Raw genomic sequence first — 56,610 nt, 5'->3', positions numbered from 1 at the left:
GCGGGGGTTCCTGCCAGGGCGGCGTGCAGGGTGGCGGTGCCGGTTTCCTCGATCTCGACGCTTCCGCCGTTGGTGACGTGCCGGACGCGCCAGGCCTCCAAAGTGTCGTGCACCGGGTGGTCGAGGTAGTCGACGTCGAGCTCCACCGTGACGTGCGCCGCCGGCGGCACCGCTGCCAGCACCTTGCTGAGGCGGGGGAGGGACAGGAATGTGCACGAGCCGTCGATGACCACTCGCCAGCGGTTTTCGGCTGCCGAGCCGAGGGGCTCCGCATGGATGCTGGCCCGGACCACGCGCCAGACGACCAGCAGCACGGCCAGGGCGAGCCCGATCAGCACGCCGGCAAGAAGGTTGACGAACACCACCGTGAGCAGCGTGGCGGCGTAGACGGCCAGGTCGCCGGTGACGCGTGCCGTCTGGAAATCGGCCACCTTCACCAGGCGGATACCGATCATGATGAGCAGTCCGGCCAGCACGGACTCGGGCACCAGCTGGATGACTCCCGCCAGCAGCAGGGAAAAGACGAGAACCCAGATGCCGTGGAGGATGGCGGACTTGCGGGTCCGTCCCCCGGCCTCCACGTTGGTGGCACTGCGGACGATCACGCCGGTGACGGGAAGCCCGCCCAGCATGCCCGACGTCACGTTGGAAGCGCCCTGGCCGAGGAGCTCACGGTTGAAGTCCGTACGCTCGCCGTGGTGCATCTTGTCGACGGCGACGGCGGACAGCAGCGACTCCACGCTTGCCACCAGGGCGATGGTGACGACGCCGACAGCAATGGCCGTCCACTCCCCCTGCGGCAGGTGCGGAAGGGACAGGGCGTCCAGCAGCGAACCGTCAAAGGTGATCCGGTCGACGTCGGAATTGAACGGCAGTGACAGCAGCGTGGCGGCCACGACCGCGACGAGCGGGCCGGGCACCCGGCGGATGGCCGCCGGCATGTGCTTCCACGCCACGAGCAGCGCGATCACCACGGCACCCAGGAACGCGGCCTGCGGGTCGACGGCGGCCAGGCTGTCCGGCAGCGCCAGGATGTTGTGCAGCGCCGCCTCGCCCGCTTCGCTGCCGAGCATCACGTGCAGCTGCTGCAGGACGATGATGATGCCGATCCCGGCAAGCATCGCGTGAACGACGACGGGGGCGATGGCGAGCGCAACGCGCCCTACCTTGGCCATGCCCAGCAGCACCTGCAGGACGCCGGCTGCCACGGTGATGGCGCAGGTGACCGGCCAGCCGAACTGCTCAATGAGGCCGGCGACGATGACCGTCAGGCCTGCAGCCGGGCCGCTGACCTGCAGCGGTGCGCCGCCCAGGCTGCCGGCAACGATGCCGCCGACGGCAGCCGCGATCAGTCCGGCCATGACCGGCGCGCCCGATGCCGCGGCGATGCCGAGCGACAGCGGAACGGCGACGAGGAACACCACGAGGGATGCGGGCAGGTCCCAGCGGAGGCCCGATGTCAGGCGCGCCAGGACTGGTATCCGGCTCCTGCCGGAATGGATGGGGTTTGGATCCGTGGCGGCTGGCGAGGGCATATAAGTCCTTAGCTCGTTCGAAGGGTCCTTAACCACGCTATTGACGCCCCGACGGAGGTCGCAAGCGTACCGCCCGTGAGAAGAAACACCGGCCTGACCTGCAATAAAGCCCTTAATAGAAGGAATAGTCCATTCATTTGCATAAAGCGCCGGGCAGCCCGCGGGTGCCATTCCCAGAACTCCCAAGGGCGGCGGAGCCAGTAGGAAAATCTGCCCCTGTTCAAGTCAAATGGAGGCCGGACAGGCACGGCTTCCGTTGGGTGGGAAAGATTTTACCGGCCGGAAATCTTTGCCATCAGCGCTTAAATGGCAATGGACCCATCCGGGGATGGATCCATTGCCTGTGGCTGTTCGCCGGCAGCAGGTGCTAGCGCTTGACGGCGTCCAGTTTCAGCATCTTGGCGATGACGCTGTCGAGCTCGGAGTCGTCGAAGATCTTCTTCCAGTCGTCCTTGATGATGGTGTCCTTGCCGTACTGGATGGCGATTTCGCAGGCCTCGGAGAACGGGTTGGAGCCGCGCAGGGCGTTGGTGAGGGCGATCTGCACGTGGCCGAATAGCATGGCCTTGGCCGCTTCCTCCGGCACGCCGGCGGTGTGGACGGTCTCGTGCAGCGCCTCGTTGAGCAGGGTGCCGATCATGCAGGCCACGGTCTCCACGAGAGTGGGCTCAAGGATGGCGAGCTGCTTCACGGTGACCCAGTGGACATCGATCACGGGTGCGTAGATGACGCGGATGGTGGCCTCGGCCGCAGCCTTCGTGGCCTCGGAAGCGTCCTCGTCGATTGCGGCGACGACGTTCTGCGGGGCACCCTGGCCGCCGAAGGTGTCGGCCCATTCTTCCTTGGTGGTGCGCTCCAGGAACACGGACGGGTGGCAGGGGTGGGCCACGGCCTGGACGACGTCCTCGCGCTGGGCCAGCAGGCCGGCGTAGGCGGCGGCCGGGTCCAGGGTGAGCAGGATGGCGCCGGACTTCATCTGCGGCACGACGCCCTCGGACACGACGCCCAGGACGGTGTCCGGAACGGCGAGGATCACGACGTCGGCGCCCTTGACGGCTTCGTCGGTAGCGGTGATTTCACGGCCTTCTTCGCGGACGCGGTCCTGGCCGGCGGGTGAGTTCTCGGAGTAGAACACGGTGTGGTTCGACTTCTGGAGGTTACGCGAAACGCGCATCCCCATCTTGCCTCCGGCTCCGATAACGGCGACGGTCAACTGTTCTGCAGACATTTCATTTGCTCCTTAGGAAATCGAGGCTTTGCTGGGTCCACTGGTTTTCGAGGCGGATGGTTTCGTCCTCGGAGTCCTGCCACGGCAGCCAGTGTTCGACGATCTGGTTAATGTTTCTTTTTTTGGGCTGCAGCTTCCGGGCCATGTAGTCGTAGTCCAGAAGGCCTTCCCCGAGCGGCGCGCCGGAGTATGTGAACCCGACCCACCCCTCCTTGCGGCTGAACGCAAAGTCTTTGATGTGCATGTTCAGAACATGGGGTGCGACCGCGTCAATCACCTCACGCGGTGACTCCAGGGCCGCCACGGTGTTGGCCGGGTCGCTGCATACCCCCAGGTACAGGCTTCCGACGCGTTCCACGACCTCCAGGATCCGGGCAGTGGGAACCTGTTCGTAGGTCTCCACCGCGATCCGCACTCCGGCTGCCTTGAACTCGGGCAGGACCTCGGTGAAGATCTCCACCGCCTCGTCCGCCGTCGGGGTGTGGCCCGGGGTGTTGAACATGGTCCGCAGCAGCGGCGCCCCCAGGATCCTGGCGATGTGCAGGAACCGGCGCAGGTGCTCCGGCCGGATGCCCTTGGTGCCCAGCTCGAGGCTGATCCCCAGCGAGTCCGCGGTGGCCCGCACGGCCTGCAGGTCGTCGTCGCCCATGGCTTCCAGCGGCGCGTAGTCGCAGATCTGGAACAGGTCCACGCCCAGTGCCGCGGTCCGCTCCAGCGCTTCGTGGATGCTCAGCGGCCTGCTGACCCGGTCCGAAAGCTGCCAGAAGAACGCGTAGCTGCTCAAACCGATTCTTGAACCCTGGCCAATCGTCGCGTTCATGCCCTGCCCCCGACTGGTTCCAGCAGCGCGGGTTCGGCCAGGCCCAGCCGCTGTGCTGCCTCGTCCAGGATGTCCCGCACCGCGGCGGGGTTGTGGGCGAAGCGGCCCAGGAACAGCCCGGTGACGGCGGGGCCGAGTTGGCTGATGAGGCCGGGGCCGGCGCTGCCGCCGTAAATGACCCGGCTGTCTTCCTGGCCTTCGCGACTGCGCAGGTGGGCGTCCAGTCCGGTGATGACTTCGCTGATGAACCCGGGCGAGGCCGGCTCGGCTGCGCCGATGGCCCACTGCGGCTCGTACGCCACGATGGTGCGCCCCGCGCTGCCGAGGGTTCCGGCCCGGTTCAGGACGCCGTCGATTTCCCGGATGCAGTGCTTGATCGCGTCCGCCGCGGTGCCGCGGCCGGGTTCGCCCACGCACAGCACCGGGGTTAGGCCGTTGCGGTAGGCCGCAGCGGTCTTCAGCCCGATCACGTCGTCGTCCTCGCCGAAGATGCGGCGCCGCTCGGCGTGGCCCACCTCGGCGTACCGGCCGCCGGTTTCGGCCACCATCTTGCCGCTGACCTCGCCGGTGAAGGCGCCCTCGTCCTCCCAGAAGATGTCCTGGGCGCCCGCGGCGGCCCCGGCGGCGGACAGGATCCGCGCGCACTCGGGCAGCACCGGGTGGGCCGGCAGGGCAAACAGTTCAATATCGCCGCTGCGGACAGCAGGGTGGGCCGAGGCGATCTGCGCCACGTCCCGGCACCAGTCCAGGGTGCGCTCGTAGCCGAAGTACATTTTCAGGCTGACGCCGATGATGGCCCTCGGGCGCCCGGAGCCGGATGAACCGGAGCCGCTGGCGGAGGAATTAGCAGGAAGTGACACCCTCGTAGTCCTTAATCAGGGTGACCTTCTCGGCGGAGGCCGAGGACTCGTCAAACGTGTAGGTGAGCCATTCCCTGGCGAGGCGGCGGGCGAGCTCCAGTCCCACGACGCGCTGGCCGAAGGTGAGGACCTGGGCGTTGTTGCTCAGGATGGAGCGCTCAACGGAGAAGCTGTCGTGCGCGGTGACGGCGCGGACGCCGGGGACCTTGTTCGCGGCGATGGCCACGCCGAGGCCCGTGCCGCAGACCAGCAGGGCGCGGTCGGCCTTGCCGGCGGCGATCAGCTCGGCGGCGGCGATGGCCACGGACGGGTACGGGGTGTGGCTGGTGGCGTCCACCCCGACGTCCTGCACGGACTCAACCAGTTCGGACGCTTCCAGGTCCGCTTTCAGGGCTTCCTTGTACTCGAATCCGGCGTCGTCGGAACCGATGACCAGGCGCAGTTTGGCGCTCATGCGTTCTCCTTAGTGGTGGTTGCCGCAGCTTTCGCCTCGGCGAAGGTGTTGTGGATGGCGCGGACGATCAGCGCCATGGATACGGCGCCGGCGTCCGGGGTGCCCAGGCTCTTCTCGGCGTGCGGGCGCGCCCTGCCCATCAGGGGCAGCAGGTTGGCGGTTTCCTCGGCGGCCTGCTGGGCAACGGTGGCTGCCGCGCCCCAGGCGTCGGTGAGGGACTGGCCGGAGCCGACGGCGGCGGACAGGGCATCGCGGAACGGCACCAGCACGTCCACGAGGGTCTTGTCGCCCACCTTGGCCTTGCCAAAGCCCATGATCGAGGCGGCGGCCTCCGCCACCCCGGCGGCGACAGCGCCGGCGTCGGGCGTGGTGCTGTTCCCGATCGCGTCCCCGACGGCCCGCAGGGCCATGCCCCAGAGGGCACCGGAGGTGCCGCCGGCCCGGTCGGCCCACGCGTCGGCGGCCAGGTGCAGGGTGGTCGCGGCGCCGGCACCGCGTTCGACGGCGTCGGTTGCGGCCTCGACGGCTGCCCGGACGCCGCGCTCCATGCCGATGCCGTGGTCGCCGTCGCCGGCGATCGCATCGATGCGGCCCAGTTCCTCGACGTTGGCGTCGACGACGTCCTTGGCGGCATGGAGGGCGGCCAGGACGCGGACTGCGGCGGCACGCGACTCGGCAGTGGCTTCCGGGATCACCACGGCTTCGGCGTCGGTGACGTCGAATTCAGCAGTGTCGAGGGCGGCAGCGGTGACCACGCCGCGGCGGAAGGCCGGGGCGTCGGCGGGTGCGTTCCAGAGGGTTTCGAGTTCCCCGTCCAGCCAGAACAGGGTCAGCGAGGTGCCGGCCATGTCGAAGCTGGTGACGAGCTCGCCGACCTGCGGGTCAACGGCTTCCAGGCCGGCCTCGGCGAGGAGCTGGGCGACGCGGCGGTAGACCACGAACAGTTCCTCGTACTTGACGCTGCCCAGGCCGTTGAGGACCGGCACCACTCTTGCACCGCGGGCTTCGAGTCCGTCCGGGACCTCGGTGAGGAGCTTGCCCACGAGCAGTTCGGCGAGCTCATCCGCCGTCGGAATGTCCGTTTCGTCGATGCCGGGCTCACCATGGATGCCCATGCCCACGGCCATCCGGCCCTCGGGGACGGTGAACAGCGGGGTCTCGGCACCGGGAAGGGTGCAGCCGGTGAACGCGACGCCGAAGGACCGGGTGCGGTCGTTGGCGCGTTCGGCGATTTCCACGGTGGCGTCCATGCCGTAGCCGGCCTCGGCTGCGGCGGCCGCGACCTTGAAGACCGTCAGGTCGCCGGCGATGCCGCGCCGCTTCTGCCGTTCGGCGAGCGGGGCGGAGGAGACGTCGTCGGTAACGGCGATGCTGCGGCAGTCGATGCCCTCACGGCGGAGGCGTTCCTGCGCCTGGGTGAAGTGCAGGACGTCGCCGGCGTAGTTGCCGTAACCCAGCAGGACACCGGCGCCGTTGTTGGCGGCCTTGGCCACACTGTAGACCTGCTGCGCCGAGGGGGACGCGAAGAGGTTGCCCATCGCGGCGCCATGGGCCAGGCCCTGGCCCACCAGGCCGGCGAAGGCCGGGTAGTGGCCGGAGCCGCCGCCGATCACCAGTGCCACGGTGTCCGGGGTGCTCTTCGTGCTGCGGGCCACGCCGCCGGAAACGCGCCGCACCCACCGGCCGTGCGAGGCAACAAAGCCCTCGATCATCTCGTCAGCAAACGCTGCGGGTTCATTGAACAGGCGGGTCATTTTGCGGGTTCTCCTGAGGTGACTATTGGCCGGTTGGCGGGAATCTGCTGATGCAGGGGTTTGGGTGCGGGAGTGCCATCCGGCTTCGGAGGGCACTCCCGGGCCGGTCAGGGCTCGGAGTGGTGTCCGGCGCCTGTGGGGTCCAGCGCCTCGGCGGCGATGCCCTCGCTGACCTTGCCGGAGCGGCTGAGGGCCACCATCAGGATGCAGGACAGGAGCATGAAGCCGCCGACGACGAACATCGGGACGGTGTAGCTGCCGGTCCAGTCCTTGAGCCAGCCTGTGATGTAGCCGGCGCTGAAGCCTGCCAGGTTGCCCATGGTGTTGATCAGGGCGATGCCGGCCGCTGCGGCCGCACCGGTGAGGAACTGGGTGGGAACGGTCCAGAAGTTGGGCAGCGCCGCGAAGATGGACATGGCCGTGATGGTGATGACAGCGATGGTGGCTGCCGGGGACCCGGCGAACAGTGCCAGCGGGATGCTCAGTCCGCCCACCAGGGCAGGAACCGCGATGTGCCAGGTCTTGACGCCGCGCTTGGTGGCGTCCTTGGACCAGAAGTACAGGGCGAAGGCTGCCGGCAGGTACGGGATCGCGGTGATGAGCCCCTTCTGGAAGACATCGAACTTGGCGCCGTAGAGGCCTTCGAAGCCGGAGATGATGGTGGGCAGGAAGAAGCCGAGCGCGTAGAGGCCGTAGATGAAGCCGAAGTAGATCGCGGACAGGACCCAGACGCGGCCGTTCCCGAAGACGGTGCGGACGCTGACGTGCTTGTTGCTGGCGACGGTTTCGTTCTTTTCCTTCTCCAGGGCGCCGGTGAGCCAGGTCTTTTCCTCGGTGGTGAGCCACTTGGCCTTTGCCGGGGAGTCTGCCAGGTAGAACCAGGCGATGACGCCGATGATGATGGCGGGGAGCGCAACGCCGAAGAACATGACGCGCCAGCCGGCGAGGCCGAAGAGGCCGTGCTGCTGAATGAGGAGGCCGGCCAGCGGGGCACCGATGACGGTGGTCAGCGGCTGGGCCAGGTAGAAGAGGGCGAGGATCTTGCTGCGGTGCCGCGCCGGAACCCAGAGGCTCAGGAAGAGGATGGCGCCCGGGAAGAAGCCGGCCTCCGCCACACCGAGGATGAAGCGCAGGATGTAGAGCTGCTCAACGTTGCCAACCCAGGTGAACAGGAGCGAGACGATGCCCCAGCTGACCATGATGCGGGCCAGCCAGCGCCGGGCGCCGAACTTGTGCAGGGCCAGGTTGCTGGGGACCTCGAGCAGGATGTAGCCGATGAAGAAGACGCCGGAGGCGAAGCCGAACTGCGCCGCGCCGAGGGCCAGGTCCGTGTTCATGCCGTTGGGGCCGGCGAAGGAAATGGCCGTGCGGTCCAGGTAGTTGATGAAGAACATCAAAGCGACGAACGGCACCAGCCGGATCGCCACTTTCCTGATTGCAGATCTTTCGACCACCGATTGTGTGGTGTCCACATTGACTCCTAGATGTTGGTAGCCCCGGCCGCGTCATGCTCTGGATGCCTGGGGGTTTCTCTCAATGCCTTCCGCCGGAAGGAGACCGGCATCGGCTACGCGTTGTGAGATCAACCATACGGCCGGAAAGGTAAATTGGTCAACCGGTTGATGAATTTTCTTGCTTTGCGCCGTTGCGGCCGAAAATTGGTCAGCCGGTTGCTACCCTTTGAAGATGTCCGAAAACTCCGCAGCCGCTACGGCCAAGATCAGCGCCGCCCTGGGTCCCATGGAACAGGGATCGGTGGTGTCCGAGGTCGCGGAACGCCTGCTGGCCTACTTCACCAGCGGAGACATCGCAGCCGGCACCAGGCTTCCCGCCGAACGCACCCTCGCGGCATCCCTCGGCGTGGGACGCTCGGCGGTCCGCGAAGCACTGGCGGCCCTGGAAATCCTGGGCATCGTGATCGTGCGGCCGGGCTCCGGAACCTACCTGCGCGACGGCGTCTCGGAGCTGCTGCCCCGGACCCTGAGCTGGGGCCTCATGCTGGGCGCCCCCCGCACCCGCGAACTGGTTGAGCTCAGAAGCGGCCTCGAGGTGCAGGCCGCGCAGCTGGCCGCTGAACGCATCGACGATGCCGCCCTGGGCCGCATGCGCGAGAACCTGCAGACCATGGAAGACAACCTCGAGGACCTGGCCGCCTTTGTGGAGGCGGACGCCGCGTTCCACCGCGAGATCGCTGTCAGCTCGGGCAACCAGGTGCTTCGCGAGCTGCTGCAGAGCATCCGCTCGCTGCTCCGCATCTGGGTGGACCGGGCCCTGACCGACGAGGGCCATGCCGCGGCGGCGCTGAAGGAGCACCGCGAAATTTTCACCGCCCTCGAGGCGCACGATCCCGCTGCCGTCACCGCGACCATGCGTTCCCACATGCAGACTGCCACGCGGCGGCTGCTCGCGGGGTTCGACGCCGCCCAGTAGGGGGCAGGCCGCGGCGGGGCCGCCCCGTTTGGGGGTACCCGCCGTCAGGAATCCCGAAGGACGCCGCGCCAGCCTGTGTCCATGGTCAATGCCCAAAGCGACCCGGCGGGCTCCCGCGTCAGCGAGGCCCTGATGATGCTCGACATGGAGCAGCGCGACGTCCTGCTGGCCCTGCATTATGGCCGGCTCACCGTCGCCGAGGTGGCAACGCAGTTCGATATATCCCCGGCCCTGGTCAGCCACCGGGCACTCGCCGCCCTGCGCAGCCTGCGCCGGCTGCTGGATCAGGGCACACAGGCCCCGTAGCGCATCTGGTGCTTTGCGGTGGTTCTTGACATGCTGGCCGGGCAGGCCTACAACGTGGCGTAACAGGCAGCAGCATCTGCGTTCCAGGCCTTCACTCCGCAGTCAGGAATACCCGCAACAGGAGGTCAAAGTGGCAAGTCTCATCCGCAAGAGTTTCGACTCCCCCGAGGAGACCCGGCCGTTTGAGGACGGCAAGGGCCAGCTCCAGCTGGTCCACATGGAGGGCGGCGGCGTCGGCCGGGCCACCTTCGAGCCGGGCTGGCGCTGGTCACAGCACGTGAAGCCAATCGCGCAGACGGACAGCTGCCAGGCTGCCCACAAGGGATACTTCGTCTCCGGCCGGATGAAGGTGGTCATGGATGACGGCGAGGAGATGGAGTACGGGCCCGGCGATTTCGCCGTCATCCCGCCCGGCCACGATGCCTGGACGGTCGGCGATGAGGCCTGCGTGGTGATCGACTGGCAGGGGTTTGGCGACTACGCAAAGAAGTGAGCGGCACCGTTTAGGTTAAGCGGCACCGTTTGGATTGGCTGGCGCCGGGCGTGACATCATACGGAACATGGCCCAGAAAATTGCGTTCCAGGGTGAGCCCGGCGCCAACTCAGATATTGCCTGCAAGCAGATGTTCCCCCAACTGGAGAGCGTTCCCTGCGCCAGCTTCGAGGACGCCTTCGAACTGGTGTCCAGCGGTGAGACGGATCTGGCCATGATTCCGATCGAGAACTCCATTGCAGGCCGGGTGGCGGACATCCACCTGCTGCTGCCCCACTCGGGCCTGCAGATCGTGGGCGAGTTCTTCCTGCCCATCCACTTCGACCTGCTCGGCATCCCGGGCAGCACCATCGAGGGGGCCACCGAGGTCCACAGCCACATCCACGCCCTTGGCCAGTGCCGGAAGCTGATCCGCGAGGCCCGCCTCAAACCCGTGATCGCCGGCGATACCGCGGGGTCGGCCCGCGAGGTGCGCGACTGGAACGACCCCACCAAGCTCTCCCTCGCCCCGCCGCTGGCCGCCGAGCTCTACGGGCTGGAGGTCCTGGCATCAGCGGTCGAGGACGATCCTTCCAACACCACCCGCTTTGTGGTCCTGGCCCGGGAAACGGAACTGCCCTCCCGGGAAGCCCTGCCCGGACCGGCAGTCACCAGCTTCGTGTTCCGCGTGAGGAACGTCCCCTCCGCCCTTTACAAGGCCCTGGGCGGCTTCGCCACGAACGGCGTGAACATGACCCGGCTGGAAAGCTACATGGTGGGCAACGAGTTCGCCGCAACCATGTTCATGGTGGATGTCGAGGGGCACCCCGGGGACCTGTCGCTGAAGCTGGCCCTGGAGGAACTGGACTTCTTCACCACCGAGGTGTGGATCCTTGGCGTCTACCCGGCTGCCGAACACCGAACACAGCGGGCAGCCAGCAACTAACCCGCAGTTTTGCCCTGCGGCCCGTTCCGGACCTTGAGGACCGCCCGGACCAGGAGCCCTGCCAGCAGGGCCCAGAACGCTACCCCGATGCCCAGGAAGCTCAGCCCCGACGCGGCCACGAGGAAGGTCACCACGGCGCCCGTCCGCTCGGCCGGCTCTGCCAGCGCCGAGGCGGCGGACCCGGCAAGTGTGCCCAGCAGGGCGAGTCCGGCGACTGCCTCCAGCACCCCCGGCGGTGCCGCAGCCACCAGCGCAGCGAGCACGGCGGAGAAGGCGCCCAGGAGCAGGTAGGCCAGCCCTGACACGAAGCCGGCCACCCAGCGCCGGCCGCGGTCTGCGCCAGCTTCCTCCCCGGCGGCCAAGGCGGCGCTGAGCGCGGCAAGGTTGATGGCGTGGCCGCCGAACGGCGCCGCCAGCAGCGTGCCGGCACCGGTGACCAGCATGGAAGCCCGCCACGGAGCCCGGTAACCGAAGGACCCCAGCACCGCCACGCCGGGAACGTTCTGGGATGCCATGGTGACGATGTACAGCGGCAGGGCGATCCCCGCCACCGCGCCCAGCGACCAGGAAGGCGCGGTCCACTCCATCACCGGCAGCAGGCCGTCCGCGAGCACGGCCCGTCCGTCAACAACCAGCTGGACCACGATGCCGGCGAGCGCCACGGCCAGCGCGCCGGGTACCGACCAGCGGGGCGCTAACCGTGACAGCACGAGCCAGCAGAGCAGGACCGGGACCACCAGCAGCGGGGCGGTCTGCAAAGACTCCACCGGGGCAAGGCACAACGGCAGCAGGACTCCCGCCAGCATTGCCTGCGCCAGGGGCGTGGGGATGCTGCTGACCAGTCTGCCGAGGGGGCGGACCAGCCCCGTCACGGCGATCAGAACCCCGGTCACCAGGAAGGCGCCGACGGCGGCCGGCCATCCGCCGTCGGGCAATCCGGCAACGGCCAGCAGGGCGGCGCCCGGCGTTGACCAGGCGAGGGTCACCGGAAGCCTGCTGTGCCAGGCGAGGAGCACGACGCCGGCGCCCACCACCAGGCAGAGGGCCAGCAGGCCGCTCGACGCCTGCTGCGGGCTGGCCCCCACGGCACGAAGGCCGGAGAGGACCACGGCGAAGGTCGAGGTGAAGCCAACGAGCGCCGTCACTATGCCGGCCATGACCGGCCTCATCAGCCCCTCGGAAACGGTGGCAGCGGGGTCGAGGGATGTTCTGGGTGAAGACAGCGGCATGTGAAAGTACGTTACCGGAGACTGCCCTGCCGGGACCTTGTCATCGTGTCCACCGCGATGCAGACTGTGGTGGACCACCTGCCCTGTCTGCCAGGCCGAAGGAGTCCGCCATGAATCCGCTGCATGCGTTAGTTGATGCGATTGAACACTTCGACCGGCTGGACGGGGTGGCGTCCGCCATCTCCAAGGCAGTCGGAGAAGCCGTGCAGCCACGGCCTGTCCGCAACGCCCTCAGCGGCACATCGCTGGGCCACCCGCTGCATCCGGTCCTGACCGACTTCCCCATCGGGGCCTGGACCATGGCAACTGTCCTGGACGCCGTGGGAGGGCCCGCCTCGGAACCGGCCGCGGACATCCTGGTCGCCGTCGGAATCGCAACGGCGGTCCCCACCGCGGCCGCCGGCCTCAACGACTGGTCCGACACACAGGGAAAGTCACGGCGGGTGGGCCTGGTCCACGCGGTGTCCAACGGAACGGCACTGTGCCTGTTTTCGTGCTCGGCCGTGGCCCGCGCCTCGGGCAGCCGGACCGTCGGAAAGAGACTTGGACTGGCCGGTTTCGGCGTCCTGATGTTTGGCGGCTTCCTGGGCGGCCACCTCACTTTCAGCAACGCGGTCAACGTCAACAAGACGGCAGGCAGGACCGGCCCGAAGAACTGGACGCCAGTGCTTGCGGAGTCCGAACTCCCGGACGGGGCGCACCGGAAGGTGGACGCGGGCAAGGTCTCGCTCCTGCTGTACCGCTCCGGGTCCGGAATCCAGGCCCTGGACAGCGTGTGCAGCCATATGGGCGGTCCGCTCGAGGAGGGAACAATCGCCCATGGCTGCGTCACCTGCCCCTGGCACGGCAGCACATTCCGGCTCGGGGACGGCCACATCGTCCGCGGGCCGGCAACGACGCCCCAGCCAAGCTACGAAGCCAGGGTGAATGAGGGCCAGGTTGAGGTCCGCCGGCGGGGCTAGAAGACGCGGCTGGAAGGCCAGTCCGGTACGCCCGCAGGCGGCGCGCAGTTTGCCTCTGGCGTCCACACCCGGCGGCTGATAGATTGCCCACCTCAGACCGGCAGGAGTCCTGGGGAGGGCACCGTGGGAATTACCGATCCGCATGCCATGCACATGGCCTGGGCTGCTCGTTTCAATGCCAGGGACGTCGACGGGATGCTGGAACTCTTCGAGCCGGATGCGGTGTTTGTTCCCCAGCCGGGCATGCCCACAACCGGCGAAGACAGCGTCAACGCCATGATGGGGTTCCTCCAGGCTGGGCTGCCCGTCAGGATGACTACCCGCCATGTCTACGTCCTCGGCGACATTGCCCTCGCCATCGCCGAATGGGCCATCAAGGGCACCGCGGCCGACGGCAGCAACCTGGACCTCCAGGGCACGACGGCCGACGTCCTGCGCAAAGGACGCGAGGGCTGGAAGTTCGCCATCGACAACCCCTTCGGCACCGCCTGAAGCGCGCCTTGAGGCGCTGCCTGAACCCCCGCCAAAAAAATTTTTCCGGCTGCCTGTCGATTTCCGCAAGACCCGTTCGACGGGATAGTAGACGGACGCACACGGCGTCCACGTCAAGGCAAGGAGAGAACCATGAAGTACATGTTCATCATGCGCGCCACGGACGAAGCCATCGAAGCGTCCAAGCAGGTTCCGTTCGAGGAGATCCTCAACCAGATGGGCGCCTACAACGAACAGCTGATCAAGGCCGGCGTCATGCTCGCCGGCGAAGGTCTGACCGATCTGTCCGAGGGCTCGGCCTTCGTGGTCAATTTCGACGAGGATCCCCCGGTGGTGACGGACGGCCCCTACGGCGAAACGCATGAGCTGTTCAACGGCTTCTGGATTGTCCAGGTGACCTCCAAGGAAGAGGCCAAGGAGTGGGCGAGCCGCTGCCCGCTGGGTCCCGGCTCGAAGCTTGAGGTCCGCCGGATAGCCGAGGCCGACGATTTCGCCGACTTCGCGGACAACGAGTACATCAAGAAGGAAGCGGCCTGGCGCCAGGAACTGAACCAGCCCTGAGCTCCGGCCGGCAGGAATGGAGCAGGCGGTGAATGAGGGACCGGTGGGTGCGGAGGCCGCGGGCCAGGCAGAGGTGGGCCAGGCAGACGCGGGCCAGGCAGAGGTGGGCCAGGCAGACGTGGGCCAGGAGGCGGCGGCCGCGGTCCGGCGCCGGATTGATGCCCTGTGGCGCATCGAGGGTGCCCGCATCGTCGCGGCCCTCGCCCGTGCCACCCGGGACGTGGGCTTCGCCGAAGACCTGGCCCAGGAAGCCCTGGCCGAGGCCCTGGTCCAGTGGCCGAAGTCCGGGACGCCGGACAATCCTGCCGCCTGGCTCACGGCCGTCGCCAAGCGCAAGGCCATCGATGCGTGGCGCCGGTCCGAGCGGCTCGAGGAGCGCTACCGGGCCATGGCCCGGGACCTGGAAGACGACGACGGCGTGCCCTGGGTTCCGCTGGAGGACGACGTGCTCAGGCTCGTGTTCACCGCCTGCCACCCGGTCCTCTCCTGGGAGGCCCAGATGGCCCTGACGCTGCGAGTGGTGGGCGGCCTCACCGCCGAGGAGATCGCCAGGCTGTTCCTGGTTCCGGTCGCCACCGTGCAGCAGCGCATCGTGCGCGCCAAGAAAACGCTCGCGGCGGCCCGGGTGCCTTTCGAGGTTCCCGAGCCCAACGAGTGGGGAGCCAGGCTGGGAGCAGTCCTCGGCGTCGTCTATCTGATGTTCACGGAAGGCTACGCCGCCACCACGGGGGACGCGTGGATTCGGCCCGCCCTGGCCAACGAGGCCCTGCGGATCGGGCGCATCCTGGCCGGGCTGGTCCCCCGCGAACCCGAGGCCCACGGGCTGGTGGCCCTGATGGAGTTCCAGGCCTCCCGCTTCCCGGCCCGCACCATGCCCGACGGGTCCCCGGTCCTGCTGGCCGACCAGGACCGGACCCGGTGGGACCGTGCCCAGATCGGCCGCGGCCGTGCCGCGCTGCGCCGCTGCGACGCGCTGGGGCGGGGCCGCGGCAACTACGCGCTGCAGGCCGCGATCGCCGAATGCCACTCCGTGGCGCCCAGCGTGGACGGCACCGACTGGCAGCGGATCGTGCTGCTCTATGAGGCGCTGGGCAGGATCGCACCCAGCCCCGTGGTGGAGCTGAACCGGGCCGTGGCCGTATCCATGGCCACCGGGCCGGCGGCCGCGCTGGCCATCGTGGACAGCCTCGCCTCCGGAGGTGCCCTGCGCGGAACGCATCTGCTGCCCAGCGTCCGCGGCGAACTGCTGGTCCGGCTCGGGCGGGCCGGGGAGGCGCGCTCCGAATTCATCATGGCAGCCGGACTGGCCAGGAACCAGCGCACGCGGGAGGTCCTGGAGGAACGCGCCGCGGCTATATCGCCGGCGCCCGGCACGTAGCCGTTGCCTTCCGGCTCGGCCCGGATCAGCCGCCGAAGGTGACGTCCTTGGTCTCCGCCACCCCGGCGGTCCGGCCTGGGCCTGCATGGTATTTCCAGTAGAGGTTCGTGTGCGCAATGACCTGGTCCGGCGGCGGGGCACCCCATTCGGTCAGGTCCTCCGTGGTGTGCGCGTCGCTGACCAGCGTCACGTCGTAGCCGCGGACGAACGCCCCGTGGATGGTGGACCTGATGCATTCGTCCGTCTGCGCTCCGGCGACCATCAGCCAGCCCACCGCAGCGGCGGCCAGCACCTGCTCCAGATCGGTGCCGTCAAAGGCGTCGCTGAACGACTTGTGCACCACCGGTTCCTGCTCGCGGCGGCCCAGCTCGGGCACGTATTCCCAGGCCTCGCTGCCCTTCTCCAGCCGGTCGTCTGAATGCTGCACCCAGACAACCGGGACCCCGGCTGCGCGTGCCCGGTCCACCAGCGCGGCGATGTTGGCCACCACGGCGTCCCGCTGGTGCGCCTCGGCCACCACCCCCTTCTGCATGTCCAGCACCAGCAGGGCGGTGTTGGGCCGGTCCGGAAGCGTGGTCATGATGGTCTCGGCGTGGTCATGATGGGCTCCTAGGCCGGAGGGTAGGGCCGGCGCGTTTGGTCCGGCGGGTTTGGGCCGGCGGGTTGGTGGAACCCAGCCTAGGAGCCGCCACTGCCGTTGTGAACACCCATTGCAGGCGGCGGGCGCGGGCGGAAGAATGGGCCTAGCGTGCTTTCTCGGCAGATCGGACCAAAAGCATGACCCGCATCCTGCTCATCGGCCCGCCCGGCTCGGGCAAAGGTACCCAGGCGCGGCGGCTCAGCGGACAGCTGCACATCCCGGAGATCTCCACCGGGGACATGTTCCGCAGCCATCTGGCCAACGGTTCGCCACTGGGCCGGGAAATCAAGGAATTCCTCGACGCCGGCAACCTCGTCCCGGACAACCTCACCACGGCCATGCTGCGGGAGCGGCTGCAGGAACGGGATGCGAGGGACGGCTTCCTGCTGGACGGTTATCCGCGCACCGTGAGCCAGATGGACGACCTCGACGGCATCCTCGACGCGGCCGGGACCAGGCTGGATGCCGTGGTGGAAATTACCGCCCACGACGACGAGATAGTGCGGCGGCTGCTGCTCCGCTCCGACGCCGAAGGACGGAGCGATGATACCGAGGACGTCATCCGCCACCGCCTGGAGCTGTACCGGCAGGAAACCGAGCCCGTCATCGAACGCTACGGCCGGCGCGCCCTGCTGGTCAGCGTTGACGGCACGGCGGACATGGATGCCGTCACCGTCAGCGCACTGCAAGGCATCGACGCCGTCCGTGCCCAGCCCTAGAAGACCAAGCCCAAAGAACGCCCCAAATCACCGGGCCGGTCAGCCCGCCTTCCACACATATCGCCGCTCGGGACGTCCGACGCCGTACTTGAGTGTCACGTCCACCAGCCCCTCGTCGTTGAGGTACTCGAGATAGCGCCGGGCGCTGACGCGCGACGTCCCCACCTGCTCAGCCAGTTCCGCGGCCGACACGTCGCCGCCGCCGGCGCGCAGCGCCTTCTCCACCAGCTGCAGCGTCTCGGCGCTGCAGCCTTTCGGCAGCGGCCGGTCCGCGCGTTCCAGCCCAAAGACGCGGTTGACGTCCGACTGCTCCGCCACGTCCTTGGACGAGTCGAGGCTCTGGTAGGTGTTGCGGTAGTGCTCCAGCCGTTCCTGCAGGTCGGTCTGGGAAAACGGCTTGATCAGGTAGTGCACAATCCCGCCGCGGAGCGCCTTCCGGACGGTCTCCACCTCGCGCGCTGCGCTGATCACCAGCACATCCAGCTCCGGCGCCACGTCCCGCAGCTGGTGCATCAGGTCCAGGCCGTTGACGTCGGGCAGGTGGATGTCCAGCAGCACCAGGTCCGGCTGCAGCCGCGCGGTCTCGAGCACCGCCTGCGCGCCCGTGTGGGCGACCCCGACGACGGCGAACCCCGGCGTGCGCTGGATAAAGCCGGCGTGGACTTTGGCCACCATGAAGTCGTCGTCGACGATCAGTACGTTGATCAAGGCTGCTCCTCTTTAAGCATCAGCGGTTTTGCGCGTCAGCAGTGCCGTAAACACCGCACCGTGGTCGTTCCGGACGGTCAGCCGCCCGCCGCGGCGCTGGCAGACCACCCTGGCGAGGGCCAGGCCATAGCCGCGGCCGCCGTCGGGCGAATTCTTGGTACTGAACCCCTGCCGGAAAATGTCGTCCATGACCTCCACCGGGACCCCCGGTCCCGAGTCCCGCACGTCAACCCGCACGCCGCCGTCGTCCTCCCCGATCAGTACCTCCACTTTCGCGGCGGAGGTGTTGGTGACGGCGTCCAGCGCGTTGTCCACCAGGTTGCCCACCACGGTGGTCAGGTCACGGGACAGTTCCTCATCCACCTTGCCGAGCCGGGATTCCTCGGCGAGCTGCAGGGACACCCCGCGCTCGGCGGCGAGGCTCGACTTGGCAATGAGCAGCGCGGCGAGGGCGGGATCCTCAATCCTGCTGGTCACGTCGTCGTTCAGGCGGGTCCGGTTCGAGGTGGTGCCGTTGACGAACTGGACGACGGCGTCATACTCGCCGATCTGGATCAGGCCCGAAATCGTGTGCAGCTGGTTGGCGAACTCGTGTGCCTGCGCCCGGAGTGTGTCGGTAGCCGTCCGCGTCGTGCCGAGCTCCCGTTCCAGGGATGCCAGCTCCGTCCTGTCACGCAGGGTGGTGACGGAGCCGATCACCCGTCCGTGCGAGCGCATCGGCATCCGGTTCAGCACCACCAGCTTCTCCCCCACCAGGACCAGCCGGTCCGGGCCGGGCTGGTCCTCGGTGAGGACCTCGCGCAGCATCGGCGGGACCGCGAGGCTCCCGAGGTCCTTGCCCACGCAGTCGTGCGGGAGGCCGAGCAGGCTCCGTGCGCTGTCGTTGACCACCGTGATCCGCTGCTGCGGGTCCAGCCCCACCACGCCTTCCTTGAGCCCGTGCAGCATCGCCTCCCGGTTCTCCACGAGGCCGGTGATCTCGTCCGGCTCCATGCCCAGCGTCTGGCGTTTGACGCGGCGGGCCAGCAGGAGCGAACCGGCCACGCCCAGGACGCTTGCCACGCCCAGATAGGTGAGCAGGTTGGGGACCGCGTCGCCCAGTCGCTCCAGCACGGACGGGAAGTTCCTGCCCACCACGGCGATGCCCACCATCTTCCCGGCGTCGTCCAGCACCGGCACGTGGGCCACAACGGCTTCGCCGGTTCCGGTCCCGACCACCCCGGTCCACGCCCGTCCGGACATTACCGCGCTGTCGCCGAGTTCCAGCTGGCGGCCCTCCTGGGACGGGTCCGACGACGTCACCACCGTCCGGTTGGCCCGGGCCAGCGCCACCTGGGAGGACCCGGAAATCGTGCGCACCGCCTCGGACACCGAGGGGAGAACGGAGTTGCCTTGGGGCTGGGCATCCGGCAGCAGGCTCCGGACGGCCGGGTTCGCGGCCAGCGTCTCCGCTGCCGAGAGGGCACGGCGGCCCTCAACTCGTTCAAACGCTGCCGCCGACTGTGCAAGCGAGATCGCCACCACGGCCACCAGCACGGCCAGCACGATCAGGAGCTGCAACCGAAGATACTGCCCCGCAAGGGACATTCCTCGCCGTCGAGTCATGTGCTGCTGTTCTTCCTGTGGGTCCGCGGGTGGGGTGAACTATACCTGACACGGTACCGGGCCTGGCCCTTCGTTTGTTGCCCTGTTGGAGTGCGGAAACGTGAACGAAATGAACTTAACTTTCTCTGCTTACACAAGAGTGAGCCCCGTCACGTTGGGCCCTAGCATCGGAAGCACCCCGATCAAACGGATCAAAACGAGAAGAGGAACAACATGCGCGGAATGAGCGCACTGCGCGTGGCCGCAGTAGCCGCAGGCATTGCCCTGATGGCGTCCGGCTGCGGAGCGACCGGCAAGACTGCCGCAGGCCCCTCCACGAGCGGAGCCAGCGTTGCCCCGCTTACCGGGCTGCGGATCATGGTGCCGAACACTGCCGGCGGCGGCTACGACACCACCGCCCGCGCAGCGGCGAAGGTTCTCGACGAGGAGAAGCTCGCCCCGAACACGGAGGTCTTCAACCTCGCCGGCGCCGGCGGTACGGTCGGCCTGGCGCGCGTCGTGAACGAAAAGGGCAACGGCGACCTGGCCATGCTCATGGGCCTGGGCGTCGTGGGCGCCAGCTACACGAACAAGTCCGAGTCGAAGCTGACCGACACCACACCGCTGGCCCGGCTCATCGAAGAGCCCGGCGCCATCATGGTGTCGAAGGACTCCCCCTACAAGACCATCGACGATCTGGTAAACGCCTGGAAGAAGGACCCCTCCAAGGTCAGCGTCGGCGGCGGCTCCTCGCCCGGCGGCCCGGACCACCTCCTGCCCATGCAGCTCGCAGGCGCAGTGGGCATCGACGCCACCAAGGTCAACTTCGTTTCCTACGACGGCGGCGGCGACCTGCTCCCGGCAATCATCGGCAACAAGCTCGGCTTCGCGGCCTCCGGCGCCGGTGAATACCTGCAGCAGATCAAGTCCGGAGATGTTCGTGTCCTGGCCACGAGCGGCGAGAAGCGGCTGGAAGGCGTGGACGCCCCCACTCTCAAGGAAGCCGGCATCGACCTGGTCTTCACCAACTGGCGCGGCATCGTGGCACCTCCGGGCATCAGTGACGCCGACCGTGACGCGCTGATCGCCACCTTGGAGAAGATGCACGAGTCGGCAGCCTGGAAGGAAGCCCTGAAGACGCACAGCTGGACCGACGCCTTCATCACCGGTGACGAGTTCAAGACCTTCCTCACCGAACAGGACAAGCGCGTTGCCGACGTGCTGACGAAGCTCGGCCTGGCGTGACCTCTCTGTCCACCCGCCTTAAAGGCCGCTCCGAGCTGGGCGTTGCAGCCCTGCTCGGGGCGGTCGGCGCCCTGGTCCTCCTGGACGCAGCGCGCCTGGTTGTGCCCTACTCCCAGTCAGACCCGGTGGGCCCCAAGACCCTGCCCATGATCGTGGGAGCACTCCTGCTGGTCTGCGCCGTGATGCTGGCAGTGAACGTTTTGCGCGGCGGCCGCGGCGAGGCCGAGGCCGGCGAGGACGTCGACCTGACCCACCCCGCCGACTGGAAGACCGTCCTCCCGCTGGCCGGTGCCTTCATCGCCAACATCCTGCTCATCGACTGGGCCGGCTGGGTCATCTCCGGAACGGTGCTCTTCTGGGGCAGCGTCTGGGCCCTCGGAAGCCGCCACTACGTCCGCGACGGACTGATCTCCCTGGCGCTCTCGCTGCTGACCTTCTACGGCTTCTACCTCGGCCTTGGCATCGCACTTCCCGCCGGGCTCCTTGAAGGGATTCTCTAGATGGACATCTGGTCCTCACTCATGGACGGGTTCGCTACGGCGCTGACCCCCATGAACCTCCTGTACGCCTTCATCGGCGTCCTGCTGGGCACCGCCGTCGGCGTGCTGCCCGGCATCGGCCCGGCCATGACCGTGGCCCTGCTGCTCCCCGTGACAACCGTCCTGGAACCCACCAGCGCATTCATCATGTTCGCGGGCATCTACTACGGCGGCATGTACGGCGGTTCGACGACGTCGATCCTGCTCAACACTCCCGGCGAATCGTCCTCGGTGATCACGGCTATCGAAGGCAACAAGATGGCGAAGGCGGGCAAGGCCGCCCAGGCCCTCGCGACTGCGGCCATCGGTTCGTTCGTCGCCGGCACCATCGGCACCACCCTTCTGGTGGTCTTCGCACCGATCGTCGTCCAGTTCGCCGTCAGCCTCGGTTCGCCGAGCTACTTCGCCATCATGATGCTGGCACTGTTGGCAGTCACCGCGGTCCTGGGCGCCTCACGGCTCCGCGGCTTCGCTTCCCTCGGCCTCGGCCTGGCCATCGGCCTGGTGGGCATCGACTCCGTGACAGGCCAGCGTCGCCTGACCTTCGGCCAGCCCCTGCTGGCTGACGGCCTCGACGTCGTCGTTGTCGCGGTGGCGATTTTCGCCGTCGGTGAGGCCCTCTGGGTCGCGGCGCACCTGCGCCGCACACCGCTGCAGATCATTCCCGTCGGCCGGCCCTGGATGGGCAAGCAGGACTGGAAGCGGTCCTGGAAGCCATGGCTGCGCGGCACCGTCTTCGGATTCCCCTTCGGCGCACTGCCTGCCGGCGGCGCCGAGATCCCCACGTTCCTCTCCTACGTCACCGAGAAGCGGCTTTCCAAGCACCCGGAGGAGTTCGGCAAGGGCGCCATCGAGGGCGTCGCCGGACCCGAGGCGGCCAACAACGCCGCCGCCGCCGGCACGCTGACCCCGATGCTGGCCCTGGGCCTGCCGACCAACGCCACGGCCGCCGTCATGCTCGCCGCCTTCGTGCAGTTCGGCATCCAGCCCGGTCCGCTGCTGTTCCAGAACGAAGGACCCCTGGTCTGGGCGCTGATCGCCAGCCTCTTCATCGGCAACACGCTGCTGCTGCTGGTCAACCTGCCCCTGGCACCCGTGTGGGCGAAGCTGCTCCGCCTGCCCCGGCCCTACCTGTACGCCGGCATCCTGTTCTTCGCCACGCTGGGCGCCTACGCAGTGAACCTGCAGGCCTTCGACCTGGCGATCCTGCTGGTCCTCGGCGGGCTCGGCTTCATGATGCGCCGGTACGGCCTGCCCGTCCTGCCGCTGATCCTCGGCCTCATCCTCGGGCCGCGCGCCGAAGGCCAGCTGCGGAAGACCCTGCAGCTGAGCGCGGGCGACGTCTCCGGCCTCTGGAGCGAGCCGATCGCCGTCGTCGTCTACATCATCATTGCCGTGGTCCTGGCGTGGCCGCTCCTGGCAAAGCTGTGGCGCCGCCTCCGTCCGCGGCCTGCCGGGCTGGCCATGGCCGGTGGGCCTGCGGTTGATGGCCCGGCTGCGGGACCTGCCGCCGCGCCCTCTGCTGAGCCGTCCGAAGCCGGATCCTATCTTTCACCCGCTGTTGAGGCACCTGCTGCTGTGCGGCCTGCTGCCGAGCGACGTGCTGATGCCGGCCGCCGCGGGGCGGACGCCACCCACGCCAACCACGGACAGGAGAACCCGTGAGCATCATTGTCGGTTACGTCCCCACGGCCGAGGGCACAGCTGCCCTGGACCGGGCCATCACCGAGGCGCACAAGAGCCAAATGCGGCTGGTCATCATCAACTCGTCCCGGGGAGACGCCATCGTGGACAAGCGGTACGCCCAGGCCGCGGACATCAATGAGGTGACCCAACGGCTGGAGCAGGAAGGGATTGAGCACCTGGTGCTGCAGCCGGTGCGCGGCAACGACGCGGCCAACGAGGTGCTGGATGCCGCCGAGAAGTACCGGGCCGAACTCATTGTGATCGGCCTCCGGAAGCGGACCCCGGTGGGGAAGCTGATCATGGGCAGCACGGCCCAGCAGATTCTGCTGGAGGCGTCCTGCCCGGTGCTGGCCGTCAAAGCCAGCTAGCCTCAGGAGGTAGGGGCCTGCTCCGGCAGGTTCCTACCTCTTTCATTTAAGCGCAGGTCTCATTCAGCGCAGGTCTCATTAAGCGCAGGTCTCATTTCACGGCAGAAGGACAGCATGCAGCAGCTCGCGATTCTCGACGACTACCAGGGCGTGGCCCACAGCTTTGCCGACTGGAGCTCCCTCGAACAGCGCGGCGTCGCCGTCACCGTGTTCAACCGGCACCTCGCCACTGAAGCGGAGGTTGTGGAAACGCTGCGGGATGCCAGCATCGTCATTGCCATGCGGGAACGGACACCGTTTCCGGAAAGCGTCCTCGAAAAGCTGCCCCGGCTGCAACTGCTGGTCACCACCGGCGCCGCCAATGCCTCGATCGATGTGGGGGCAGCATCACGGCTGGGGATCACCGTCTGCGGAACGGGCGGCTCCCCCACGGCCGCGCCCGAACTGACGTGGGCGCTGCTGCTGGCATTCGCCCGGAACCTGACGCAGGAGGAAGCCGCACTTCGCGACGGACGGTGGCAGACCGGCGTCGGCTTCGAACTGTCCGGCAAGACCCTCGGGATTGTGGGGCTCGGGAAGATCGGGACGCGGATGGCCGGCTACGGCCGGGCCTTCGGAATGCAGGTGCTGGCCTGGAGCCAGAACCTCACCGAGGAGGCCGCTGCGGCGGCCGGCGCCCGGAAGGTGGACAAGGAAGAACTGTTCCGGGAGTCCGACGTCGTGTCCCTGCATCTGCGGCTGTCGCCGCGTTCGGCAGGAATAGTCGGTGAACGCGAACTGCGCCTCCTCGGCCCGGACGGCGTGCTGGTGAATACCGCGCGCGGTCCCTTGGTGGACCAGCAGGCACTGCTCACGGCGCTGCATGAGGGCTGGATCCGCGGGGCGGCGCTGGACGTGTTCGACCAGGAACCGCTCCCGGCCGGCCATCCCCTCCTCAATGCTCCGCGGACCCTGCTGGCCCCGCATCTGGGATACGTGACCGACGCCAGCTACCGGGCCTTCTTCGGTGGCGCACTCGAGGACGTCACGGCGTGGCTGGACGGCTCCCCGGTCCGGGTGCTGACGCCGTAGAAAGCTGGCGCCGGGCAGCTGCTGACCAGGCAGGGCTTGCTGAAAGCCGCTGGTAGATAGCCAGCAGAATCCGCAGCACTTGCCTAGGCTGCGGCGGGCGGAGGCCACTCGGGCCATTCACGGACAGGATCGAGCGGCAGGGGCGGGCCAAGGTCCTCGGCCATGTGCGGCTCGAAGCTATATGGCCCGGAGTTGCCCGGGTCAAAGTTCTCCGGCCCATGATTACCGGGGTCAAAACTGTCCGGCCAGGTGGGTGGTTCCCAGTCCTGGTGTTCGGCCGGGTAGTGACGCCCGGTGGGTGAGATCCAGCCTGGCGGGTGATCCTGGGTGGCGCCGACGGGTCTCCATGCCGTGGTGTGTTTCAGTCTGTGGTGCTTGGGGCAGGGCTGGCCGAGATTGGCGACGCCGGTGCCGCCGCCGGCGGCCCAGGCGAGGATGTGGTCGGCGTCGTTGTCGAGAGAGTGGTTGTTGCAGGCCGGGAACGTGCATTTGGCGTCGCGGAGGCGTAGCCATTGGCGCATCGGTTTGGTGACCCGGTAGCTGGTGCGTCCGATCTCCAGCGGCGCCCCGTCCCGCGGGTCGACCAGAACGCGGAAGAACGATGTTGCGCCCTTGGCAACGAGCCGGCGGGCCATGGACGGCGGGATCGGTCCGTAGCCGTCCATGGTGGCCGGTTCGTCGGTGTGGCCGAGCAGCGAGAACACCGGCACCGTGACCAGGACCTGGGCCTGCGGGGAGGGCACCTCGCCAGGCAGCCGATCACCAGGCAGCGAATCATCAGTGAGGACGGAGCCGGTTGTCACAGCACCCGCCGGTACACCGCCTGTTCCGTCTGTTCCGTCTATTGCGTCGGCCCCGTGGTTTGTTGTGAGCAGCCAGGTGGAAAAGAGATCGGTCCGGAGTTGGGTGAGGGTTCGGGTTTCGTGAGGCCCTTGGAGCGCACGCGCGGCGGCTGTGGCGCGGTTCCAGATCCCGGTGGCCTGGTCCGCGGGCAGGTACGCCGAGAACCAGGCCATGCCGTTCCTGTCCGGCCGGAATTCCAGGCGCCGGTCCTTGACGCTCTTGACGTGCCGTTTTTCGATGCTGTCCTGGTGGCGCCGTTCCCGCCAGTACCGGGCCTTCGCACGGAACCTCGCCGGTGCCAGCTCCCCGGCAAAGCAGCCGCGCGCCGCGTTGGGAGCATCAGGATCCAGGAAGTGGGCCTCGAACGCTGCTGCTGCTTCCGGTGACAGCCCTTCGGTCTCATCACACATGATCCGGGCGTGCTGCCACGAAATGCGGCCCAGCTGCAGGGCGGCAAGTGTCAAGGGCCGTTCCGTGGCAAGCATGTCCGATTCAACCAGCAACCGTTCGGCAGCGCCTTCGCTAATGGTCAGCGCGCCGGCCACCTCCGCCCTCACGGCCATCTGCCGGGCGGTCAAGTCCTGCGGGCTATTAATCGGGACTGCCATCGCCGCGTCCGCCGTGACGTATCCGGTAGCAAGCTGCACCTTCACCGCCGCGAGCCGGGCCTCCATCCCGGCGACCCCGGTCAGGCCGCCCAGGAATGCAGTCGCCTGCTCCCGCAGAGGGTCAACAGTATCCGGCAACGAATCCGTACCCGGGTCAGCGGCCCTCCGAAGCTCGGCAGCCAGCGCCAAGGCAGACGCACTAATAGCCTCCAACGCCTCCGCAACAGCCGTGCCGTTCTCCATACGAAGAGCTTGCCACTGGCCTATGGGAAAAACGACGCTGCACAAGCTCTATGTGGAAAACCCACTCCGGATGCCTACGGGGCACCGGAACCGTCGAGCGTAACGGTGCCTGCGTCGCCGTCGACCTTTAACTGCTGCCCGCTGGACACCCGCTGGGTGGCCACTCCCGTACCCAGGACGGCGGGGATGCCGTATTCCCGGGCGACGATTGAGCTGTGGCTCAGCGGCCCGCCCACGTCCGTGACGACGCCGGACGCCATCGCGAACAGCGGCGTCCAGGCGGGGGTGGTCATCCGTGCCACCAGCACCTCGCCCGGCCGCATGCTGGCGAAGTCGTCGGGGCCGTGCAGCAGCCGGGCCGGCGCGCTCACCTGCCCCGAGCTCGCGCCGACCCCGGTGATGACGTCCCCGGCCTGCTGCACCGAACGCGCAGGCATCATGCTGCCGAACGCCCGCTCCATCCACCGGCTTTCGGGCAGCAGCTGCGGGGCCGCCGCTTTCCGCTGGCCGCGCCACAGCATCTTGCGCTGTTCAACGGCTTCTTCCCGCACCGGCCGGTCCGTGCCCGTGATGGCCGCGCCGGGCGTAGCAAGCCCGAAGTCGATGGCGTTGCGGAGTTCGTCGAGGCGAAGCCAGAAGATGTCGGCCGGCGCGGCGATGACGCCCGAAGCCGTCAGCCGCTCCCCCAGCTCCAGCAGCATCCGCCGCATCAGCGGCCAGGCCAGTCCGACGTCGGCCAGCGCGTCCTCACGGACGGGTGCCGCTTTCTGCGCCCAGCGCAGCAGCCTGCGGAAGACAGCGCGACGGCGGGGACCCAGCCGGGCGCTGATCAGCCGGGCCTGCTCCTCTCGCCGGTCGGCGGACCGCTGCTGGCGCTCGTGCGGATCCTTGCCCTGCCCCCGCACGAAGTACCTCAGGGTTTCCAGCAGCGCGGAAGGATCATCGGCCGGCACCGGGTTGACGAAGTCCAGGTTGTAGACGGCATGCCCGTAGCGGTCCAGGTGCCGCTGGAGGCGGGAACGCCATTCGTCCCACTGTTCCGGATCGATTTCGCCGTCCACGCCTGCGGGCGGCGTGCCGCTGCGGAGGGCTTCGCCGATGGCCGCCGCTGACCCTTCGGTGACGGCGGCGGCGAGCCGCGGCCGTTCGCGGGTCCACACCGCAAGGTCGTAAAGGGATTTTTCGGCGCGGATCGGCTCGCTGTCGTAACCGAGGAGGAACACCTCTGCCGACGGATCTCCCGGCCGGCGGACGAGCTTGTCGTAGTAGCCCCGGAGCATGATCTCGCTGGTGGCGGCGATGGGGATGATGGACTGCACGGCGGTGTAGTACGCGGCGCCGGCGTCGAGCAGCGCGGAAATGCCCTCCAGCAGTTCGGCGCCCGGGCGGTCCGCCGGAGGTTTGGCCGCCCAGAACTTCACGAGCCCCCGGTACTTCGGGTGCGAGTGGTCGCGCCAGCCCTTGATTCCCATGTGGGCCTTGCCTTGGGCCAGCGCGCGCATCGCCGTCAGCGACCTGCCCATGACCCGCCGCATTCCGGCGTTGTTGTAGTAGTAGTACGCGTAGCCGTTGACCGTGGGCAGCGAGACATCCCCGGGCCGCACCACGCTCTTGCCGAATGCCTCGTTCAGCAGGGCGTTCAGCGACTTCACCACGGAGCCGTCGAAGAGGTCTGCGAACAGGGGAGACAAGGGGTCCGGCAGCTGCTCGACGATACTGGCCCGGAAGTACATCCCGTTCGGATAAGGCAGCGGCCACTCCGTCGGGGCGTCGGCCGACGGTTCTGGCAGCGCCGTGATGGGGCGGGCCTGCAGGATGAAGAAGTCCCCTGCCGCCTCCGCCCATTCGATGTCCTGGGGCGATCCGAAGTGCTTCGCTATGGCGGTCCCCTGGCGTGCCAGCGCCGCCGCTGCCTCGTCGTCGAGCACCGGCTCCCGGCGTTTCCCCTCGGGCACCGCCTGCTCCCGGGTGCCTGTTCCGTCGTAGACCGTCATGACGTCCTTGTCGGCTGTCCGGCGCTGCCCCACGCGGCCCGTCGCGGCATCCACCACGACGTCGTCAGTGGTGACGGCCCCGCTGACCACGGTTTCGCCCAGCCCCCAGGCAGCGCTGATCACCACCTGGTCCCGGCGTCCGGTAGCGGGGTTGGCAGTGAACAGCACACCGGCGGACGCGGCGTCGACCATCTCCTGGATCACCACGGCGAGGCGGACGGCGGACGGGTCGAAGCCGTTCCGTAAGCGGTATGCCATGGCGCGCGCATTCCACAGTGACGCCCAGCAGTCGATGACGGCGGCGGCGACGGAGTCGATCCCGGAGACGTTCAGATAGGTGTCCTGCTGGCCGGCGAAGCTGGCCGAGGCGAGGTCTTCAGCGGTGGCCGAGGAGCGGACCGCCACGCGTGCTGCTGCATCCTCGCCGACCGCCGTCGCCCGTTGTCCCAGCCGCGCGTAGGCGGCGCGGAGTTCGCCGCCGATCTCCTCGGGCATGGTGCTCTCGGCGAACAGAGAGCGGATCTGCCCGGCGGCAGCGTCATAGTCCTCGTTCGAGGTGCCGGCGGGCAGGGCGGCAAGCTCAAGGATGCGGCCGGCGATCCCGTTGGCGTTGACGAAATCCTGGTACGCCGCCGTGGTGAGCACGAAACCCGGCGGCACCGGGAACCCGGCCCGGGCCAGCTCGCCGAGGTTGGCGCCCTTGCCGCCTGCCTCGTCCAGATCGTTGCGTCCCAGCTGGTCAAAGTCCCTGATGTAGGTCATGACCCTGCGTCCCTTCTGCCCGGGAGCCGGGACCGCGGCATTGCGGCTGGTGACCCCGTTCCGGCACTGCACCCTATTTTTGGCGCCGGATCCGGTTCTGGCAATGGGGTCTAGCGGTCGGCATTGGCCGGAGGCGGCTGGCTAGATGTCACCGCGCGGCCGCCACACCACCACGGCCTGCGAACGGGGACGGGGCCGCTGGCCGCGCGCCAGGCTCACCACGTCGCCGGCGGTGCCGGCGGCAAAGATCCGGGACTCCAAGGGCTCACGACGGCGGGCCAGTTCCTCTGTCAGTTCGGTCACCCGGTGCTGAAGGGCGGCAACCTGGTTTTCAAGTTCCAGGATGCGCTTGATCCCCTCGAGCGAGACGCCCTCGTGGGACAGCCGCTGCACCTCGCGGAGCCGGTTCACGTCCCGCTGGGAGTAGCGGCGGGACTTGCCGGGCGCCCGGCTGGGCGAGACGATGCCCAGCCGGTCGTACTGGCGGAGTGTCTGCGGGTGCATGTCGGCGAGCTCGGCCGCCACCGAGATGACGAAGATCGGCTGATCGAAATTGATTTCCACGGCCGACACCCGCCCCTAAAGCCGGGCCTTGGCTGCCAAGCCCTGGCGGACATCCGCGCCGGCGGTGGCGGCTGCAAATGCTTTCACGGCCTCCTCGGCCTCCTTGCTCAGGTTCTGCGGAACAGCGACGTCGATGGTCACCAGCAGGTCGCCGGTGCCCTTGGACGTCTTCACACCGCGGCCCTTGACCCGGAGGGTACGCCCCGAAGGGGTGCCGGCGGGAACGCGGACCCGGACGTGTTCGCCGTCGATCGTGGGAACCTCGATGTCGGCGCCCAAAGCAGCCTCCGGGAAGCTGACGGGCACGTGGATCCGGAGGTTGTCGCCGTCGCGCGTGTAGAAGTCATGGGGCTTGACGTTGACGGTGACCAGAAGGTCGCCGTTGCCCGCCGGGCCGTACTGGCCCTTGCCCCGGACGCGGACCTTCTGGCCGTCCTTGATGCCCGCAGGCACCCTGACGTCGATGACTTCGCCGTCCGGTTCACGCAGCCCGATGGTGGTGCCGCGGATGGACCCGGCGAAGGAGATGCTGGTGGTCGCCGTCCGGTCGGCGCCCTTCTGCGGGGCCCGCTGGAAGCCGGCCGGTCCACCCCCGAAGCCGCCGCCGAACAGGTCGGCGAACTCGGGCGGTACGCCGCCGGCGGTGCTGAACCCGCCGGAGTGCCGGCCGCCGCCGCCGGTGAACAGGCCGCCGAAGAGGTCCTCGAAGCCGCCGTTCGCGGTGCTTCCCGCGCCGTGCGGGGCAAAGCGGGCGCCGCCGCCCATGGCCCGGATGGCGTCATACTGCTGCCGCTCATCAGGATCCGACAGCACGGAGTACGCCTCGGAGATGTCCTTGAACTTCTTCTCCGCAGCAGTATCCCCGGAGTTCGTATCAGGGTGGTACTGCCGCGCGAGCTTCCGGTAAGCCTTCTTAATGTCAGCGTCGGAAGCGTCCTTGGCAACACCAAGGATCTTATAAAAGTCCTTGTCCACCCAGTCCTGGCTAGCCAATGGCGTTTCCTTTCAATCTCTTCTTGCCGAGCTCTCCGTTACCGAGCTCTCCGCGATACATGGGCCCCCGCCCCTTCGCGTGGCGGCTCAGTCCTAACGGACTTGAGCCGCCACGCTCCGGCAGGCCCGATGCCACTCCCGGGGCCCATGCATCGCTCCGAGCTTGTTGATCACTCACCTTAGGTGAGATTACCGCCTAGCGGCGGACGGATGAGGGGGCCTGGGAGTGGCATCGGGCCTATCGGAGCCGGGTGGCCGAGGATCGCAGATCCTTGGCCACCCGGCGTAGGGGCGGGGCCCCCTCGTCCGTTCGGCGCGCCGGTAGCGCCCGGTGAGCAAACGTCAGGCCGGAACTGCGACGATGACCTGTGCTGCCCGGAGGACCCGTTCGCCTGACTTGTAGCCGGAGCGGAGGACCTGGCTGACGGTGTCAACCTCGATGTCGTCGCCGGGCTGCTGGATGAGGGCCTCGTGGATGGTCGGATCGAACTCCACGCCGGTCTCATCGATGCGGGTCAGGCCGTACGTCTTCAGCGCGTTCTCCAGCTTGGTGGCGATCGCGGCGAACGGGCCGTCCGCGAGGTCACCGTGCTGGCGGGCCGCGTCGACGTCGTCCAGCACCGGGAGCAGGGAGTTCAGGACGCCGATGACGGCCATCTCCCCTGCCACGGCGCGGTCGCGTTCAACGCGCTTGCGGTAGTTGACGTACTCGGCCTGCAGGCGGAGCAGGTCATTCTTCAGCTCCGCTGCAGCGGCGGCCTCGGTACCCTGCGCCACGGACTCCTCGGCGGGCACCTCAACCTGGTTGAGGATTTCCTCAGCCTGGGCGAGGGCGTCGCCGTCGGAATCGGCTTCCGGCGAGGAGGACTGTCCGCCCTCCGGGTGCCGGGCCTCGCCGGTCACCGGGTCCACCTTGCGGTGGTCCCGGATGACCGGCTCGTCGCGCTTGCCGCTCTGGTCGTGGGAAGAGGTGTGCTCTTCTTCGTTTCCGTGATGCGGCATGGTTACTTCTTCTCTTCTTCGTCGACGATCTCAGCGTCGACGATGTCCTCGTCAGCCTTGCTCTCGCCTGCGGAAGCACCTTCAGCACCTGCAGCGCCGGTGGCGCCGTCCGGGGAACCGGCCTGGGCGTAGATGGCCTCGCCGAGCTTGGTCTGGGAAGCCTGCAGCTTCTCAAACGCGGCCTTGACGGCGGCATCGTCGGTGCCTTCGAGGGCCTTCTTGAGGGCGTCGACGTCGGCCTGGACCTCGGTCTTGACCTCTTCCGGCAGCTTGTCGCTGTTGTCGGCGATCAGCTTGTCCACGGAGTAGGCGAGCTGCTCGGCGGTGTTGCGGGTGTCGGTGGCCTCGCGGCGTGCCTTGTCCTCTGCTGCGTGCTCCTCGGCGTCCTTGACCATGCGGTCGATGTCTTCCTTGGAGAGCGCGGTGCCGCCGGTGATGGTCATGGACTGTTCCTTGCCGGTGCCCTTGTCCTTCGCGGAGACGTGCACGATGCCGTTGGCGTCGATGTCGAAGGTGACCTCGACCTGCGGGACGCCGCGCGGGGCCGGCGCGATGCCGGTCAGCTCGAACGTGCCCAGCGGCTTGTTGTCGCGGGTGAATTCACGCTCGCCCTGGAAGACCTGGATGGCCACGGACGGCTGGTTGTCGTCGGCCGTGGTGAAGGTCTCGGACCGCTTGGTGGGGATGGCGGTGTTGCGCTCGATCAGGTGCGTCATGACACCGCCCTTGGTTTCGATGCCCAGGGACAGCGGGGTGACGTCGATCAGGAGAACGTCCTTGCGCTCACCCTTCAGCACGCCGGCCTGCAGGGCTGCGCCCACGGCCACAACCTCGTCCGGGTTGACGCCCTTGTTGGGCTCCTTGCCGCCGGCCAGTTCCTTCACGAGGTCGGAGACGGCGGGCATGCGGGTGGAGCCGCCGACGAGCACGATGTGGTCGATGTCGGAAAGCTTGATGCCGGCTTCCTTGATGACGTCGTGGAACGGCTTCTTGGTGCGCTCGAGCAGGTCCTTGGTCAGGTCCTGGAACTTGGCGCGGGTCAGCTGCTCGTCCAGGTGGACCGGGCCGTCCGGGGTGACGGAGAGGTACTGGAGCGAGACGTTGGTGCTGGTGGAGGAGGAGAGTTCCTTCTTGGCCTGCTCGGCAGCTTCGCGGAGGCGCTGCAGGGCGATCTTGTCCTTGGACAGGTCGATGCCCTTGACCTTGAGCTGGTTGAGCAGGTAGTCAACGACGCGGTTGTCCCAGTCGTCGCCGCCGAGGCGGTTGTCACCGGCGGTGGCGCGCACCTGGATGGTGGAGAAGTCGTCTTCGTCCTTGCCGACTTCCAGCAGGGAGACGTCGAACGTGCCGCCACCGAGGTCGAAGACCAGGATGAGTTCGTCTTCCTTACCCTTGTCCAGGCCGTAGGCCAGTGCGGCCGCGGTGGGCTCGTTGACGATGCGCAGGACGTTCAGGCCGGCGATCTCGCCGGCTTCCTTCGTGGCCTGGCGCTCGGCGTCGTTGAAGTAGGCGGGAACGGTGATCACGGCGTCGGTGACCTTTTCGCCGAGGTAGGACTCGGCGTCGTTCTTCAGCTTCATCAGGACACGGGCGGAGATTTCCTGGGCCGTGTACTTCTTGTCATCGATGGCGACGGACCAGTCGGTGCCCATGTGGCGCTTGACCGAGGCGATGGTGCGGTCGATGTTGTTGACGGCCTGGCGCTTGGCGATTTCGCCGACCAGGACTTCGCCGGACTTGGAGAACGCAACGACCGACGGAGTGGTGCGGCCACCCTCGGCGTTGGCAATAACGGTGGGCTCGCCACCTTCGAGAACGGAGACGACGGAGTTGGTGGTTCCGAGGTCGATACCTACTGCACGTGACATGTGTTGCTTCCTTCTTTCCTTGGAAACTTGGGGTCGCCCACTTCCTTGAGCGGTCTGGACTCAACTTTACTCAGAGCCGGATTTAAGTCAACCCAAAGTTGAGTCATGTGCGCTCAACTTTGCCTTAAGCGGGCAGGCCAACTAGCAAGAACCCCCGGCTACCACGCGGGACATCCGCGGAAAACCGGGGGTTCTTCAGTAAACGGCAGCCGGATTTCGCCCAGCGTGAACTGCGCCTAGCCGCCGGAGGAGGTGCCGGCGCCGCCGTAGTCGCCCTCGGGATATTCGCCCTCCTCATCTCCGGGCAGTTCCTCGCCGACGGTTCCGGCCCGGCCGTAGTCACCCTGCGGATACTCGCCTTCCTCCGCCTCGGCGGCAGGCTCGACCGTTCCCGCGTCACCATAGTCCCCCGCCTGGTATTCACCTTCGGGCTCGGCGGCAGATTCCTGCCCGGCTACGCCGGCGTCGCCGTAATCACCCTCGACGTACTGGCCGCGGTCTCCTTCGAGTGCCGGATTTCTGGAGCTGTTGTGCGTCTTGCCCGCGTTGCCGGACTCAGTGTTTTCGGTCATCGGTTGATCACTCCTTCAAAAGGACTGGGCGCACCTGGACCGGGCGCAGTGGCAGTCTACTCAGCCGGCGCGGGAGGCAACAGGGCCGGCTACAGCCCGGCGAGGTCCGCCAGAACGGCGACGTGGTGCTCGAACAGCTCATCCGGCGCGGAAAAGGTGCCGGCACCGTACTGCCCGAACACCTCAAAACTGACGGCTCCAAACAGCGACGTCCAGACGAGCGTGCCGCGGGCCAGCAGGGCGTCCGGGACATCCACCTGCAGCTCACGCCGGATTGTTTCAAGGTCGGCGGCCAGGGGCGCCGGCACCGCAGAAATCCCGCGCTCGGCAAGGCGGCCGGCCCGGTATGCGGCGTCCAGAATCCGCACCAGCCCGATGACCACCCTCGTCCCGGGTGCCGTGGTCCGCTCGGCCGGGGCCTGGTAACCCGGCACCGGGCTGCCGAACAGGAGGCCGTAGCGCGCCGGCTCGCGGAGGGCCCACCCCCGGACAGCGCCGGCCAGCGCTGCGAACCGGCCCCTGAAGTCGTCCGCCGGGACGGACTCGACGGCGGCATCCACAGCATCGCCCAGGTCGTTGTACGCGTCCACGAGCAGGAGGGTCAACAGCTCGTCGCGGCTCCCGACGTACCGGTAGACGGCAGAAGAGACCACTCCGAGGTCACGGGCGACGGCGCGCAGCGACAGTGCGGCTGCCCCGTGTTGGGCCAGGTGCTGCCGGCCCAGCCGGATGATGTCGGCAATGGTCTGCGCCCGGGCACGTTCACGCGGCGTACGGAGTTCCCCGTTGGCGGTCTCAGAGGTGGCTGGCATCAGCCCAGCATGGCATGGATCAGAGCAGTGTCAACAAATGAGAGCAGCGCTCTTGACTTTCTTGGCTATGCGCAGCATTCTTGTTTCGAGAGCAGTGCTCTCAAAGCACGCCGGACTCTCCGGTGCAGCCGCACTGCATGAAGGGGAATTTTCAATGTCAGGTTTTTACGTGGTCACCGGCGCCGGCCCTGTGGGCTGGACGGTGGCGGAGCAACTGGCGGAGCGGGGCGAGCGGGTCCGGGTCCTGACCCGCTCGGGAAGCGGTCCCGACCATCCGAACATCGAAAAGCTCAAGGTGGACGCCTCCAATCCGAGCCCGCTGACCGGCGCTTTCGACGGAGCGGCCGCGGTCTTCCACTGCATCCACGGCTCGTCCTACAGCGCCGCGGCGTGGGGACGCGAGCTTCCGGCCGCCGAACAGGCGGTCCTGGCGGAGGCAGGCGAGGCGGGCGCCGTCGTCGTTTTTCCCGAAAGCCTGTACTCCTACAGCAATCCCGAGCGCGTGATGGTTGAAGACAGCGCGCGGGAGGCGTCGGGCGGCAAACGCGGGATCCGCGCGGCGCTGCTGCGGGCGCGGGAGGCGAGCGCCACGGACACCGTCTCTGTGGTGGCGGGTGATTTCTTCGGCCCCCGGGTCCGGATGGCTAACGCCGGCGAGCGCATGGTGCCCGCCGTCCTCGCCCGCCGCCCGCTGCAGGTGGTGGGAAATGCGGACCAACCGCACTCCTTCACTTACGTTCCCGATCTGGCCGCGGCTATGATCGGCGCCGCGGGGCTGCCCGGACTGTGGAACCGGGTTTTGCACGCGCCCACCAACCCGCCACTCACGCAGCGCCAGATCGCCCAGGCCTTTGCCACCGCTGCCGGCGTGCCGCCTGCGAAGGTCCGCACGGTGCCGGGCTGGGTCCTGCGCACCCTGGGACTCTTCTCGGCCGACATGCGGGAGATCAGCGAAATGCTCTACCAGTTCGAGCGGCCCTTCGTGATGGATTCGGCGGCCAGCGAGCAGCAACTGGGGCTACACCCTACGCCGCTGGACGCGGCGGCGAAGGCAACGGTCGAGTGGTGGCGCTCGGAGCTCGCTGCCGGTCCGGGCGCCGGACGTGCGGCCACGGGAATCCCGGCCGGAACCTAGCGGACCGCCGCCTCCGCCGGCTCTTCCGCTTTGGCTGCTTCCTGCGCATCGTGCCGGCCGAGTTTGCCCGGCCACCAGATGCGCCGTCCCAGGTCATAAGCCAGGGCGGGAACCAGGAGCGAGCGCACCAGAACGGTGTCCAGCAGCACCCCGAAGGCCACGATGAATGCCAGCTGGACGAGGAACATGATGGGGATGACGCCCAGTGCCGCAAACGTGGCGGCCAGGACTACTCCGGCCGATGTGATCACGCCGCCGGTCACGCCCAGCCCGCGCAGGATACCGGGGCGGGTCCCGTGCTTGAGCGACTCCTCGCGGACCCGGCTCATGAGGAAGATGTTGTAGTCCACGCCCAGTGCCACGAGGAACACGAAGCCGAACAGCGGCACGGTGGCGTCGGCTCCGGGAAAGCCCAGGATGCTGTTGAACACGAGGGCGGAAACGCCCATGGCGGCCGCGTAGGAGAGAACCACCGAGGCAACAAGCAGGACGGGCGCGAGGACGGACCGCAGCAGGACCATGAGGATGAGCAGAATGACGGCGAGGACCACGGGGATGATCGTGACCAGGTCCCGCTGCGCTGTGGTGTTGGTGTCCAACGCGGTGGCGGTCACCCCGCCGACCAGGGCTTCGGGGTCCACGCGTTTGACGCTCTCCCGCATCGCTGCCACGGCATTCTCCGCGGCATCAGAGTCGGCGGCGAAGTCGAGGGTGGCATTGAGGAGCACCCTGCCGTCGCGCACGGCCGGGCCGGCAGGCGCTCCCGCGGCTCCCGTGATGGGCACGCTGCCCTCGGCCAGGAAGTAGGCAGCGCCCACGCCGTCGGTGGCCCTGACTGCGTCGAGGACTTCCCCGGCCTGCCCCTGGCTGGCCACGATGACCGCGGGACTGCCGCTGCCGGCGTCGAAGTGGCGTGCGAGCGCATCCTGGCCGTCGACGGCGTTGGATGCACTAAGGATGACGGCGGTCTGCGGCACACCGTTGGCTTTCAGCTGCAGGATCCCGGCCGAGGCGGCGGCAAGAAGGAGCACCGACGCCACCCACACCGTGCGGGGACGCCGTGACACCAGGGTTCCGACGCCGCGCCAAAGCCCGCGCTGGCCCTCCAGTCCGGTGGCCAGTTCCGGCTCACGGGCCTCTTCGGGCAGGAGCCTGGGCCTGAAGGGCCAGAACGCGGCACGCCCCAGGAGGGCCGAGAAGGCGGGGAGCAGGGTGAGGGCAGCCAAAAGGGAACACACGATGCCCGCCGCCGCCACCGGGCCCAGCGCCTTGTTGGAGTTGAGGTCGGAAAACAGCAGGCACAGCAGGGCGACGGCAACCGTGGCACCTGAGGCCAGGATCGGCGCGAAGGACGCCCGCCAGGCGGTGAGCGCGGCGGCGGTGCGGTTGGTCGTGTGCTCGAGCGCCTCACGGAAGCGGGCCACGTAGAGCAGTGCGTAATCGGTGGCAGCACCGATCACCAGCATGGAGAGGATGCCCTGGCTCTGACCGTTGAGCTGGATCCAGCCCGCCTTGGCCATGCCGAACACCAGCAGGATGGCGGCGCACAGTGCAAACACCGAGGTCAGCAGCACCGCGAATGGCAGCAGCAGGGAACGGTAGACAACCAGCAGGATGACAAACACCGCCGCCAGCGCCACAAGCAGCAGGATGCCGTCGATGCCCGCAAAGGCCCCCGTCAGATCGGCCGCGAGCCCGGCAGGACCGGTGACGAACGTCTGCGTGCCGTCCGGCGCGGCCGCCCGGACCTCGTTGCGCAACTTCGCGACGGCGTCCGCCGGCTCCGCTGACGCAACGGACACGATGTACTGGACTGCCTTCCCGTCCTGCGACGGCACCGGCCCCACCACCGCGCTGCCCAACTGCAGGTCTTCCAGCCTGGTTTTGAGGGCGGCGGCCGTGCCCAGCTGGGCAGGGGTGAAGGCACTGCCGCTTTCAAGAACGACGACGGCGGGCACCTCGCCGGAATCCTGGAACTTTTGCTGCCACTCGCGGGCCTCGGTGGCCTCCGCCCCGGCCGGAAGGAAGGACGCCTGGTCATTGGACGAGACTTCATCCAGCCTGCCGAAGGTGGGTCCGCCCACCCCGGCAATGCCCACCCAGCCGGCCACGAGGACCACCGGAATGAGCCACCGGAGCCAGAACGGGATCCTCGGAGTGCGGGCTGCCTGGTTCATGGGGGTGACCTCCTGGGCGTGACGGCCCCCGGGCCGCCGTCGATGATTGTTCCAGCATAAACTATCTCTACCATGGAGATATATAGCGGCTTCCCATCGAGCACGGATGCCGTAGCTGTAAACTCCGGAAGGCAACACTGAGGAGAGGAGGCGGACGTGCCCCAGCAGCATGGCAGCCCGCCCGATGGGGCGGCCCCCTCAGCCCCGGGCGGTCAGCACCCCCTGGTACGGCTGCTTCAGGAGTTCACCCTAGAAGCCAACCGCTACGTCGACTCCGCAGGCGGCCGGAACGACATGCACCGGACGGACCTCAACGCCCTCGCCGCCGTTATGAGGCACGCAGCGAACGGCGACGTCGTGACTCCGGGAACCCTGCGGAAGGAACTGAACCTCAGCTCCCCGGCCACCACGGCACTTGTCGACCGGCTGTGCGGCTCCGGACATCTGGTGCGCGTGCGCGAAGGGCAGGACCGGCGGCAGGTGCAGCTCCGGATGACGGACAAGGCGTACCGCGACGGTTCCGCCATATTCATGCCCCTGGCCCGCCACATGGGGAGGGCCATGGCCGGGTTCACGGCGCAGGAACTCGAGACGGCCGCCCGGTTCATGGACGCGATGATCGCGGCCACCGTCGAGGCCAGCCAGGAAGCTTCCGGCGCGCCATAACCACCCTTCCGCTGCCTTCCCGAAATGCGGAGAAGGAGTAGCGTTTCCCTATGAGCGCGCAGCAGCCGGAAGACGTCTACACTCACGGCCACCACGAATCCGTGGTCCGGGCCCATGCCTCGCGGACGGCGGAGAATTCGGCCGCGTTCGTCATCCCGCACCTCACCCCGGGCGTATCGGTGCTCGACGTCGGGTGCGGGCCGGGCAGCATCACGTGCGACTTCGCGCTGCTGGTCGCCCCCGGGAAAGTGACGGGGCTGGACCGCTCACCCGATGTCATCACCCACGCCCGCGAACTGGCGGCCGACCGCGGCGTCGGCAACGTGGAGTTCGTGGCGGGCAACATCTACGACCTCGACTTCGAGGACGACACCTTCGATGTGGTCCACGCCCACCAGGTCCTGCAGCATCTGACCGACCCCGTCGAGGCGCTGCGGGAAATGCGGCGGGTGGCCAGGCCCGGCGGCATCGTCGCGGTCCGCGACGCCGATTTCCATGGCATGAGCTGGTATCCCGCCATTCCGGAGCTCGACGAGTGGATGGACCTCTACCAGCGGATCGCGCGCCGGAACGGTGCCGAGCCCGACGCCGGCCGCCGGCTGGTCTCATGGGCACAGGCCGCCGGCTTCACGGACGTGGCGCCCACCAGCAGCAACTGGCTCTACGCCACCGGGCAGCAGCGCCGCTGGCAGGCCAGGGTGTGGGGCGAACGCGTGCTCCATTCGGCGTTCGCGGAACAGGCCCTCGAGTACGGCTTCGCGCAGGAGGCAGACCTCACGCGCATCTCGGCGGGCTGGCACCGCTGGGGTTCCACCGACGACGGCTGGTTCCTCATTCCCAATGGCGAGGTCATCGCCCGAGCCTAGCGGCCGGCGTCGTCCATTTACCCAAAATGGCCGCTAGCCATCGCGCCAGGCGGCCACTTTAGGTAAATCGCACGGCGGAACAGCCCGCCCCGCGGACCGACTAAACTTGATAGGTGCAATTCTCCCTGTGGCTGGCCCTCGCGGGCGCCGGCGTCCTCATCAGCTTCACCCCTGGCGCGGGCGCCATCAACACCATGAGCAACTCGCTGACCGCCGGGTTCAAGCGGTCCATCTGGGGCATTCTGGGGCAACAGGCCGCGCTGATCCTGCACGTCATCGTGGTGGCGCTCGGCGTCGGAGTCCTGGTTGCCGGCTCCCCGGTCGCTTTCAACGCCATCCGCTACGCCGGCGCCGCCTACCTGGCGTACCTCGGCATCAGGCAGTTCCTGCGCAAGCCGGACCTTGACCAGGAGAAGGTGGCCGCGCTCCGGAACGAGCCCGCCTGGTCCATGTTCCGCCGGGGCCTGTGGGTCAACCTGCTCAACCCCAAAGCCATCGTGTTCTTCCTGGCCTTCATGCCGCAGTTCATCCGGCCCGCCAACCCGCTGCTGCCCCAGTACACCGTGCTCGCGGCAACCGTGGTCCTCATCGACGTCCTGGTCATGTGGTTCTTCTTCGCAGCGGCGGCCAAGTCCTTCCAGCGCTTTACCCACAACGCCCGCGGCCAAACGGTGCTCAACAGGATTTTCGGCATCCTCTTCGTCGCGGTGGGCGTGCTGCTGGCGCTTATCCACTAAATCCTTGCCAGATGGCAATTTTGTGACACGAAGCGCGGCCAACTGCACGCAGCCTGTCGATAATAAGGGCACTTACTAGCCAAGAGGGGCTGGCATCCGACATGCTTAGCGAATGAACTCAACGACGAGCCCGTACCGCGTCATCGCCGTCTGCACCGGCAACATCTGCCGGTCGCCCATGGCCGAACTGATGCTGAGCGCCGCCTTTGCAGAAGCCGGGCTCGCCGACGCCGTGGTCGTTGATTCTGCAGGCACCACCGCCTACGAGGCCGGCCGCCCCATCGATCCCCGGGCAGCCCGGAAACTCACCGCCCACAACCTGCTCTCGGACCGGCACATCGCACGGGAATGGCAATCCGAATGGTTCACCGAACGCCACCTGATACTGGCGCTGGACGTGGACCACTACGGCTGGCTCCGGGCCTCCGCGCCGGACGACGAGTCGCTGTCCCGGATCCGCATGCTCCGCAGCTTCGACCCTGACCTGGCGGACGGCGATCCGCTCGAGCAGGGCATTGAGGACCCCTGGTACGGCGGCCACGCCGACTTCGAGGCGGTGTGGGACCAGGTCCAGGCGGCCGTCCCCGGCATCGTCCGCTACGTGCAGAACGCGATCGCACAGGACGCCTCCGATGCCGGGCGGAACGAATCCGGGCGGAACGACGCCGGCACAGGTCCGGCCCCGGTCCGGATAACTGAGCACCGTGCACGCAACGGCAAGCGCCACACCCATCCGGTCACGGGCACCCCGCTTCACAACGTCAAGGTTCAGGACAGCCAGCAGGTACGCTCTATTTCATGACCCCCGCACCTGTGATCATCGCCATTGACGGGCGGTCCGGCGCAGGTAAAACGACTTTGGCCATCGAACTCGCGGCCACGCTGCGGAACCACCACAAGGTCTCGCTGTTCCACCTCGAGGACATCTATCCCGGTTGGGACGGGCTGTCGGCCGGCATCGAACGCTACGTCACAACGGTGCTGGCGCCCCTGCGGCGCGGCGAAGCGGCCACCTGGGTGAGCTGGGACTGGAAAAACAACGACGACGGCGACCCGCGGGTCACGCTGCCGGCCGAGATCGTGATCGTCGAGGGCGTGGGGGCCGCCGCCGCAGCGGCCAGGCCGCTTCTGGACGCCGTCATCTGGGCGGACTCCCCCGACGGCGAGCGCCGCAGCCGCGCGCTGGCACGCGATGGCGACACGTACGAGCCTTTCTGGGACCAGTGGGCCGGACAGGAGGCGGAACTCCTGGCCGCGGACGACATCCCGGCGCATGCCCACGTCCGGGTCCTCAACCGCGCTGACGGCACCGCCCCCGCAGACACCCTGCAGGCCCTGACCTACCTCCCGGCGCTCACCACCGCCCTGGTTCCCGAGCTGTCCTCTCGGCGCGGCCTGCGCCTCCTGTCCGAACGGCTCGACGCCAGCCCCGATCCCGCCGCGCTTTTCCAGGCGCTGTACGGGACATCCCCGAACGCGGTCTGGCTGGACTCATCGCTGCGTTCGGCGGGCGCGGCCGGTCACGCCAGCGGAACTCCCGCGGCGGAACGCAGCCGTTACAGTGTTTTGGCAGACGACGGCGGCACGTTCGGCCAGTCTGTCCTGCACAGTTCCGGGGTCACACGGATCACCGCCGGCTGTGCCACCGCCAACGTGTCCGGCCCCTTCTTCCGCTGGCTGGAAACGGTCTGGGGACGGAAGGCGGTGCGCGGCCCGGAGGACTACCCGTGCGACTTCGCGCTGGGCTGGCTGGGCTACCTCGGCTACGAACTGAAGCGGGAAACCGGCGGGCAGGACGTCCCCTCGGACACGCCTGACGCGGCGCTGATCTTCGCCGGCCGCGGCGTGGTCCTGGACCACACGGACAACGCGGTGTGGCTGCTTGCCCTCGACGCGCCGGATGCCGAAGGCTGGCTCGAGGGCGCCCGCGCTGCGGTGACCGCCGCACCCGAAGCCGGCGGCAGCACCGGCGTCGTACCTCCCGCAGCCCAAAACACCATGTCTGACAACGCAGCGCCGGCATTTGCCGGCCGGGACAGCGAGGCGAGCTACAAGCGCAAGATCGCCGAAGCGCAGCACCAGATCGCCGAGGGAAATTCCTACGAGGTCTGCCTCACCACCACCCTCGCGGCGGAGGTGCCTGCGCTGGATCCGTGGGCTGCGTACCTTGCCCTGCGCCGGCGGAACCCGGCGCCGTTTGCCAGCTACCTGCGCTTCGGCGGGCTCACGGTGGCCAGCACGTCGCCGGAACGCTTCCTGCGGATTGCGTCCGACGGCGGCATGCGCGCCGAGCCGATCAAGGGAACCCGCCCCCGGGCTGCTGATCCGGACACCGACGCCGCCCTCCGCCACGACCTGGCCACGTCCCTCAAGGACCGGGCGGAAAACATCATGATCGTGGACCTGCTCCGGAACGACCTCAGCCACTTCGCCGAGCCGGGGTCGGTGACCGTCAGCCGGCTGTGCGAGATCGAAAGCTACGCCACGGTGCACCAGCTCGTGAGCACCATCGACGCCGTCCTGCTGCCGGGGTCGCCGCGGGCCGAGGCTGTGGCCGCCTGCTTCCCGGCGGGCTCGATGACCGGGGCGCCGAAGATCAGCACCATGGCCATCCTGGACCGGCTGGAGGAGGGCCCGCGCGGCGTCTATTCCGGCGCGATCGGATACTTCTCGCTGAACGGCGCCACGGACCTGGCGGTGGCCATCCGCACACTGGTGGTGCAGGACGGCGGCGAAGGCGAAACGGTGAAACTCAGCCTCGGCGTCGGCGGCGCCATCACGGCCGACTCCGTGGCACAGGACGAATACGAGGAGATCCGCACCAAGGCCTACGGCGTCCTCTCCACCCTCGGTTCCCCCTTCCCGGATTGAGTTTTTGTCCAGATATCGCGAGTTGGACGGCCTCCAAGTCGCGACAAGTGGACAAAAACTCCACACGCGCGGGTGGGTGAACGCGTTGGGGTCGGGAGGCCTTATTGGACCGTGGCCGTCAGGCGGGCCACGTTGTCCACGTACCTTGCGGCGAGGGGCCGGCGCATCCAGTCCTCAAGCTTGAGCTCGTGGGAGATGTCGCGGTAGGTGTCCTCCACGGCGCGCATGCTGTTGACGGTCTCGGCGCCCAGCAGCATCACCGAGACCTCCAGGTTCAGCGAGAAGGACCGCATGTCCATGTTGGACGACCCCAGGACGGCCACTTCGTCGTCGATGGTGAAGTGCTTGGCGTGGAGCACGAACGGCGCCTTGTACAGGTAGATCCGGACGCCGGCCCGCAGCAGGGCCTCATAGTAGGACTGCTGGGCGTGGTGGACCAGGAACTGGTCGCCCTTCTCGGAGACGAACAGTTCCACGTCCACGCCGCGCTGCGCTGCCGTGGTGATGGCGTAGAGCAGGGAGTCGTCCGGCACGAAGTAGGGGCTGCAGACGGATATCCGGTGCTGCGCCGAGTAGATCAGCGTGTTGAAGAGCCGGAGGTTGTTCTCGGTGGTGAAGCCGGGGCCGCTGGGCACCACCTGGGCCGTGACGCCGCCCGGCGACGGCTCCGCGGGCAGCTGCAGCTGGTCCTCGAGTGACTCGTCGGTCTCGCTGAGCCAGTCGGTGGCGAAGACGACGTTGAGCGTGGGAACGATCGGGCCCCGCAGGCACGCCATCAGCTCGATCCACTCCCGGCCGGCCTTGCGGTGCTTGGGGTTGTTGTAGGAGGGCTCGATCAGGTTCTGGGACCCCGTAAAGGCGACTTCGCCGTCGATCACCATGATCTTGCGGTGGTTGCGCAGGTCCGGCCGGCGCCACTGGCCGTGGATGGGCAGCAGCGGCAGCATCCGCTTCCACTGAATGTTGCTGGCCTTGAGCCGCTTCAGCAGCCGCTTGTACCCCTTCACGCGCAGGGTCCCGATGTGGTCGAAGAGCACGCGGACCTGGACGCCCCGGTCCGCCGCCTCCTCGAGGGCTGTAAGGAGGTCGTCCGTGACGTGGTCCGTGCTCATGATGTAGAACTCGGCGTTGACGAAGCGCCTGGCCTTCCGCACGGCCTCGGTCATGGCACGGATGGAGTCCGGGTAGCCGGGAATCAGCTCCACATGGTTGCCGTCCACCAGCGGGATCGACCCAAGCCGGCGGTTGAGTTCGGCCGCAGACTGGACCCACTCGGGCCCCGAATACTCACTGGCGACGGCGGAAAGCGCCGCGCTGCCGGCACGGACCCGCTCATTGACCAGCTGCTGCTGCTCTGTGCGGCGCCGGGACAGCTTGAAGTTGCCGAAGAGCAGGAAAAGGATCAGCCCCAGGGCCGGCACGAAGAAGATGCCCAGCAGCCAGGCCATGGCCGTGGTGGGCCGCCGGTTGCCCGGGATGATACCCACGGCCAGGACCCTGATGACCAGGTCCGCGCCGCTGAGCAGCAGGATCAGCCACGCCGGCAGTGTTTCCGCCAGCGGAAATGGCCACAACACAGTTGAAACCCCCGTTATTCCTTGCCCTCGCAGCCATTCGGTATGGAGCGGTGAGGCCAGCCTATCGGGCACGGGCCGCACTAAGCTTGAGGCATGACCTCTCGTACCTCCCACACAGTGCTGGTGTTCCTGGATCCGGACTATCAGAACGGCCGGCTTGCCGACCCCGAAAAGCCGCAGCTGATGGCCACTGACCTGGGTGCCACCCGCGGTGACGGGGTGTTCGAGTCCATGCTCGCCGTCGCCGGCCACACGCGGAAGATCCAGGCCCACCTGGACCGGCTGGCCCGCTCGGCGGAGGCGCTGGACCTTGAGATCCCGGGGCAGGCCGACTGGCGCCGCGCGGTGGAGACGGGCGTCGCGGCGTTCCGCTCCGACAACCCGGCGCCTTCCCCGGAACTTGACGAGGCAGTGGTCAAGCTCATCGTCACCCGCGGCATTGAGGGCGCGTCCGCCCCCACCTGCTGGGTGCAGGTCTCCCCCGTGGCCGCGGCCGGACGGCGCCAGCGCGAGACCGGCATCGACGTCATCCTCCTTGACCGCGGCTACGACAGCGATGCGGCCGAGCGTGCCCCGTGGCTCCTGCTCGGCGCGAAGACCCTGTCCTACGCCGTGAACATGGCCGCACTGCGCCACGCCCACAAGCAGGGCGCGGACGACGTCATCTTCACGTCCTCGGACGGCCGGGTGCTGGAAGGCCCCACGTCCACTGTGCTGCTGGCGAACGTGGAGAAGAACGACGCCGGAACAACGGTTAAGCGCCTCGTCACGCCGCAGCTGGACAGCGGCATCCTGCCCGGAACGTCGCAGGGCGCCCTGTTCGCCGCCGCCAAGGCGGCAGGCTGGGAACTGGGCTACGGTCCACTGAAGCCCCAGGACCTGGCCGACGCCGACGCCGTCTGGCTGATCTCCAGCATCCGCCTCCTGGCGCCGGTCAACCACATCGACGGCCGCGAAATCGGCACGCCGGCACTGCGCAAGCAACTGACAGCGGAACTGAACGAATTGTTCGCCGGCATCGAGTAGCGCCAGGGCCTCCGGGCCCGGCGCTACCGCCAGGGGCATTCCCCGCCGGGGGCGGTAGGGGTATGGTCTGCCCCAGGAGGCGATTGCATGCGGTATCCAGCGTCATGAACGGGCCCTTGGCCGGCAAGCCGGTATCCCTCTGGGTGGCCACGGCCGGGACCACCGGCTACCCCTCCCTGGACGGCGACGTCGACGTTGATGTTGCCGTCATCGGCGGCGGGGTCGCGGGACTGACGGCAGCCCTTGCCCTCAAGCGATCCGGGCAAACTGTGGCGGTGATCGAGGCCGCCCGGGTGGGGACCGGCGTCACGGGCCACACCACGGGCAAGGTGACCTCGCTGCACCGCCTCGCCTACACGGAGCTGGCCGGCAACCACGGCGACGCCGCCGCCCGCACGTACGGCCAGGCCAACCAGGCCGCGGTCGGGCACATTGCCAGCACTGTCGCGGAGGAAGGCATCGACTGCGGATTCCGCCGGGTCGCCAACTACACCTACGCGGAATCCGAGACTGCCCTGGAACTGGTCCGGGCGGAAGCCGGGCTCGCCGCCCGGCTGGGGCTTCCCTCGACTTTCACCACCGATGTGCCGCTCCCGTTCCCGGTCAAGGGCGCGGTGCGCTTCGACGACCAGGCGCAGTTCCATTCCATCCGGTACCTGCAGGGCCTGGCCCGCTCCGTTGACGGAGGCGGGAGCTTCGTGTTCGAGGACTCCCGCGCACTGTCCTTCCGGGACGGCTCCCCGGCCACCGTCACCACGGAAACCGGTACAGTCCGGGCCCGGGAAGTCATCGTGGCCACCAACGTGCCCTTCGGAGACGGGGGACGGTTCGATACACGGTGCTACCTCCACCGGTCCTACATCGTCGCCAGCCGCACGGAAGGGCCAGCCGCCGACGCCACCTTCATCGGCGCCGACGAACCCATGCGGTCGATCCTGACGGTCGCCATCGACGGTGCCGGCTACGTGCTCGCCGGAGGCGAGGGCCACAGGGCGTCCGACGGCGGCGATCCCGCCGGCCGCTACGGCCGCCTCGCCGCCTTCGCGCGCGACCAGCTCGGCGCCGGCGAGCCGGCTTTTCGCTGGTCCACGCAGGACGAAATGCCGGTGGACGGGCTGCCGTATGTCGGGCTCCTGTCACCGGAGGCCAAGCACGTGCACGTCATCACCGGGCTGCGGAAGTGGGGGCTGACAAACGGCACAGCCGCGGCACTCATCCTCACCGACGCACTCTCCGGCCGCGCCAACCCGTGGGCGGCGGTGTTCGACAGCAGCCGGAGCACACCGGCGCCGGCGTATTCACCGGTGCCCGGCGCCGCCGCTGCCGCCGCTCCAGCCGCTTCCGGCCAGGCGGGCCCGCCTCCCCGCGGCCTTACACTTCCGCCGCCGGGGGAAGGTACAGTCCTGGAGGTCGACGGCGGCCCTGTCGCCGTCTACACGGATCCCGGCGGGCAGGTCAGCGCCGTCTCGGCCATCTGCACGCATCTGGGCTGCACCGTAGGCTTCAACTCCGCCGACAAAAGCTGGGACTGCCCCTGCCACGGTTCCCGCTTCGCTCTCGACGGATCGGTCATCCAGGGCCCGGCCACGAAGGACCTCGCTGCCCGGAACCTGGCCGGCCAGGGCGAGGAGCCCGGGGCGGGCCATCCCGGGTAACCATGGGACCGGTAACGAATTGGCGCCGTTCAAATAAATGCGGGACAAGCCGATGCCCGGCGTTGTACTCTTCTTCCACGGCCACTGCCCGCGCCGCGCGGCGGTGATGGCACGTGGCCTGGTTCCGGGCTCAGCCGGAATGAGTACGTACAAAGGAATAGCCGATGTCCCGGGATGACAACTCCCTGCACACATTGACAAACTCACTACCCACGGGCTGGGGGGCCCAGGCAGCACTGCCGGGGGACATGGGGGAAATTTCTGTGCGCTGGCAAGCCCACCAGATCATTGCCGAACTGCTCGCCGAATCAGATCCGGCCACCGAGTGGACCCGCGCGCAACTGCGCGCCCTGTGCGAAGCCCACCCGGATAATCCCGAACAGGTGCTGCTCGAGCACCTGACCGCCACCACGGAGCTGGCCAACGCAGAAAACGGCGCCATCCCGGTGAGCGAGCGTCCCCAGGGCGTGGCTGCGCCTGAGCCCGTGCCCTTTACGCGGCGCAGCAGAAACCGCATTGAAGCCATCCTCGCCGACAAGATGCTGATGACCGCGTTCCAGCCGATCCGCCGGCTTCCGGAGGGGCAGGTGATCGGCGTCGAGGCCCTGACCCGGTTCGTCAGCGACGACGGTGCCAGCGCGGACCACTGGTTCAGTGAGGCAGAGTCCGTCGGGCTGGGCACCGACCTTGAACTCGCGGCCCTGCACCGGGCACTTTCCGTGGCGCAGGCCGTGCCCGACCACATGTTCATCGCCCTGAACCTGACGCCGGCAACGTGCGCGGACCCAAGGATCCCGGGGCTGCTGGAACATTCCCAGCTGGCCATGGACCGGATGGTCATCGACCTGAACGGCCCGGTCCCCCTCGACCAGTACCCGGCGCTGACGGCCGCCATCGCTCCGCTGCGGCGCCGCGGGCTGCGGATCGCAGTGAACGGCGCCGAGGTGGGCTTCACGTCCATGGACCAGGTCCTGGAACTCCACCCGGACATCATCAAGCTGGACCGGAGCTTCATCGCGGGCATCGAGGACTCCCCGGGCCAGCGCCTGAGGGCGGCCGCCATGGGTGAACTCGCCCGGTACATTGATGCGGCCATCGGCGCCCAGGGCGTGGAGACGCCGGAGGAACTGGAGGCCGTGACCGAGCTCGGCATGGTTGCCGCGCAGGGCTACCTGCTGGGCAGGCCCTCCGTCCATCCGCTGGACTGGAACGCTTGGATCCGTTCCGAAAGCGAGACCGCCGCCAGCGGCCCGGCCTCCTGAGCCAGTCCTTCGCCAGACGCTGGTCCTCCGCGGGGCGCTAGTCCTCCGCGAGATCGGCGGCCAGCCGGATGTGGTTGTCCGCCAGCCATACGGGGTTGAAGGCCTTGCTCTGGTAGTTGGCGCCCGTGTCCGGGGCGATCGCCACCACCACTGACCCGTGCGGCGCCGCCCTGGCCACCCGGAGCGCCGCCGCCACCGTCAGCCCCGACGACGGCCCGAGGGACAGGCCTTCGTCGTTGAGCAGCCGGTGCAGCGTGGTGTAGACCTCGTCGTTCGGGATCCGCAGGAACCGGTCCAGCAGGCCGCGGTCAAAGACCTTCGGCCAGTCGGGCTTGGGCCAGGAGTTGCCGACGCCGTCCACCAGGATCTGGCCCGGATGCCCGCCGCTGTAGACCGAACCGTACGGGTCCGCGCCGACCACCTCCACGTGCCCGCCGGACTTCTCCTTGAGGTACCGCCCGTTCCCGGTGATGGTGCCGCCGGTGCCCACGCCTGCGACGAAGTGCGTCACCCGGCCGCCCGTCTGCTCCCAGATCTCCGGCGCGGTCCCCTCGTAGTGCGCCCTCGGGTTGGCGGGGTTATCGAACTGCAGCGGACGCCAGGCGCCGGGGATTTCGGCGGTGATCCGGGCCGCGACCGCTCGCGCGTTCTCCGGTGAATCCGACGGCGCGCTCCAGTCCGTAAACACCACCCGAGCCCCGTACCGGTTCAGGGCCTCCAGCTTTTCGGACGAGATGGAATCGCCGGTCACCACTACCACGGGATGCCCGGTCAGTGCCCCGATCAGTGCCAGCCCGATTCCGGTGTTCCCGGAGGTGCTTTCCACGATGGTCCCGCCGGGCTGCAGCTCGCCGCTGCGTTCGGCCGCCCGGACCATGCTCAGCGCGGTCCGGTCTTTGATGGAACCGCCCGGATTCTCCGATTCGAGCTTGACGAAGACGGTGCTGCCCAGGCCGCGGCTCAGCACCTCCAAAGGCACCAGCGGAGTGTTCCCCACGCGCGCCAGTACAGCGTCGGCGTCCATGCCCGGATCCACTATCGGCGCCACGTGCCGTGGCTGGTGGCCGCTCCCTGTCAGAGTGGTCATGCTTCTCCTCCCCCGTCATCCGTGCTTCCCGCATCCGGTATCTGTAATTCGGGCAGTCCTGCCAGCAGCTCCCCCAGTGCGGCACGCGCGCTGTCCACCAGCACCGCCGCCGGAAGCTGCCCGGCCAGCAGTTCCGACAGCCGCGCCACAACGGCGCCGGCGCCTGCTCCGGGCCGCCGGATTTCGGCCTCCCGCAGGTCCGTGTCCTCTGCCTCCGCCAAGAGGTAGGAAGCCGTCAATGCCTCGATGGTGAGGAGCTTGGCCGCGGCCTCCACCGAGCGCTCCAGCTGCTGGAGTGCCAGCGGGGCCAGCGTGGAATGGTCCTCCACGTCCGCGGACAGGGTGGGCGCTCCAAGGGTGGCAGGTGCCGCCAGGAATTTCAGCTCCGCCAGCAGTCCTGCCGCCGAGTACCAGAGCAGCCCCGGCAGGTCTTCGGACGCGAGCGGTGTCCCGGCCCGGGCCGCCTCGAGGTTGAGCTGCCGGATCAGGCGCTGCGGCGGGTAGAGCTTGGCGATCCGCCGCTCGCTGCTGATTCCCACATGCGCCAGTCCCAGCCGCAGCGCCTCGAACGCCAGGGCCAGCTGCATCGGCTGGAAGTTCCCGCCGGACACCATCCTTCCGGAGGCTATGTCCGCGAGCGGGTTATCGCCCCGGCCGTTGAGCTCCACCTCGAGCGCCTCCGCCAGGGCCGTGGCCTGGGCCCGGAACGCACCGTGCGTCTGCGGCGCCGCGCGAAAGGACAGGGCATCCTGGACGGACACCTGCCGCCGCGGGTCCTCCAGCCAGCCGCCGCGGACCAGCCGCCGGACGTTGGCCGCCGAGACGCGCTGGCCGTCCACCGCCTTGGCCGACTGCACAGCCGGCGAGAACGGGCTGAGGTTCCCGCCGCCGTCGTACCTTGCAGTGGCCTCCAGCGAGAGCGCCAGCGCGGTGTCCGCCAGATCGGCGAGCCACCGGATGCGGCGGAGTTCCAGCACGCCGGCGCCGATCGAATAGGAGTTGGCGCTGACCAGCGCCAGTGCCTCGCCCGGCGCCAGGACCAGCGGTTCCAGCCCGGCGGCGGTGAGCGCCTCCGCGCCGTCCTGCAGGCCGCCGCCGGGAGCCAGCACCTGCCCTTCCCCGATGGCGACGGCGGCAACGGCCGCCAGCTGGGTGAGGTCCGACGAGCCGACGGACCCGTCACGCGGAACGGCCGGCAGCACGCCCCTGTTCAGCAGTTCGGCGTAAAACCGGGCAGTTTCCGGGCGCACCCCCGAGCCTCCCCGGGTGAAGCCAATGAGCCTGGCCAGGATCAGGGCGCGGACTTCATCGCGGTCCAGCAGCTCGCCGACGCCACTGTGGTGGTAGCGCACCACCTGCAGCTGGTAGTCGAGGATGGATTCCTGCTCCACGGCCGTGTCCCGGCCGGAGCCAAGCAGGGTGTTGAGGCCGTAGACCCGGTGGCCGGAATCGATGGCCGCCTGCACCACCTGGCGGGACAGGCCCACGAGCTCGAGGGCTTCGGCACTGAGGACCACCTCCACCGCGGGATCGGCGGCGGCCGCGGCCACGTCGTCGGCACGGATGTGGGCCGTGCCGATCAGGAACGTGCCGCGTGCCTCAGCCCCTGCCATGGCGCTAGAAGTCCAGCAGGTTCCGGCGGAAGCCGCCGTCGCCGTAGCTCGTGCGCAGCAGTCCCCGACGCCGGAGCACCGGTGCCAGCCTGTCCAGCACGCCGTGGATGGTGGCCGGGTCCACGAAGCCGGAGAAGAGGAACCCGTCGCCGCCCACGGCTGCGCCGGTTTCCTCGAGGTAGTCCGCGATTTCCTCCGCGGTGCCGATGATGCTGTCGCCGGCGCCGCCGCTGCGGGCCTGCAGGATCTGCCGCAGGGTGGAGCCCGGCGGCGCGGCCTTGGAGAAGTGCTCCAGGGTGCCCTGGTTGCTGTTGGTGCTGAGTTCGGGGAGGGGCGCGTCGAGGTCGAACTGCTTGAAGTCGATGACGGACAGGTAGGAGATGGAGTTGAGTTGGCTGTCGATGTCCCGCTGTGTAAGCTCCCGGCGCGCGGCCCGCACTTCCTCGGCCTCGGCCCTGGAACCGGTCACGGTGGGTTTGAGGACGAACAGCACCTTGACGTCGTCGGGGTTCCGGCCGGCCGAGGCGGCTTCGGCGCGGATGGAGTCCCGGTAGGCCTTCATGCCGTCCACGCCGCGGGCCAGCGCTATCGCGACGTCGGCGTTTGCTCCGGCGAAGGCCTTGCCCCGCGGGGACGCCCCGGCCTGCACCAGCACCGGTTCCTCCGGTAGCGGCGCCGTGTTCAGCGGCCCCCTGACCTTGAAGAACTCGCCGTCGTGGTGGTGGATCGGCCGGACCTTCGTGTGGTCCGCAAAGATGCCCGCCCGGGCATCCTCCCGGATGGCGTCCGGTTCCCAGCTGCGCCACAGCTTGCGGACGACGTCCACGAATTCCTCGGCCTTCTCGTAGCGGAGGTCGTGCTCGATCTGCTGGTCCAGTCCGTAGTTCTGCGCGGCAAGGTCGCTGCCGGAGGTCACCACGTTCCAGCCCAGCTGACCGTTGGAGAAGTGCTGTAGCGTGGCCAGCAGCCGGGCCGCGGTGAACGGCGGATAGAAGGATGCGCTGATGGTGGGCACAATGCCCAGGTGCTCCGTGGCAGAAAGCAGATACGGCACCAGGGCCAGCGGATCGTGCTTCGGCGCAAAGGACGCCTGCGCCAGTGAGACCTCGGCGCTGCCGCCGTAGGTGTCCGGGACGGTGAGCGAATCCTCGATGATGAACAGGTCCAGCCCGGCCCGCTCGAATTCCCTGACCGCGTGCTGGTAGGGGGCGGGCTTCTTCCAGTCATAGCCGATTCCGTAGCCGGGCGTGCCCCAGCCCTGAACCCCGAAGCCATGGCCCACAAACCATCCAAAGTGCAGCATGGGAGTCACTGTATTCGCGGTCGAATCATTCACTGTGGCCTGGTTTCATCCGGCGTTACGGCGGTTCATCTCCCGTCATTATCCTCCCGCCCACCGGCTTTGTAACCGCAACGCGGAGGGCCCACGCCCGCCGGGTTCCCTGGCCGAGCTTGCGAGGGAAGGGAGCGGGTGGGGACAGTTAGCGCCCCTTCCGCATCCCTTATTGGGCGCTAAGTGACCCCGCGTTGCTGTTGGGTGCGTTACGGAACATGACGACGGCGGCGGTGCGTGCCGCCGTCGTCAGTGTTACTTTTTTGGGGAGTAATGAGTACCGGCATTAAGCCCTGACTGGCCGGTCGGCAACCCTCCTTCCACGGCGGGGTGCCTCAGGTGAATACTCGGCATATCGACCACTTCGAGCTGCAAGCGTGAGAAAAGGAGATCCGTCGTGTCAGACGCCCCCGCCGTTGCAACGCTGCCGTCCCAGCAGGATAAACCTGAGGAAAAACTGTCCTACCGCCTGATCACGGGCCCGGACGACCGCTCATTCTGCGAGCGCATCTCGGCTGCCCTGGCGGAGGGATACGTGCTGCACGGCAGCCCGGCAGCCACCTTCAACGGCACCAGCGTCATCGTGGCCCAGGCTGTCATCCTGCCTGCCGCCATCGCCAGCGCAGATGCCGCGGTCGCCACCGCCGTGGACCGGCTGGACTCCGACGAGGACCTCAGCGCAGAAGTGTACGAGGGTCACGCATGAGCTACGCCGGAGACATCACCCCGCAGGATGCCTGGGCCAAGCTCGAGGACGGCGCCATCCTGGTGGATGTGCGCACCGAGGGCGAATGGGCGCACATCGGCATTCCGGACACCAAGGCCACGGAGAACGATCCGCTCTTCATCCAGTGGACCTTTCCCGGCGGCATTCCCAACCCCGAGTTCGTGGAGCAGCTCAAGCAGCAGGCGCCTGAGGACACCCGGGTGGAGCTGCTGTTCCTGTGCCGCTCCGGCCAGCGCTCCATCGCCGCTGCCATCGCCGCCACGCAGGCCGGCTTCACGGCCTACAACGTCCTCGAAGGCTTCGAGGGCGAGCCCGACCGTTACGGTGAGCGCACCGTGAACGGGTGGAAGAACCGCGGCCTGCCGACGAACCTGGGAAAGAACTAAGTTGACCTTTAATCACGACGCCGCCGGCTGGAGCCCCGATACCCAAGCCGTCCGCGGCGGGCTTGACCGCACCAATTTCCAAGAGACCACCGAGCCCGTCTTCCTCAACTCCGGGTTCGTCTACGAGTCCGCCGCGGCCGCCGAACGCGCCTTCACCGGCGAGGACGAACGCTTCGTCTACTCGCGCTACGGCAACCCGTCCGTGGCCACCTTCCAGGAGCGGCTCCGCCTTCTCGAAGGCACCGAGGCGTGCTTCGCGACGGCGTCCGGCATGTCCGCCGTGTTCACCGCCCTGGGCGCCCTGCTCGGCGCCGGGGACCGTGTGGTCGCCAGCCGCTCCCTGTTCGGCTCCTGCTTCGTCATCCTCAACGAGATCCTGCCGCGCTGGGGTGTGGAGACCGTATTCGTCGACGGTCCGGACCTCGAGCAGTGGAGCGCCGCCCTCTCGGTGCCCACCACGGCCGTTTTCTTCGAATCCCCGTCCAACCCCATGCAGGAAATCGTGGACATCGCCGCGGTCAGCGAACTCGCCCACGCCGCCGGCGCCAAGGTGGTGGCGGACAACGTGTTCGCCACCCCGCTGCTGCAGCGCTGCGGAGACCTCGGCGCGGACGTGGTGGTCTACTCCGGCACCAAGCACATCGACGGCCAGGGCCGCGTGATGGGCGGCGCCATCCTGGGCACCAAGGAATTCATCGACGGCCCGGTCAAGCAGCTCATGCGGCACACCGGCCCGGCACTCTCCTCGTTCAACGCCTGGGTCCTGACCAAGGGCCTGGAGACCATGTCCCTCCGCGTGAACCACTCCTCCGCCACGGCGCTGCGCCTGGCCGAATGGCTGGAGGCCCAGCCCGCCGTCAACTGGGTCAAGTACCCGCTGCTCAAGTCGCACCCGCAGTACGAACTGGCGGCCCGGCAGATGAAGGCCGGCGGCACCGTCCTCACGCTGGAACTTGCGACGACGGCAGGCCAGTCGGGCAAGGAAGCGGCCTTTGCGCTGCTGGACGCCCTGAAGATCATCGACATCTCCAACAACCTGGGCGACGCCAAGTCGCTGATCACCCACCCGGCCACCACGACGCACCGGGCCATGGGCCCGGAGGGACGCGCGGCGATCGGGCTCAGCGACGGCGTGGTGCGGCTGTCCGTCGGCCTCGAGGACCCCGATGACCTCATTGCCGACCTGGAGCAGGCGCTCAAGCAGATCTGACCATTCCAGGTTTGATTGCTGTGGTGCTTCGCCAGACCTCCCCTCGTGAGATCCGGCCCTTCGGGGCCGGATCTTTTTTGCTTCCGGCGGCGGGCTGTGAACGCGGGTTGCGCTGCGCGTCCCTTCGTTTCGGGTGTCCTTGAGAACGGCGCGGCGGCGCGGTTTAGTGGATGGACAGGCAGGGTTTACCCAGGGTTTACATGGATGGTCTTGTAGGGTCCATGTGCGCTGGGCAGACTCTAAGGACACCCATGAACCGATGAAACCCCTATCGGTTCAGCACCCCACCCAAGGACAGACGCAGCGATGCGTTCGGGGCTGCGGCCGCGACGACGCCGCGTGCAGCCTCCCTGACCGGAAGGACCGCCATGGCCGGAGTATTTGAAGTTTTTGTTGATGCAGAGTCCCAGTTCCGGTTCCGGCTGAAGGCCCCCGATGGAACCGTGCTGGCTGTCTCCGCCCCCTTCGAGGACAAGCGCGCGGCTGCGGCCGGGATCGCCAACGTCCGCGAGTGCGCCGGGACGGGGCTCATCACGGACCTCTCTCCGGCGGCACCCCAGGTGGCAGCCGGCGCCGCGGAGCACGAGGCCGCCGCCCGCGTATCGGCCCTCAAACAGGCGCCCCTCCCGGCACGGGCCGACCACCTCCGGCAGGGATTCGGCAAGAAGCGCACGCCGTCGGAGGCTCCCGGGTCGCCGCTGCGCCGTCCGGCGGCAGCACAGGCCCGGTGGACCGGCGCAGCCTAGCGGCTGAGGAGCGGTTGTCGGATGTTGAGGGCTGGCTGGGTTTACAGGTCAACGACCAGCCGGACCTCGACGTCGTCCCCCGCGGTTATGCCGGCCAGTGTCCGCACGGCCCTCTTGACCGGCAGCACGTAAGAACCGCTGCCTGCGTCCGGAAAGACCGAGGTCTGCCACTCGTGGCCGGCGATGCAGGCCGTTACCTTGACCGAGCCGAACCCTTTGCGGCGGCCCGCGGACTCCTCGCGGATCTCCTCCGCAATATCCACCGGCAACGTAATGAAGTGCCAGGCGGATTCGCCCGGATACAGCCACAGTGGAGCCGTGAAGACATATGCCTCGGTCACGGACTGAGTATGGCACGGCGTAACAGGCAGCAGAACGGTTTTACTTAGGTAAGGCTTAACTAATATCATTTTGCGGGTGACCACGCAGCTTGATTTCGCGCGGGTGCCCTTCGCCGCCGATCTCGCAGGCCACGGGGACAGGCCCGCCATTCTCACCGACAATTTCACACTCACCTACCGGGAACTTGCCGGCAGGGTTGATGCCCTCGCGCTCCGGCTGGGCACGCAGCGGCGCCTGGTGGCACTGGCTGCGGCTAACGACGTCGACTCGCTGGTCGCGTATCTCGCGGCCCTGGTCGGCGGCCACCCGCTGATCCTGCTGCCGGAGGACAAGCCGGCGGCGCTCGAGTCCCTGGTGGCCGCGTACGACCCCGACGTCGTGCTGCGCTCGGTCAACGGACAGACGCTGTTCGAGGAGCGCAGGGCCGGCACCGCCCACGAGCTCCATCCGGACCTGGCACTGCTGCTCAGCACCTCCGGTTCCACCGGCTCGCCGAAGCTGGTGCGCCTGTCCGCCACCAATCTGCAGGCCAACGCGGAGTCGATTGCCGAGTACCTGAGCATCGGCCCGGACGACCGCGCCGCGACCACCCTGCCGATGTCCTACTGCTACGGGCTGTCCGTGATCAACAGCCACCTGCTCCGCGGCGCGGGCCTGGTGCTCACCGACCTGTCCGTTGTTGATCCGTGCTTCTGGGAACTTTTCCGCACCGCCGGCACAACGTCCTTCGCGGCGGTGCCGTACACCTTCGAACTGCTGGAACGGGTGGGCTTTGCCGGGATGGACCTTCCCCGCCTGCGGTATGTCACCCAGGCCGGCGGCCGGCTCGCCCCCGAACGCGTGCAGGGCTACGCCGAACTCGGCCGCCGGAAGGGCTGGGAGCTGTTCGTCATGTACGGCCAGACGGAGGCCACCGCACGGATGGCCTACCTTCCGCCGGGACTGG

General features: G+C 68.2%; 52 protein-coding genes, 1 pseudogene and 1 riboswitch (2 of these 54 cut by a window edge). Of the genes and pseudogenes, 28 read left to right on the top strand and 25 right to left on the bottom strand.

Features of this window, described 5'->3' with window-relative positions:
* The 7 genes from R5O87_RS15650 to R5O87_RS15620 form a co-directional block, all read right to left on the bottom strand.
* Positions 1-1,535: the 5' portion of a SulP family inorganic anion transporter gene (locus R5O87_RS15650; RefSeq protein ID WP_410556284.1), read on the bottom strand. The gene continues 790 nt to the left of window position 1, outside the view; only the first 1,535 of its 2,325 coding nucleotides appear in the window; its start codon is at positions 1,533-1,535; its stop codon lies off the left edge, out of view.
* A gap of 367 nt (positions 1,536-1,902) precedes the next feature.
* Positions 1,903-2,763, bottom strand: coding sequence for a phosphogluconate dehydrogenase C-terminal domain-containing protein (locus tag R5O87_RS15645; protein ID WP_410556283.1), 861 nt, complete (start codon positions 2,761-2,763; stop codon positions 1,903-1,905).
* Between the two features lies 1 nt (position 2,764).
* Positions 2,765-3,583: a sugar phosphate isomerase/epimerase family protein gene (locus R5O87_RS15640; RefSeq protein WP_410556282.1), complete on the bottom strand. Its 819-nt coding sequence runs from the start codon at positions 3,581-3,583 to the stop codon at positions 2,765-2,767.
* Positions 3,580-4,443: a triose-phosphate isomerase family protein gene (locus R5O87_RS15635; RefSeq protein WP_410556281.1), complete on the bottom strand. Its 864-nt coding sequence runs from the start codon at positions 4,441-4,443 to the stop codon at positions 3,580-3,582. The genes R5O87_RS15640 and R5O87_RS15635 overlap by 4 nt, the downstream gene beginning before the upstream one ends.
* Entirely contained in the window at positions 4,427-4,897 is a 471-nt protein-coding gene (locus tag R5O87_RS15630; protein WP_410556280.1) for a ribose-5-phosphate isomerase, read from the bottom strand. The genes R5O87_RS15635 and R5O87_RS15630 overlap by 17 nt, the downstream gene beginning before the upstream one ends.
* Positions 4,894-6,651, bottom strand: coding sequence for a dihydroxyacetone kinase family protein (locus tag R5O87_RS15625; protein ID WP_410556279.1), 1,758 nt, complete (start codon positions 6,649-6,651; stop codon positions 4,894-4,896). The genes R5O87_RS15630 and R5O87_RS15625 overlap by 4 nt, the downstream gene beginning before the upstream one ends.
* A gap of 107 nt (positions 6,652-6,758) precedes the next feature.
* Complete coding sequence (locus tag R5O87_RS15620; RefSeq protein ID WP_410556278.1) at positions 6,759-8,123, bottom strand: MFS transporter; 1,365 nt, start codon at positions 8,121-8,123, stop codon at positions 6,759-6,761.
* Between the two features lie 214 nt (positions 8,124-8,337).
* Between R5O87_RS15620 and R5O87_RS15615 the strand changes: the two genes are divergently transcribed.
* The 4 genes from R5O87_RS15615 to R5O87_RS15600 all read left to right on the top strand — a co-directional run bounded on the left by R5O87_RS15615 (position 8,338) and on the right by R5O87_RS15600 (position 10,805).
* Positions 8,338-9,081: a FadR/GntR family transcriptional regulator gene (locus R5O87_RS15615; RefSeq protein WP_410556277.1), complete on the top strand. Its 744-nt coding sequence runs from the start codon at positions 8,338-8,340 to the stop codon at positions 9,079-9,081.
* Positions 9,082-9,162: 81 nt separating this feature from the next.
* Positions 9,163-9,387, top strand: a complete 225-nt coding sequence (locus R5O87_RS15610) for a sigma factor-like helix-turn-helix DNA-binding protein (protein WP_410556276.1) — start codon at positions 9,163-9,165, stop codon at positions 9,385-9,387.
* 130 nt (positions 9,388-9,517) lie between these two features.
* Complete coding sequence (locus R5O87_RS15605; RefSeq protein WP_410556275.1) at positions 9,518-9,880, top strand: cupin domain-containing protein; 363 nt, start codon at positions 9,518-9,520, stop codon at positions 9,878-9,880.
* 67 nt (positions 9,881-9,947) lie between these two features.
* A complete protein-coding gene (locus R5O87_RS15600) occupies positions 9,948-10,805 on the top strand; it encodes a prephenate dehydratase (protein ID WP_410556274.1) in 858 nt (285 codons plus the stop codon).
* Here the strand turns inward: R5O87_RS15600 and R5O87_RS15595 are convergent.
* Positions 10,802-12,034: a benzoate/H(+) symporter BenE family transporter gene (locus R5O87_RS15595; RefSeq protein WP_410556273.1), complete on the bottom strand. Its 1,233-nt coding sequence runs from the start codon at positions 12,032-12,034 to the stop codon at positions 10,802-10,804. The genes R5O87_RS15600 and R5O87_RS15595 overlap by 4 nt on opposite strands.
* Before the next feature lie 110 nt (positions 12,035-12,144).
* Here R5O87_RS15595 and R5O87_RS15590 point away from each other — a divergent pair, with 110 nt between their 5' ends.
* The 4 genes from R5O87_RS15590 (at position 12,145) to R5O87_RS15575 (ending at position 15,427) form a co-directional block, all read left to right on the top strand.
* The gene (locus R5O87_RS15590; RefSeq protein WP_410556272.1) at positions 12,145-12,996 is read left to right on the top strand and encodes a Rieske (2Fe-2S) protein; all 852 of its coding nucleotides are present in this window, start codon (positions 12,145-12,147) and stop codon (positions 12,994-12,996) included.
* A 123-nt stretch (positions 12,997-13,119) separates the two neighbouring features.
* Positions 13,120-13,488 carry a YybH family protein gene (locus R5O87_RS15585; protein ID WP_410556271.1) on the top strand — a complete coding sequence of 123 codons (369 nt, stop codon included), beginning with the start codon at positions 13,120-13,122 and terminating at the stop codon, positions 13,486-13,488.
* 132 nt (positions 13,489-13,620) lie between these two features.
* Positions 13,621-14,049 carry a YciI family protein gene (locus R5O87_RS15580; RefSeq protein WP_410556270.1) on the top strand — a complete coding sequence of 143 codons (429 nt, stop codon included), beginning with the start codon at positions 13,621-13,623 and terminating at the stop codon, positions 14,047-14,049.
* Between the two features lie 118 nt (positions 14,050-14,167).
* Positions 14,168-15,427 (top strand): RNA polymerase sigma factor, encoded by a 1,260-nt coding sequence (locus R5O87_RS15575; protein ID WP_410556310.1) that lies wholly within the window; start codon positions 14,168-14,170, stop codon positions 15,425-15,427.
* 25 nt (positions 15,428-15,452) lie between these two features.
* Here the strand turns inward: R5O87_RS15575 and R5O87_RS15570 are convergent, their stop codons facing one another.
* A complete protein-coding gene (locus tag R5O87_RS15570; RefSeq protein ID WP_410556269.1) occupies positions 15,453-16,007 on the bottom strand; it encodes a cysteine hydrolase family protein in 555 nt (184 codons plus the stop codon).
* A gap of 197 nt (positions 16,008-16,204) precedes the next feature.
* Here R5O87_RS15570 and R5O87_RS15565 point away from each other — a divergent pair, with 197 nt between their 5' ends.
* On the top strand, positions 16,205-16,786 hold the full coding sequence (locus tag R5O87_RS15565) for an adenylate kinase (RefSeq protein WP_410556268.1): 582 nt from the start codon (positions 16,205-16,207) through the stop codon (positions 16,784-16,786).
* A gap of 39 nt (positions 16,787-16,825) precedes the next feature.
* On the opposite strand, the gene R5O87_RS15560 is transcribed toward R5O87_RS15565, so the two are convergent.
* Positions 16,826-17,494 (bottom strand): response regulator, encoded by a 669-nt coding sequence (locus R5O87_RS15560; RefSeq protein WP_354255277.1) that lies wholly within the window; start codon positions 17,492-17,494, stop codon positions 16,826-16,828.
* 12 nt (positions 17,495-17,506) lie between these two features.
* On the bottom strand, positions 17,507-19,081 hold the full coding sequence (locus R5O87_RS15555; protein ID WP_410556309.1) for a sensor histidine kinase: 1,575 nt from the start codon (positions 19,079-19,081) through the stop codon (positions 17,507-17,509).
* 231 nt (positions 19,082-19,312) lie between these two features.
* On the opposite strand from R5O87_RS15555, the gene R5O87_RS15550 reads away from it, so the two are divergent.
* From R5O87_RS15550 to R5O87_RS15530, 5 genes are all read left to right on the top strand, one after another.
* A complete protein-coding gene (locus tag R5O87_RS15550) occupies positions 19,313-20,323 on the top strand; it encodes a Bug family tripartite tricarboxylate transporter substrate binding protein (protein WP_410556267.1) in 1,011 nt (336 codons plus the stop codon).
* Positions 20,320-20,823 (top strand): tripartite tricarboxylate transporter TctB family protein, encoded by a 504-nt coding sequence (locus tag R5O87_RS15545; protein ID WP_410556266.1) that lies wholly within the window; start codon positions 20,320-20,322, stop codon positions 20,821-20,823. The genes R5O87_RS15550 and R5O87_RS15545 overlap by 4 nt, the downstream gene beginning before the upstream one ends.
* Positions 20,824-22,527 (top strand): tripartite tricarboxylate transporter permease, encoded by a 1,704-nt coding sequence (locus R5O87_RS15540; protein ID WP_410556264.1) that lies wholly within the window; start codon positions 20,824-20,826, stop codon positions 22,525-22,527. It abuts the gene before it with no gap.
* The gene (locus R5O87_RS15535) at positions 22,524-22,916 is read left to right on the top strand and encodes a universal stress protein (protein WP_410556263.1); all 393 of its coding nucleotides are present in this window, start codon (positions 22,524-22,526) and stop codon (positions 22,914-22,916) included. Before R5O87_RS15540 ends, R5O87_RS15535 begins: the two co-directional genes overlap by 4 nt.
* 114 nt (positions 22,917-23,030) lie before the next feature.
* On the top strand, positions 23,031-23,987 hold the full coding sequence (locus R5O87_RS15530) for a D-2-hydroxyacid dehydrogenase family protein (RefSeq protein WP_410556262.1): 957 nt from the start codon (positions 23,031-23,033) through the stop codon (positions 23,985-23,987).
* An 83-nt stretch (positions 23,988-24,070) separates the two neighbouring features.
* Here R5O87_RS15530 and R5O87_RS15525 read toward each other — a convergent pair whose 3' ends face one another.
* From R5O87_RS15525 to R5O87_RS15490, 8 genes are all read right to left on the bottom strand, one after another.
* Positions 24,071-25,681 carry an HNH endonuclease signature motif containing protein gene (locus R5O87_RS15525; protein WP_410556260.1) on the bottom strand — a complete coding sequence of 537 codons (1,611 nt, stop codon included), beginning with the start codon at positions 25,679-25,681 and terminating at the stop codon, positions 24,071-24,073.
* Between the two features lie 74 nt (positions 25,682-25,755).
* Entirely contained in the window at positions 25,756-28,437 is a 2,682-nt protein-coding gene (locus R5O87_RS15520) for a PEP/pyruvate-binding domain-containing protein (protein ID WP_410556259.1), read from the bottom strand.
* A gap of 141 nt (positions 28,438-28,578) precedes the next feature.
* Positions 28,579-29,001: a heat shock protein transcriptional repressor HspR gene (locus tag R5O87_RS15515; RefSeq protein WP_410556258.1), complete on the bottom strand. Its 423-nt coding sequence runs from the start codon at positions 28,999-29,001 to the stop codon at positions 28,579-28,581.
* A gap of 15 nt (positions 29,002-29,016) precedes the next feature.
* Entirely contained in the window at positions 29,017-29,994 is a 978-nt protein-coding gene (locus tag R5O87_RS15510) for a DnaJ C-terminal domain-containing protein (RefSeq protein ID WP_410556257.1), read from the bottom strand.
* A gap of 342 nt (positions 29,995-30,336) precedes the next feature.
* On the bottom strand, positions 30,337-30,996 hold the full coding sequence (locus R5O87_RS15505) for a nucleotide exchange factor GrpE (protein WP_410556256.1): 660 nt from the start codon (positions 30,994-30,996) through the stop codon (positions 30,337-30,339).
* Between the two features lie 2 nt (positions 30,997-30,998).
* Positions 30,999-32,864: a molecular chaperone DnaK gene (gene dnaK, locus R5O87_RS15500; RefSeq protein ID WP_410556255.1), complete on the bottom strand. Its 1,866-nt coding sequence runs from the start codon at positions 32,862-32,864 to the stop codon at positions 30,999-31,001.
* A 236-nt stretch (positions 32,865-33,100) separates the two neighbouring features.
* Complete coding sequence (locus R5O87_RS15495; protein ID WP_410556254.1) at positions 33,101-33,436, bottom strand: hypothetical protein; 336 nt, start codon at positions 33,434-33,436, stop codon at positions 33,101-33,103.
* Between the two features lie 89 nt (positions 33,437-33,525).
* Complete coding sequence (locus tag R5O87_RS15490; RefSeq protein WP_410556253.1) at positions 33,526-34,248, bottom strand: TetR/AcrR family transcriptional regulator; 723 nt, start codon at positions 34,246-34,248, stop codon at positions 33,526-33,528.
* Positions 34,249-34,402: 154 nt separating this feature from the next.
* Here R5O87_RS15490 and R5O87_RS15485 point away from each other — a divergent pair, with 154 nt between their 5' ends.
* The gene (locus R5O87_RS15485) at positions 34,403-35,383 is read left to right on the top strand and encodes an NAD-dependent epimerase/dehydratase family protein (RefSeq protein WP_410556252.1); all 981 of its coding nucleotides are present in this window, start codon (positions 34,403-34,405) and stop codon (positions 35,381-35,383) included.
* Here the strand turns inward: R5O87_RS15485 and R5O87_RS15480 are convergent.
* Positions 35,380-37,560 (bottom strand): MMPL family transporter, encoded by a 2,181-nt coding sequence (locus tag R5O87_RS15480; protein ID WP_410556251.1) that lies wholly within the window; start codon positions 37,558-37,560, stop codon positions 35,380-35,382. The genes R5O87_RS15485 and R5O87_RS15480 overlap by 4 nt on opposite strands.
* A gap of 156 nt (positions 37,561-37,716) precedes the next feature.
* Between R5O87_RS15480 and R5O87_RS15475 the strand changes: the two genes are divergently transcribed.
* The 5 genes and pseudogenes from R5O87_RS15475 to pabB all read left to right on the top strand — a co-directional run bounded on the left by R5O87_RS15475 (position 37,717) and on the right by pabB (position 42,700).
* Complete coding sequence (locus R5O87_RS15475) at positions 37,717-38,226, top strand: MarR family winged helix-turn-helix transcriptional regulator (protein WP_410556250.1); 510 nt, start codon at positions 37,717-37,719, stop codon at positions 38,224-38,226.
* 50 nt (positions 38,227-38,276) lie between these two features.
* The gene (locus tag R5O87_RS15470; RefSeq protein ID WP_410556249.1) at positions 38,277-39,092 is read left to right on the top strand and encodes a methyltransferase domain-containing protein; all 816 of its coding nucleotides are present in this window, start codon (positions 38,277-38,279) and stop codon (positions 39,090-39,092) included.
* Between the two features lie 113 nt (positions 39,093-39,205).
* The gene (locus R5O87_RS15465) at positions 39,206-39,829 is read left to right on the top strand and encodes a LysE family transporter (protein ID WP_410556248.1); all 624 of its coding nucleotides are present in this window, start codon (positions 39,206-39,208) and stop codon (positions 39,827-39,829) included.
* Positions 39,830-39,941: 112 nt separating this feature from the next.
* A pseudogene (locus tag R5O87_RS15460) lies at positions 39,942-40,457 on the top strand (low molecular weight protein-tyrosine-phosphatase); the annotation flags it as partial.
* A 170-nt stretch (positions 40,458-40,627) separates the two neighbouring features.
* Entirely contained in the window at positions 40,628-42,700 is a 2,073-nt protein-coding gene (pabB, locus tag R5O87_RS15455; RefSeq protein ID WP_410556247.1) for an aminodeoxychorismate synthase component I, read from the top strand.
* A 101-nt stretch (positions 42,701-42,801) separates the two neighbouring features.
* Here pabB and cls read toward each other — a convergent pair whose 3' ends face one another.
* Positions 42,802-44,274 (bottom strand): cardiolipin synthase, encoded by a 1,473-nt coding sequence (gene cls / locus R5O87_RS15450; RefSeq protein ID WP_462836443.1) that lies wholly within the window; start codon positions 44,272-44,274, stop codon positions 42,802-42,804.
* A gap of 96 nt (positions 44,275-44,370) precedes the next feature.
* On the opposite strand from cls, the gene R5O87_RS15445 reads away from it, so the two are divergent.
* From R5O87_RS15445 to R5O87_RS15435, 3 genes are all read left to right on the top strand, one after another.
* The gene (locus R5O87_RS15445; protein WP_410556245.1) at positions 44,371-45,303 is read left to right on the top strand and encodes an aminodeoxychorismate lyase; all 933 of its coding nucleotides are present in this window, start codon (positions 44,371-44,373) and stop codon (positions 45,301-45,303) included.
* A gap of 83 nt (positions 45,304-45,386) precedes the next feature.
* Positions 45,387-46,958, top strand: a complete 1,572-nt coding sequence (locus R5O87_RS15440) for an FAD-dependent oxidoreductase (protein ID WP_462836313.1) — start codon at positions 45,387-45,389, stop codon at positions 46,956-46,958.
* 263 nt (positions 46,959-47,221) lie between these two features.
* Positions 47,222-48,220, top strand: coding sequence for an EAL domain-containing protein (locus R5O87_RS15435; protein WP_410556242.1), 999 nt, complete (start codon positions 47,222-47,224; stop codon positions 48,218-48,220).
* Between the two features lie 37 nt (positions 48,221-48,257).
* Here R5O87_RS15435 and R5O87_RS15430 read toward each other — a convergent pair whose 3' ends face one another.
* Genes R5O87_RS15430 through R5O87_RS15420 form a run of 3 tightly spaced genes read right to left on the bottom strand, consistent with a single transcriptional unit; the run spans position 48,258 to position 52,223 of the window.
* A complete protein-coding gene (locus tag R5O87_RS15430) occupies positions 48,258-49,307 on the bottom strand; it encodes a PLP-dependent cysteine synthase family protein (protein ID WP_410556241.1) in 1,050 nt (349 codons plus the stop codon).
* Positions 49,304-50,920: an aromatic amino acid ammonia-lyase gene (locus R5O87_RS15425; protein WP_410556240.1), complete on the bottom strand. Its 1,617-nt coding sequence runs from the start codon at positions 50,918-50,920 to the stop codon at positions 49,304-49,306. Before R5O87_RS15425 ends, R5O87_RS15430 begins: the two co-directional genes overlap by 4 nt.
* 4 nt (positions 50,921-50,924) lie before the next feature.
* Complete coding sequence (locus R5O87_RS15420; protein WP_410556308.1) at positions 50,925-52,223, bottom strand: NtaA/DmoA family FMN-dependent monooxygenase; 1,299 nt, start codon at positions 52,221-52,223, stop codon at positions 50,925-50,927.
* Positions 52,224-52,522: 299 nt separating this feature from the next.
* A riboswitch (SAM riboswitch) is annotated at positions 52,523-52,637 on the top strand.
* Positions 52,638-52,650: 13 nt separating this feature from the next.
* Here R5O87_RS15420 and R5O87_RS15415 point away from each other — a divergent pair.
* The 4 genes from R5O87_RS15415 (at position 52,651) to R5O87_RS15400 (ending at position 55,322) form a co-directional block, all read left to right on the top strand.
* Entirely contained in the window at positions 52,651-52,959 is a 309-nt protein-coding gene (locus R5O87_RS15415; RefSeq protein ID WP_410556239.1) for a DUF1737 domain-containing protein, read from the top strand.
* Positions 52,956-53,366: a rhodanese-like domain-containing protein gene (locus tag R5O87_RS15410; RefSeq protein WP_410556238.1), complete on the top strand. Its 411-nt coding sequence runs from the start codon at positions 52,956-52,958 to the stop codon at positions 53,364-53,366. Before R5O87_RS15415 ends, R5O87_RS15410 begins: the two co-directional genes overlap by 4 nt.
* A gap of 1 nt (position 53,367) precedes the next feature.
* Positions 53,368-54,576, top strand: a complete 1,209-nt coding sequence (locus R5O87_RS15405; protein ID WP_410556237.1) for an O-succinylhomoserine sulfhydrylase — start codon at positions 53,368-53,370, stop codon at positions 54,574-54,576.
* A 368-nt stretch (positions 54,577-54,944) separates the two neighbouring features.
* A complete protein-coding gene (locus tag R5O87_RS15400; RefSeq protein WP_410556236.1) occupies positions 54,945-55,322 on the top strand; it encodes a YegP family protein in 378 nt (125 codons plus the stop codon).
* Positions 55,323-55,363: 41 nt separating this feature from the next.
* On the opposite strand, the gene R5O87_RS15395 is transcribed toward R5O87_RS15400, so the two are convergent.
* Positions 55,364-55,663 carry a DUF1905 domain-containing protein gene (locus tag R5O87_RS15395; protein ID WP_410556235.1) on the bottom strand — a complete coding sequence of 100 codons (300 nt, stop codon included), beginning with the start codon at positions 55,661-55,663 and terminating at the stop codon, positions 55,364-55,366.
* A 76-nt stretch (positions 55,664-55,739) separates the two neighbouring features.
* Here R5O87_RS15395 and R5O87_RS15390 point away from each other — a divergent pair, with 76 nt between their 5' ends.
* Positions 55,740-56,610: the 5' end (the start) of an AMP-binding protein gene (locus tag R5O87_RS15390; protein WP_410556234.1), read on the top strand. 1,697 nt of this gene lie beyond the right edge of the window; only the first 871 of its 2,568 coding nucleotides appear in the window; the start codon lies at positions 55,740-55,742; its stop codon lies beyond the right edge, outside the window.

The organism is Arthrobacter globiformis, assembly GCF_046536215.2.
GTDB lineage: Bacteria > Actinomycetota > Actinomycetes > Actinomycetales > Micrococcaceae > Arthrobacter > Arthrobacter globiformis_E.
The sequence above is the reverse complement of the archived record's forward strand: the minus strand, read 5'-3'. Positions and strand labels throughout refer to the sequence as shown.

Bases quoted from the DNA above. Each gene is read 5' to 3' on its own strand.
- R5O87_RS15410 (WP_410556238.1), top strand. From the start codon at position 52,956: ATGAGCTACGCCGGAGACATCACCCCGCAGGATGCCTGGGCCAAGCTC.
- R5O87_RS15615 (WP_410556277.1), top strand. From the start codon at position 8,338: ATGTCCGAAAACTCCGCAGCCGCTACGGCCAAGATCAGCGCCGCCCTG.
- R5O87_RS15525 (WP_410556260.1), bottom strand. From the start codon at position 25,681: ATGGAGAACGGCACGGCTGTTGCGGAGGCGTTGGAGGCTATTAGTGCG.
- R5O87_RS15570 (WP_410556269.1), bottom strand. From the start codon at position 16,007: ATGACCACGCTTCCGGACCGGCCCAACACCGCCCTGCTGGTGCTGGAC.
- R5O87_RS15425 (WP_410556240.1), bottom strand. From the start codon at position 50,920: ATGGCAGGGGCTGAGGCACGCGGCACGTTCCTGATCGGCACGGCCCAC.
- R5O87_RS15480 (WP_410556251.1), bottom strand. From the start codon at position 37,560: ATGAACCAGGCAGCCCGCACTCCGAGGATCCCGTTCTGGCTCCGGTGG.
- R5O87_RS15565 (WP_410556268.1), top strand. From the start codon at position 16,205: ATGACCCGCATCCTGCTCATCGGCCCGCCCGGCTCGGGCAAAGGTACC.
- R5O87_RS15640 (WP_410556282.1), bottom strand. From the start codon at position 3,583: ATGAACGCGACGATTGGCCAGGGTTCAAGAATCGGTTTGAGCAGCTAC.
- R5O87_RS15595 (WP_410556273.1), bottom strand. From the start codon at position 12,034: ATGCCGCTGTCTTCACCCAGAACATCCCTCGACCCCGCTGCCACCGTT.
- R5O87_RS15540 (WP_410556264.1), top strand. From the start codon at position 20,824: ATGGACATCTGGTCCTCACTCATGGACGGGTTCGCTACGGCGCTGACC.
- R5O87_RS15420 (WP_410556308.1), bottom strand. From the start codon at position 52,223: ATGCTGCACTTTGGATGGTTTGTGGGCCATGGCTTCGGGGTTCAGGGC.
- R5O87_RS15485 (WP_410556252.1), top strand. From the start codon at position 34,403: ATGTCAGGTTTTTACGTGGTCACCGGCGCCGGCCCTGTGGGCTGGACG.
- R5O87_RS15590 (WP_410556272.1), top strand. From the start codon at position 12,145: ATGAATCCGCTGCATGCGTTAGTTGATGCGATTGAACACTTCGACCGG.
- R5O87_RS15505 (WP_410556256.1), bottom strand. From the start codon at position 30,996: ATGCCGCATCACGGAAACGAAGAAGAGCACACCTCTTCCCACGACCAG.
- dnaK (WP_410556255.1), bottom strand. From the start codon at position 32,864: ATGTCACGTGCAGTAGGTATCGACCTCGGAACCACCAACTCCGTCGTC.
- R5O87_RS15530 (WP_410556262.1), top strand. From the start codon at position 23,031: ATGCAGCAGCTCGCGATTCTCGACGACTACCAGGGCGTGGCCCACAGC.
- R5O87_RS15625 (WP_410556279.1), bottom strand. From the start codon at position 6,651: ATGACCCGCCTGTTCAATGAACCCGCAGCGTTTGCTGACGAGATGATC.
- R5O87_RS15470 (WP_410556249.1), top strand. From the start codon at position 38,277: ATGAGCGCGCAGCAGCCGGAAGACGTCTACACTCACGGCCACCACGAA.
- R5O87_RS15520 (WP_410556259.1), bottom strand. From the start codon at position 28,437: ATGACCTACATCAGGGACTTTGACCAGCTGGGACGCAACGATCTGGAC.
- R5O87_RS15630 (WP_410556280.1), bottom strand. From the start codon at position 4,897: ATGAGCGCCAAACTGCGCCTGGTCATCGGTTCCGACGACGCCGGATTC.
- R5O87_RS15550 (WP_410556267.1), top strand. From the start codon at position 19,313: ATGCGCGGAATGAGCGCACTGCGCGTGGCCGCAGTAGCCGCAGGCATT.
- R5O87_RS15610 (WP_410556276.1), top strand. From the start codon at position 9,163: ATGGTCAATGCCCAAAGCGACCCGGCGGGCTCCCGCGTCAGCGAGGCC.
- R5O87_RS15430 (WP_410556241.1), bottom strand. From the start codon at position 49,307: ATGACCACTCTGACAGGGAGCGGCCACCAGCCACGGCACGTGGCGCCG.
- R5O87_RS15400 (WP_410556236.1), top strand. From the start codon at position 54,945: ATGGCCGGAGTATTTGAAGTTTTTGTTGATGCAGAGTCCCAGTTCCGG.
- R5O87_RS15555 (WP_410556309.1), bottom strand. From the start codon at position 19,081: ATGTCCCTTGCGGGGCAGTATCTTCGGTTGCAGCTCCTGATCGTGCTG.
- R5O87_RS15645 (WP_410556283.1), bottom strand. From the start codon at position 2,763: ATGTCTGCAGAACAGTTGACCGTCGCCGTTATCGGAGCCGGAGGCAAG.
- R5O87_RS15600 (WP_410556274.1), top strand. From the start codon at position 9,948: ATGGCCCAGAAAATTGCGTTCCAGGGTGAGCCCGGCGCCAACTCAGAT.
- R5O87_RS15580 (WP_410556270.1), top strand. From the start codon at position 13,621: ATGAAGTACATGTTCATCATGCGCGCCACGGACGAAGCCATCGAAGCG.
- R5O87_RS15445 (WP_410556245.1), top strand. From the start codon at position 44,371: ATGACCTCTCGTACCTCCCACACAGTGCTGGTGTTCCTGGATCCGGAC.
- R5O87_RS15495 (WP_410556254.1), bottom strand. From the start codon at position 33,436: ATGACCGAAAACACTGAGTCCGGCAACGCGGGCAAGACGCACAACAGC.
- pabB (WP_410556247.1), top strand. From the start codon at position 40,628: ATGACCCCCGCACCTGTGATCATCGCCATTGACGGGCGGTCCGGCGCA.
- R5O87_RS15490 (WP_410556253.1), bottom strand. From the start codon at position 34,248: ATGCCAGCCACCTCTGAGACCGCCAACGGGGAACTCCGTACGCCGCGT.